This window comes from Nocardioides sp. AN3 (assembly GCF_054653495.1).
Map to the genome: position 1 here is coordinate 1 of NZ_BAAIGC010000033.1, position 55,594 is coordinate 55,594.

Consider the following 55,594-nt stretch of genomic DNA (forward strand, 5'->3'; position numbering starts at 1 on the left):
CGAGGGCCGCTTAGTCCCTCATCCGGCTGTTCCGCCTACGCCATACGACGTAGGCTTCCACTGCTGCTGCACTGGCACTCACAAGCGCTGCGAGAGCCGTGATCAGTGCGGTAGTGGTGGACACCGGGCATCACCCCCTTCCCTTACTCGAGGGGAGTAAGGCGGCCTCCGATCGCCAGAATCGGGGCCGCCGCCCGGCCCACCGGGTTGAACCGGTGGGCAGACAGCGCGCTCCGCGACTGGGTTTCATCGACCGCTGTCACCAGGGGATGACGCGTACCCATCCTAGAAGTCGGTGCCGACAGATCTCTGCGGCCGCGCCGACACCGGGGATGCGCCGCACAGTTCTGTGGGCCCATCCAAGAGTGGCTACCCGACGGCCCGCCGCGCCGTGTCGTTGAAGAGCTGGCCCTGGCGTTCGAGGAACGCCGCGTCGCGGGTCGCCGGTCCATCGGGGAGCAGTGCTGCCTGCTCGAGGTCGGGACTCTGTGGACGCTCGTCGACGTCGGGGGTGGAGAGGGTCTGGGTGAGGCCGTAGCGGAGCCGGTGGCGGTTCCACGCGGCGACGGAGGCGTCTCGTTCGGCGGGGGAGAGGGCGTGGAAGCGTTGCTTGCGTTCCAGGCTGCGCGCGACGTACTCGTCGGCCGCGATGCTGTGAAGCCACGTCTGGTGGTGGTCGAGCTCGTCGATCCCTGCGCGGGTGCGCCGCTCTGCCAGCTCGGCTTTGCGTTCGGCCTGCTGGGTGATGGACATCTGGTCGAACTCGAGCCGCTTCACCGCGGCACGTTCGGCACGGGCGGCGGGGGAGAGGTTGTCCCACCAGGCCTTCTGGTGCGCGATCTGTGCCTTGATCGCGCGTGCCCGGCCGGCGGTCCAGTTCGACGTGATCCCGGCCCGGTAGGTGGCTCGCTCGGCTTCGATGGTGTCTAGTTGTCGGGCGTACGCCGTCGCTGCGTCCTGCTCGACCTGGAGCGACCGGGGGCGAGTGGCGGCTTCCCACCTGCCCTGCTCGTCGACCCGAACCATTCCGGCCTTGCTGAGCGCGACCAGGGCTGCCTTGGCGGTAGCGCGCTGGGACTTGGACGGCACGTCACTGACGGTTTCCACCAGCCCTGCCCTGACTGCCAGTTCACTCAGGTCCGTGGGCCCGTCGGTGGTCAGGAGGGTGCGCCACAGGTTGTGGCTGGCCCGGGGGAGGGTCAGCCAGAGGCCGCGGGCTGGCGGGGGTGGGTCAAGAACAGGTGGGGGGATTTGCCGTCCCCCTCCGGTCTGGGCGTGGTTGATTTCGAACTCGTACGACGTCGAATCGCGTTCGACTAGTGACAGGCAGTCGGTGTGCAGCGTCCCGATCCGGCCGTTGAGCCTCGCTAGTGCGGCACGGACGGTCTTGCGGTCGCCGAGGCCACAGTCGAGCTGGAGATCACGCTCAGGGCACGGCACACGCAGTTCACGCTTGCGCAGCACCCGATCCAGCAGGTGGTGCCCGACCTGGAGCAGGCTCGCCCGCTGCCGGGCCGGCACCGTCCACATCAACCGGGTCAACTCGTCACGGGCCGCAGCGACCGCGTCGAGGACCTCGGCCGGCGGAGCCTCCACAGAACGTGGCGCCGTGCTGCTGTTGGTGGTGTGGGTCGCCCGGAACTCGTCGGCCGAGCGGACGAGCTCGTTCCACACATACGTGATCCACCACGAGTAGCCCTGGTGCTTGGCCTTCGTCATCACCCGCGGGTGCGACTCGCGGATCAGCCGCCACGCCATCTCCGGATCGCCGATCGCCCACACCAGTTCGCGTGTGCAGGCGGCCTCCACCAGAGAACGGTCGACCTCGACCGCATCCCTGGACTTCGTCGACCCGGCCGCCCACGAGCCCGCGGGGATCACTGCGTCGACCAGGTAGCGCCGCCACTCCGGTCGCAGTTGGCGTTTCCACCGCTGCAGCGCCAGCGGCACTACCAGCCCCGACCCAGCCGCGGCTGAGGCGGCGGTCGGGTGGATGCCCTCGGCCGGCTTCACCTTCACCCGGGGCCGCAACCGTGACGGGACCGGAGCCTGGGGGAGTGTCCGCTTCAAGGCGCGCAGCGCCTGGCGCAGATCGCCCCTGGGTTTGGTGACCACACCGGTCTTGTGGGGCGAGGAGAGGGGCCGGATCGCGTCGCGCAGATCGAGCTCGCCCCGGGGGACCTTCACGTCCACGGCCAGACCGGCCAAGAAGGTGCCGACCTCGGCACAGAACCCGGTTCTCGTCGCGGCGGGCGCGTAGCGGTAGTCAGCGCGCGCGAAGTAGATGTGGGTGCGGCCCGTCGCGCCACCAGAAGGGCGCTCCAGCACCCAGCAGTCACGCCGGGCCAGCCAGTCGACGATCTCAGCCGTAAGGAAGGTGCCGAACTCGGCGGGTACGTCGACGTCGACCACACCGACGCCATCACGCAGATGGCCCACCAGTGCGGCGATACGGCCGCGGCCGAGCAGCTCGAGCCCATCAGCCAGCGTGGTGACCGTCGTGTTCTTCACCGGGTTGTTGCCAGAGTCGATGAAGAACCACTGGGTCGAGTGCGGGTTGAACATCCACTCGTCCAGCGCCAGAAGGACGGGAGAGACACGCCGACCCGCGTCAGGGTGTGCGGCATCGCCATGCGACGCCGGTACAGTTACCGGCAACAAACCGAATACCTCCCTTCTTCAGAGGCATTGCCCGGGAGCTCCCCAGTTGGCGCTGGGTCCCGGTGACGAAGACTTCAGGTCCTGTTGGCGCAGGGCCTTTCGTCATTTCTAGGGCGCTCCACGCCCCCGACGGCTACCGCCGGCGGCACTCACCTCCCTCCGCGTACGACGGGACAGGGAGTTCGTGGGCCGGGTCTCGGCAGACAGCTCGACGACCAGGTCAGCATCGGGCCGCGATTCGATCACAAGCGCAGGGGAGGGCACGGTGCGTGCGCGGCGGGCGTCGACACGCCCGCGCGAGAATGACTCGCCTACCGTGTCGCTCTGCTCTACAGTGGGCAGCACAAAGCCTCCTCTGGTGGTTCTCATAACTTTCGCGATTCCGGGTTGCCGCCCGGTGGAGCATTCGACTTGGTCCCGTTGGCGCGGGGCCGTCGTCGTTTTCAGGGCACTGCCCTGACCCGGTCATCCAGTCATCGACAACTGCTCTCTGGCCTCCGCGGCCTTCGCCCAGGCCTTCAAAGCCTTCTTCTTCACCCGAGGTTCGAACGGGACCTCGAGCCGGTCACAGAGGATCTTGCCGACGAAGTCGTTCAAGAAGATGCCGCGGCGTTCCGCCTCGGCGATCACCAGGTCGGCGGCGGGGCGGGGGACCATGCCGCGGTACTTCACGCGGCCACCAGGTGCTGGTAGCGGGTCAGGGTGATCGGTGACCTCGCCGAGCGGCACGACACAAGCGAGGTTGAAGTGGTCCGTGACCGCCCACCCGATGTAGTCGCCGATGTAGCACCCCAGCCTGGCCGCCTCAGACCGCACCAACTCCGCGGCTTCGGACGGCATGCTGGCGATGATCGTGTGCCGATCGCCCTTCGCCTTTCGTCCCATGCGGGATATCCAACCGTGTTCAGGGCCGCGCGCCCCGCAACCGCCTGACACCGGCGTGTCACAAAATTCGCGAAATTTCCGAAACTGTCTGGCCGAGGTCGCTCCGCGCCTGGGAAAGCGATGGTTGTACCTCATGCCAACTACAGCAACATCAGTCACACCGGATCGGACACCGGAGCCGAGATTCCGTCCCATCCGCGCAGCCTTCTACCGTTCCCCGGGCGTTGGGCCCTGGCCGGTGGCATAGGCCCTCCAGGCGTTGGCGACCTCGTCGACGCGGGCCTGATTGGTCTCCCACATCACCACGCGCCCGATACCTCTGCGGGCTCCGCGAGGGTGGTCCGCTGCCACGAGCTCGAGGTTCTCAAGTACGGCGAGGTGTCGAAGCACCCTGCTGTGGTCGATGCCGATCGCCTCGGCCAGCTCCGTCGCGTTCATCGGCCGCGCAGAGAGGTGCCGCAGGATCTCGGTGCGCGCACTGTTGCCAATCGCGTCGATGATCGCCAGCACCCCCTCGGGCATGTTGGGCGGCTTCGACAGACGTGGCACGGGCTGCATTGTGCCGGACTGAGGAACTCGCCGGATTCTCCTAAGAACTGCCATTAGCGCCGTTCTTGTGTCATGCTCAGGGTAATGCACGACAGGGCCCGATGGTGGGAACCAACGGGCCGGGCTTGACGATTCGACGCACAATGGACGTCCCCGGTTCGGGCTGGGGAAGGAAGGACGCGGTCGTGGGGCAGCGCCAGTTCACGTCACCGGGGAGCAAGACACCCCCGGCGCGACCGGACGTGCATGGCTCCAAGACGCCGAGCTGGCGCGCCGCCGCGACCAGGTCCAGCGGCCTGCCGCCAGCGCGTCCTTCGGCGATGCGCCGGCCCTTTCGTCTGACGCGCCGTAGTGCGCGTCTCGAGGATTCTTCGTCGAAGGTGTCCGATCTGCTGCGTTGCCGGTTGCCTTCACGAGGTAGAGAGCCCCATCAGAGGGAAGGACACACCGTGATCAGTACGCCGCGGTCGGCAACCTGTCGGCCTTGTCGTCAAGACTGGTGCCCCAGGCCCGTGCATCGGGCGACTCGGGCTCAGGAAGGACCCTCATGATGAAGCGCACGCTCATCGCCGCAACCGTGCTCACCCTCGCCGGAACGCTAGTCGGCTGTGGAGGTGACGACGGGTCAAAGGCAGACCCCTCGCCCACCAAGTCCGAATCGCCGTCTGCCACCGCCACGACGCCTGAGCCGACGTGGGACGACAAGTTCAGCCCCACCCAGATGGAGAACTACCGCGCAGCGCGCGACCGCTGGCTTGAGTACTGGGAGGCGTACACCGATGCCGCGCGTACTGGCGCTGACACGCCCGGCCTGTTGCGGATGTTCGAGAAGTACTCGGTGGTCCCGCTGAGCGAACGGTCGCGGTTCCTCGACACCTATACCCGCGGCGGCAACCGGATGGAAGTAGCGCCAGAAGTGCTGTGGACGAGCGCGACCAAGATCACGGCCAAGTTGGTGATCTTCAACTACTGCCTCGATTACACCGACGCTCGGATCACCAACAACGGGCAAGTGAACAAGATCGACAACCCCAGCCGCCGACTGATCGAGGTTCAGATGCAGAAGACGTCCGAAGGATGGAAGAAGTCGGGATACACGAACAGTGGGGTGAAGGCATGCTCAGCCACAGCCCCCTGACGCGGGCCGTGTCCGCGCTCTTCGCCTGCCTTGCCCTGCTCGCCAGCGTGGCCGGTGGCGCCCTCCTGCTCACAACAGTCTCCACTGGGCCCGCGTGGGCAGACCATGAGCCGTCGCACTGCCCTCCCGGCACGGGATGGGACGAGGAACTCGGCGCCTGCGTGGTTATCACGATCCCTGGCGACGAGACGCCGGGACCGGGCGAGGACCCAGATCCCGGCGGCGGAGTGACGGAGTGCCACGACGAGGACGGCACCGTGGTGCCCTGCACCAAGGACGGCATGACCTGGTGGGGTGACCCGCACTACTGCTATGCCGAGCCTCAGGATCCTCAGGGTGACCCGCCGCGGGGCCATGAGAACGAGGAAGGAATGTGGTGGAGCTGCGAGCCCGACTGCGCCGGCTCCAGCTGCACGGGCGAGGTCTGGTGGGTTGTGGGCGGCGCAGCTTCGGTTGACGGGGCTGCGGTCGCTCGTCAGATGGTGGTGACGATCCCGTTCGAGTTGGCTGACGCGAAGATCGCGCCGCCCCCGACCTATCACACGTACATCTCGTACGAGAACTGGTTGTGGATCGAATCGGCTCAGTGGCGGACGGTCTCGCAGACCAAGTCTCTGCAGGGAGCGACGGTGACGCTGACGGCGACTCCGTCTTACGTCGAGTGGGACATGGGCAACGGTGACACGAAGTCGTGTGTGGGCCCGGGGCGTGCGTGGGTGAAGGGCATGTCGGAGAACGCTCCGACGAACTGCTCCTACGCCTACGACTCGATGGAAGACCCCGAGGGCGACACATGGACTGTGTCCGCTCAGATCAGCTACACGCTGGCGTGGACGTGCTCGGGCAACTGCGGCGGCGCGACCGGCGGCGACCTTGGCTCGCAGCTCGCAGCGGCGGGTGACTCAACCACGATCACGGTGCTCCAGCGCCAAACGGTCAACAAGAACGGTGGATGACAAGTGACCTCTCTTGACTCTCGGACCGCGCGCCGCGCCGCCGGCCAGCGGACATCGCTGCCCAGCGGCCTGCCCGGTGCCGCTTCACTGTCGAAGGCGGTGTCGAAGACGCCGCGGAAGTACGGGCAGATGCTGATCGCATTCGTGGTCGTGCTCGCGGCAGTGATCGCGGGCGGCTGGCTGTACATGAACAAGGGTGGCGTGGAGGAGGTGCTGGTCGTCGACCAGCCGATCCCGGCCGGGCATCCGATCACCGAGGACGACGTCCGCACCTCGAGCGACCCGCTTCTGGTCGCGCGGAGTGTGTCGGGCATCGAGGGGGCGATCCTGGTCTCCGACGTCGATGAGGTGTACGGCAAGCGCACGACCGTCGCGTTGCTGCCGGGCCAGGTGCTGACCGAGGACTCCCTGACGGACGACTTGCTGCCACAGGAGGGTAAGCGGCTGATCGCGGTCAACCTTCCTTCCGGCCGGGTTCCTGACACGCTGGCGCCAGGTTCGGTGGTCGACGCGATCGCCGTGCCGCAGGAGGGCCAGTCGGGTGACCCGAAGGCGCTCGACGAGCCGCCGATCATCTCCGCGGGCGCAACGGTGTACTCGACGAACGAGTCGCAGGACGGCACCGTGGTGGTGACGCTCCTGATCTCCGAAACGGATGCGAGGACGGTCGCAGCGTACGGAGCCGTGGGTCAGCTGACGCTGCTCCAGGCCCCGATCACCGCCGGCGACCCCGAGGACTCCGCGCCGCAGGACGACACGGCCACCGGGGGTCAGGACTGATGTTGATCGCTGTGTGCTGCGACCGGGGCGCTCCGGGGTCGACGACGACGTCGTTGGCGCTGGGTGTCTCGACCCCGGAGCCGACGATCGTGGTCGAGCCCGACCCTTACGGCGGTGACCTCGCGCTTCGGTGTGCCGCACCGGGTGGTCATGGCGAGGCGTTCCCGCCGACGCCGACGGTGCTGACCTTGGCGACCGAGGCGCGCACGGCGATGAGTCCGGGCCTGGTGGCCAGCAAGGCGCATGACTTCACCGGGTCGACTCGGATCGTGCCTGGCCACTTCTCGGCCGAGCAGGCCGCGGGGGTGAAGAACTGGACGCCGCTGGCGGAGGCGCTGCGAATGTCGGCGTCGCGCGTGGTCGCGGACCTTGGCCGGATCCATTCGAGTTCGCCGACGATCCCGATTGCCGCGGCCGCGGATGTACTCGTGGTGGTGACCCGCCCGGAGTACGGCGCGGTGTTGCATCTCAAAGACAGGCTGGAGCGCCTGGCGCCGGTGCTGGCAGGCATCCGCAACGCGCCGCCGATCATCGTGCCGGTGGTCGTCACCGCCAAGCGGCAGGCGAACGCCGTCGTCGCAGAGGTGGGACGGATGATCGAGCCGAGCACCATCGCCCGCGCGGTCGCTGGGATCGGGTGGATCGCGCTGGACCCGGCTGGGGTCGAGGTGATGTACGCCGGTCAGGTGTCGGGCAAGAACGCACGTACACCGCTGATGAAGTCCGCCGGCGTACTCAACGACCAGATCAACCAGGCTGCTGGTGTCGGCCCGTACGCGCCGCCGGCGGCCGGCCCGGTCGACACGTACGCCGTCCAGATGGGGGAGGCATGATGGAGACCAACGGCACTAACGGGAACGGCACGCATCCGAACGGGTTGCACCTGAGGCGGTTCTCGCCGGTCGACCAGGTGCTGGTCAAGCGCCTCCAGGCGCGTGTGGGCGCGCGCCGGTCAAAGGCGTTGGAGGAGTTCCGCCGCAACGGACAGACACCTCCGAAGGGCGAGGACGCCCGGCAGCACACCGAGTCGCTGCTGGCCACGGTGCTCACCCAGTACGAGTCCGAGCTCGTCGAGGACGGCGGCACGCCGCTGGAGGATGAGGCCCGGAACCGACTGGAGGCCGCGCTCAAGTCGCAGCTGTTCGGCGCAGGGAGCCTTGACCAGCTGCTCGAGGACCCTGAGGTCGAGGACATCACGATCAACGGTTACGAGAACGTACTCGTGACCTACGCCAACGGCACCAAGGCGCAGTTGCCGCCGATCGCCAACTCCGACAAGGAGTTGGAGGAGATCGTGAAGACCATCTCCGCCTACGACGGCCTCAACACGCGCGCGTTCGATATCTTGAACTACTCGGTGACGCTCCGGCTGCCCGACGGGTCGCGGCTGCATGCTGTGCAAGGCGTCACGGACACCGGGCTGTCGATCTCGATCCGCAAGCACCGGTTCACCAAGGTGACCCTCCTGCCGGAGCCGGGCCGGGCTGAGAGGGAGGCGCATCTGCCCGAGCGGGAGAAGACGCGGGATCTGCTGAGCCAAGGCACTGTGGATCGCGAACTTGCGGCGTTCCTGTCGGCGTTGGTGCGTGCGCGCAAGAACATCATGATCGCGGGCGCGGTAAGCGCAGGTAAGACGACGCTGCTGCGGGCGCTGGCCTCGGAGATCGACCCGATGGAGCGACTGATCACAGTCGAACGGTCAATCGAACTGGGACTGCACAAGGACCGAGAGCGTCATCCGGATGTGGTGGCGATGGAAGAGCGGCTGGCGAACGTTGACGGCGCCGGCGCGGTCAGCCTCGCGGACCTGGTCCGCGACTCGACGCGCATGAAGCCGGACCGGGTGATCGTCGGAGAGGTCTTGGGCGATGAGGTCATCACCATGCTCAACGCCATGATGCAAGGCAATGACGGCAGCCTGAGCACGATCCACGCCAACTCCTCGCGCGACGTCATCTCCAAGATCCAGACCTACGCCTTGCAGGCACAAGAGCGGCTACCGTTCGACGCCACCAATGGCCTGATCCACGGTGCCCTGGACTTCATCGTGTTCATGCGCCGCATCCGCACCGCCGACGGCGGGCAGCGGCGCATCATCGAGTCCATCCGTGAGGTCGTCGAACGCGACGACGCGGGTGTGAAGACGACCGAGCTGTGGGTGTTCAACAAGGCGACCGGACGCACAGAGTTCACCAGGAAGGCGATCGCCCGCGAGGCCGACCTCGTCGATGTCGGCTGGGACCCGAACGGCCCGGCTGATCTGGACCGCTTCACCGAGCCGACACGCAGCGACGGCGATGAGGGGTGGCAGATCTGATGACCCTCTTCGTTGCGTGCGTGCTTGCGGCCTGCCTGGGCGTCGTGGGGATCATCCGCACAGCCCAAGGCAAGGGTCTGCTCCCCGCCCGGGTGGCAGAGACTCGCCGCAAGGTCGCCGATCACGAAGGAATGGCCAGACAGGTCACGATTGCGTTGATCGTCGGTGCCGCGGTCTGGGCTTTGACGCGCTGGCCTGTCGCGGGCGGCCTAGCGGTTGCGGTGGTCCTGCTGTGGCCGAAGCTGGCTCGCTCGGGTGCGATCGAAAAGCGCAGCGTGGCAAGGATCGAGGCGCTTGCTAACTGGACCGAGTCGCTGCGTGATGCGGCCGCCTCCGAGTCCGGGTTGGCGCAAGCCCTGCCCGCCACGTTGGACGGAGCGCCTGCGCTGCTGCGCCGCCCTTTGACCAACATGGTCGATGCCATCGCCCTGCGGACGCCGCTGCCGATCGCTCTGGCCGACTTCGCCGACGAGGTCGACGACCGCGGGGCGGACAAGGTGGTGATCGCTCTGTCGCTGACCGCGCAACAGCAGACAGGGGACCTCAAGCGCGTCCTGACCACGCTGGCGTTGAACACCCGCGCCGAGCTGGAGATGCGGCGCAAGGTGCTGACCGAACGCAACGGCGTACGGCGACAGGCCAACCAGGTTGCCATCGGACTGCTCGCCTTGGCCGGTCTGCAGGCCGTCTTCCTGCGCGGCTGGGTAGAGCCATACAGCTCCTGGTACGGCCAGATCGTGCTCGCTGTCCTGGCTGTCGTCTACGTGGCACTACTTGTCCGGCTCCAGCGCCTGGCCGCACCGGAACCGCACCCAAGGTTCCTGTCAGGGGCACAAGCGCTCACAGAGGCAGCGAATCGGGAGGTGGCCCAATGATCCCGATGCTGATCGCCTCCGCAGTCGCCGGCCTGGGACTAGTCCGGCTGCACCGTTTGGCGTTCCCCGCGGCGCCGCCTCTGGTCGACCAGGCCGCACGGTGGGAACGGGCACGCGCCCGGGCCGGGCGCCGCGCGCTGCTGGATGTGGCACCGGAGGACCAGACCTGGTCGAAGCGGGCCGCGGAATGGTTCGCCGAGAATCTGCGAACCCGTCGGCCCGACGACATGCGGACCTATGAGCGCGACCTGGCGATCACCGGCCAGCCGATGGAGGAGTGGCTCTCCAGGCTGCTGGTCTGGTTCCTCGTGGGCCTGCTCGGCCCGATCGCCCTGATCCTGGTCGCCAACGCGATCGGTCTGGGGATCCCGATGCTGGTCGCTCCGCCGTTGGGGATTCTGGGCGCCGTCATCGCGTTGATCGGAGAGGTCAAGGAGTTGCGAGAGAAGGCCGCTCAGCGCCGCGAAGAGCTGTGCGATGCACTCTCGGACTTCCTCGACCTTGTCGTGATGGCCATGGAAGGCGGCCGGAGCCACGCCGACGCACTCCCTGACATCGCCGAGATCGGCGGCGGGTGGGCCTTCCACACCTTCTACGACGCCATCGACAACGCCCGTCCTAACGGCATGACGCCATGGCAGGCACTCGGGGACGTCGGGGACCGGTACGGCGTGGTCGAGCTGCTCGACCTGCGGGCCGCGCTCAACCTGGCTCAGGACCAGGGCACCAGCATCCGCAACACCCTGATCGAACGCGCCAAGTCGATGCGCGATGCGCGGCTCAACGAAGCCCAGGAGCGCGCCAACAAGTCCACCGACGCGATGCGCAACAACCTGATGGTCATGGCGCTCGTCGCGGCCGCGTACGTGATCCTCGCCCGCGTCCTGTTCCTGTTCACCGCCTAACCCGATGCACGAACCAGAAGCCTTGAAGAGAGGAACCCATCCGATGAACGAGTTCAACCACCTGAAGATGACGATCGACTACTGGCGTGCCCGGTGGGAGGTCGCCCACCGTGACGAGCGCGGATCGGCACCGGAGTACCTGGTGCTGCTCCTCGGCATCCTGGCGATCGCCGCACTCGCGATCGTCGCCGTGCGCACCTTCGTCACCAACAAGGGCAACGAGCTCAACGGCCAGTAGAGCCCGCACCCGCGCTTCGCACGCGACCAAATCGAGAAGGACAGCCCAGTAGTGATGCTTTCGGACCGCCTCCAGGCTCTACGACGTCGGCTACGCCGGCGCCGTGACGAGCGCGGCATGGGCGCGCCCGAGTTCGTCATCGTCATGCCGGTCGTGATGCTGATCTTCTTGATCCTGGTGCAGTGGTCGGTCCAGCTGTACAACGACCGCATCGTGCACGCCGCCGCACGAGAAGCCGCCGTCGACGCAGCCGCGTGGGACGGCACCGAGACCGCTGGACAGCAGACCGCCGAGGAGTACCTCGCCGACTCCGGCAGCGACCTGTCCAACACCAGCGTCCGGATCAACATGGGTGCAACAGAGGTCACCGTCACCGTTTCCGGGGACGTCATGACCCTCGTGCCTGGCATGACCAAACGGGTGTCTGCCACAGCCACCGTGCCGCGCGAGCGGTTCGCCGAATAGAACGGAACACGCGATGGAAATCTATCTTCACCGCCCCGACGACACCCCGATGCCGGTACTGGAGATCGCCCGACCCGCCTACGATCACCGGATCACCGGGGAGAGCGGCAAGTGGGTGACCTGGGCCGGATCGGTACCCCGGGAGATCTGGACTGTCGATGAGATGCATGTCGATATCGCGGATCTGCTTGGGCTCGCCAAACTCCATCAGGACACGGTGGTGGTCGAGGGGCACGGACGATTCTCGAGCTTCGTCTTCCCCGCCGGGGATGTCTCGCTCATCCTCGAGGTCCGCAGCGACCCGGCCGCCACGAGTGCCGAGCGTGACCGCAGCCGGTGCCGGTCGATGGATGAGCGCGAGCGTGCATCGCGGAACCTGGTCTGATGCTGACGCACGGTCAGCGGGTAGGTCGTACGCGGGTATGCCTGTGGACGCGGCTGCATGCTGCCCGTGGTGAGCGTGGATACACCTCGGTTGAACTGCTGGCGATGACGACTGTTCTGGTCGGCATGATCACGGTAGTGGTGGGTGGCGGCAGAATCGTGGACTCCAACAGCCAAGTCGACGACGCGGCGTACGCGGCCGCGCGAGCAGCTTCCCTCGAGACGAACTTCGACGCCGCCCAGGTCGCCGGCCGTGAGGCCGCGGAGGACTCGCTCGCGGACCGGGGCAAGGCTTGCACCCAACTCGACGTGTCGTTCGCCGGCACCGACTTTCGCGCCTCTGGCCAGGTCACGGTCCGAGTGACCTGCCACGCGAACCTAAGCGATGTCGTCGGGTTCGGCCTACCTGGCGCCAAGAACTTCAGCGCCACGGCAGTGGTGCCCATCGAGCAATACCGGAGACTGCCTTGATCGCCCGGCTGATCCGGCGACTGCGCTCCCGCCGCGACGAGCGCGGCGTGATCTCAACCTGGACGATCCTCACCGCATCCGGCGTGTTCCTGGTGCTGCTCGGCCTGGTCTATGACGGCGGCAACGCGATGAATGAGCGGATCGAGGCGCACCGGGCCGCCGAGCAGGCCGCACGCGCAGCAGCCGACGAGATGCGCGGTATCCGTGATGGGACCGAGGGGATCAACGAGGCAACGGCCACGGCACGGGCCAACGAGATTCTCCAACAGGCAGGGTGGAGCGGGACGGTGCGAATCGAGGGACTCGACGTCACCGTGAGAGTCACAGGGAGGTCCGACAACGCGTTCCTGAGTGCCATCGGCTTCCCCAGCTTTCCGATCGACGAGACCGGCACAGCGACCTCGATCACGGGTCCGAACTAGGACTGGCTCGATGGAAAGCGGGAACCCACTGTCCGATTCGCGGCCTGGGCGGTTGCCTTTCTTGAACATGAAGCCCCTGCTGCCGCGAAACGCCCCGACGACGAGCTGCGGATGCAGCCGATACGACAAGATCAATAGCGTCCTGCCGGACCGCAACTAGGTCCCCTCCGGGAGAAGAAGGAAGCACCATGCTCGGATTTTTCAAGTGGCTCGGAGCGCTCGCGCTGCTGCTGGTCCTCCTCGTCGGGTTCCCTGCCCTGCTGATCACGGCGGTGGGCAACCCGTGGCCCGACGGTGGGGCGAGCGAGTTGGCGCTGATGAGCAACTCCGCCCTGATGGGGATCTTGGCGTCCGTGGGCTGGTTCGTGTGGGCACAGTTGCTGCTGTGCACGCTGTGGGAGATCCCGCCCGCGTTGCGCCGCGAGACCGACGGGGCCTCCCGGATGCCGATCGCGTTCGGTGGCCAGCAGCGGTTCATGCGGATGCTGGTGCACACCGTGCTCGCGATCGGCGTCACGTCGACGACACTCCTCGGTTCGCATGCCGCCAACGCCCAGGCCGCTGCGGCTCCGCCGCTGCAGCCGGTGACACACGTGGCCGATCAGCCCGCCCCCGGTGCCGAAGCGCCGGCGGTGGAGGCGCCGGTCAAGGCGAACCCGAACACCGACCGGGCCAAGGCCGAGCTCCCGCGGATCGTGACCGACAAGGGCGACACCATGTGGGGCCTGGCTGAGACGCATCTGGGCGATGGGTTCCGCTGGCAGGAGATCGCGAGCTTGAACAAGGGCCGGGTGATGGCTGATGGGCGTGTCTTCAACAACCCGCGCAACATCGAGGTGGGCTGGGAGCTCCTGCTGCCCGCCGATGCGACCAACCTGCCCGGGAAGTCCCCGGAGACCGAACACACCGTCGCGCCCACCGAAACGCTGAGCTGGATCGCGCTCAAGACCACCGGGGACGCTGACAACTGGCCCGCGTTGTACGAGGCCAACAAGGACGTAATCGGCAGCGACCCGAACCTGATCCTCCCCGGCACGCCGCTCGTGCTGCCTCGTGCTGGCGGCGCAGCCGACGGGGCCACTGAGGATGCTCCGCGGGAGCGTCCGGCGCAGCGTGATGACGCAGCCGAGGCACCCGACGGGGGAGAGCAGCCGACCGTGCCCGGCGCCACGGACAGTCCAGCCGATGAGGAGTCGGGCGGCAGCCGGGACGATTCCGCGGAGCCCGAGGCGCCCGCCACCCCGGTCGATCCTGAGCAGGAGGCGGGCGTAGAGGAACCGCCTGCGACGTCGACGCAGGAGCCCACCCAGACTGTGGCCGCGGACGCCGCGGAGGCGGACGAGGACGACGGGATCAGTGCCCTGGATGCGCTGCTGGCCAGCGCGGTGTGCCTGTCGGCGGGCGCGCTCGGGCTGCTGCTGCACAACCGGCGCCGCCAGTGGCGGTGGCGTAAGACCGGTCGGATGATCGCCTCCACTCCCGACGAGCTCGTCGAGGTGGAGGCCTCGATCATCGAGTACGGCACCGAGGCTCAGAAGGACGCGGAGTTCCTGGACCGTGCGCTGCGGTACGTCTCGGCTTCATGCAAGGTGGCCGGCGCCCCGCTGCCTGTGCTGGAGGGGGCGGTCCTGGGCGATGAGGACCTGACCCTGCTGTTCGCCCAGCCTGCTGAGGCCGAGGTGCCGGAAGGCTGGACTGCGACCGATAACGCCCTCGCATGGATGTTGCCGCGCTGGACGATCCTCGAGGAAGAGCTGGAGAACCAGCCGCCCCCGTACCCGGCCTTGGTCAGCGTCGGCCTCGATGAAGGTGGCCACACCTGGTACCTCGACCTGGAGACCGTGGGCATGTGCGGGATCGGCGGTGAGCCGCAGCAGGTGGCCGACCTTGCCCGGTTCATGGTCGCCGAACTCGCGGTCAACGAGTGGGCCGAGGGATGCGAGGTGCTCCTGGCCGACGACTTCGCCGCCGAGACGGTCCGTCTTAACCCGGCCCGACTCCGCCAGGTGCCCCGTGACGACGCTCTCGCGCGGGCTGCGGCGTTGACCGGTGAAATGGGTGAGGTCGAGCAGAACCTGGATGCAGACGTGTTGACCCGCCGCCGCGACGGACTGCTCCTGGACACCGCCAGCCCGGTCGTGGTTGTGGTGTCCTCCCGCCCCACCGACGAGTTCGTCTCCGACATCGAGGCTCGAGACCGGTCCAGGGTCGTGGTGCTGCACGGCGACGAGGAGTCCCCGTCGGTCGAGTTGTCCGGTGACGGGATGGCGTACCTGCCGAAGTGGAGGATCAGCGTCAAGGCCTTCACGCTGCAGGCCGAGGACGCGGCGCCGATGGCCGACCTGATCAAGTCTTCGCGCAACCTGAACGACGAACCGATCCCGGACATGGCGAGCGATGATGGGCCGTTGGGCAAGTACGCCCGTGCGGACGGATCGCTGAGGGACGAGTACACGGCACCGCGCCGCACCGATGGCAACGATCCTTCCTCACAGCTGCCGGAGGCCGACGCGGTCTACCTGGCTACTGCGGCCACGACAGTCGAGGACCTTGCGGCGATCGCCCCGAGCATCCCTGAGGAGGTTCGCAAGGAGATCGCCGACCTCGACCCGACCCTCGACCAGGACCTCGCGGACTGGTACGACGAGACCTCTCCCCGGCCGAAGGTTCACCTGCTGGGTGCGGTCGAGGTGACCACGCTGGCCGGTGGCGACCGGGCGGCGATTCACACTCTGGCCGGAACCGTCTCCTTCATCGCCTACCTCGCCTGGCTGGACAAGGGTGTCACCGGTGAGCGGGCCGCCTCCGATTGTGGTTGGGCAACGGTCAAGACGGTCCAGAACCGGGCCAAGGACGCTCGCTTCCTCCTGGGCAAGCGGCCCGACGGTACGAACTGGCTGCCCGACGCCGGGCTGAGCGCGGGTGCGGTTCGGGGCACCACCCCGACCTACGAGCTGGTGAAGGGACTCGGCGGCGTGCTCACCAGCGCCGACCTGTTCATCCGGCTCAGGAACCGGGCGGTACGCCGCGGCGATGCCGGCGGCTTCGAGGAGGACCTGGTGAAGGCGCTCGCGCTGGTCACCGGGGCGCCGTTCGAGGGTGCCACCGAGCGGTTGTTCAAGTGGCTTCTGAAGACCGGCCGTCCCGACGACATCCTGGCCGGAGCGATCCACGACGCTGCCCACACCTTGGCGACGCGCGCCGTCACCGACGGCCGCACCGACCTGGTGCGACTGGCGTGCGAGGCGGCCCGACGGGCCAACCCCAACGCTGACATTTCGTGGCTGGACCAGGCGGCCGCGACCGAGGCCGAGTCGGGGCGGGCCGCGGCTGGCGAGCTTGTTCGTGAGCAGGTCCTCGACCGGTTCGACGAGGACCTGCCGGACCGCTCGGAGAGCATCGTCGAACAGCGCGAGTGGGGTGCCGCCGGGTAGCCCAAGGCACGCACTGGGCAGCAGTTCGGCCCCGTCTCACCGGAAGGTGAGGCGGGGCCGAACCCCGTTTTTCGGGGTGCCCACAACCCGGTGGACGAACTTTTCTCAGACTTTTTTCGCGAACCAGTGGTGAGGGTCAAAACCCTGTCTGACCTGCGGGTTTGCGCTGGGGTGAGCGGCTGGGGTGAGCGCTGCCGACGACCACGGGGACGTCGGGGAGCGGCGGGGTGAGCGGCGGGGTGAGGGGTCGGATCTGCAGTAGGCGCGTCCTGATCGCCTCAACCCAAAGGACCCGCCAATGTCTCGGACTCCGAAGCCTGTCGAGAAGTACCGGCCTTTCAACAACCCCGTCGCCCCTATCCCGGCCGTCACTGCGACACAGTGGGAGGGGAGGCGGAACAAGGCGCAGACCGCCTTGTCCACCTCGGTCATCGCCGGTCTGGAGCGGTCCGGGAAGTGGGCGAAGTGGCAGGCGGCCGACGTGCGGCTGGCGCCCTTCGACAGTCTCGATGCGGTCCGCGCAGCGTGGCGGCGCCGTGACGAGCGCTGCTACGGGGTCGTGGCCGGACTGACCGCTCTCGGGTCGCGACGCGGCGGCGATGACGACGACGCAGCCCTCGCGGTGGTCGTGCTGCTCGCCGAAGGGGTGAGCCGGCTGGCGTACCGCGACTTGATGTTCGTGTGCGAGCTCGAGGACGTGAACGCGACCGTGTGGGAGGAGGTCAAGGGAGCGGAGCCCCAGTTGGGCAGCCACGCGGCCCGCTACCTGCTGCAGCGGGCCCGGCAGCGGCTGACGCGGCCGGCGGGCGGCATGGTCTCCAGGATCGACACAACCTCGTTGGAGGCCTGGACGGCCGTGACCACCGACGGCCTCTTCGTCGGGGCCTACAGCGATGGCGCCGGTCGAGCAGACTACGACCGGGATCTGATCATGGCGGTGCCTGAGGTCGAGGACCCGGTCGAGGACTTGGCCGACCTTCTCACCTGGGCCACCGGCACGGGCGTGATCAGCGCGGATGACGTTGCGCTGCTCGTCGAGCTGCTGGCCGCGGAGAACGACGGTCTGGGCCGCGAGGAGGCTCAACGTGTCGTCGGTGAGCGGCACGGCGTGACCATGCGGACGGTCCGTCGTCGCACGACCCAGGCCACCGAGCGCCTGAACCAGGCCGCCCCGGAGTACCTGGCCGCAATCGCCTGAGAAGGCTCCACGGAAACTTTCTTGCCGCTCCCTGTCCGATCTGGGCAGGGAGCGGTTGCTGTTCTTCAACATGAGCCGGAAATCGCAGACCAACGTCCCCACCGCCGAGCCGACCCCTGAGGTCGTCGCGCAGCTGTTGGACGTGGTGGCCGACCACAGCGTCGAGGTCGCACTGTCCGACATCGAGCAGATGGTTGCGCGACTGCGAGCCGGAGCGGAGGAAGCCGCGGAGGCCCGCAAGGTGCTCAGCAACACTCCCGCCACGGTTCTGCGCGAGGCGCTGCGGCTGCGGGCCGCCCGGGTCGAGGCGGTCTGATGAGCACCCGCACCACGGCCCGGTACTCCATCCGCGAACTCCAGGCCGCTGCCCAGGCGCTCGCCGCCGGACAGTTCGCCACGAGCGCCGCGGCCACCTCAGGCACCACGCACACGATGGTTCTCGACGAGACCCCTGACCCGGCAACCGAGCCCATCGTGACGCTGCGGGGCAACGCAACGACCACGCCTGGACTGGCTCCGCTGGTGCGAGTCCGTGCCGGTCACGCTGGCGCCGGCGCCTCGACGGTCGCGCTCGCACTCGCCGACGTCGCCGACGTCGCGGGCGTCCGGACCCGGGTGCTCGACGCGGCCGCGCCTGCCTGGTCAGGTCTGCTGGGCGCCACGGTCACCGAGTTGGGTGCCGCCGAGGGCTGGCGCCGCGGCCGCCGCGGCGACGGCGTGCTGATCGACCGAGTCGAGGACTCCGTTCGAGTTCCTGCCGAGGTGCCGGCGCCGCGCGCCACCGAGGGCGTGGACCTCACGGTGCTCGACGCCGGATGGTCCATGCGGGAACTCACCGCGACCACGGGATGGGTCGCTGCCACGGCTGCGCACGCCGAGGTCCTGGTGACCCGTCCGAACGCGCTGGCGTTGAGCCAGACCGAATCGGCCCTGACCCACCTCGAGGACCAGGTGGTGGCCGACCAGGTCGTGGTCGTCGTCGTGGGTGCGAGCCGCTGGAGCGACCGCGAGTTCGCGACCGCCGGCCGCCTGCTGCGCCGGGCCCACGAGCAGGAGGCCGTGCTGTTCGCGCCGCTCCTTCCCGCCAAGACCCTGCCGGGTCTTGGTCCCGACCCGCTGCCCAAGCAGCTCACGAACCCCTCCCAGCGCCTGCTGGAGCGGATCACCACCATCACCGGACCGCTGACGGCGAACCGGACCTAACAGGAAGCAAGGAGATTCAAATGTTCATCGAAACCATCTCCGAGGTCGCCACCCAGATGACGGCGCTCGTGAGTCACACCAACATCCAGGCGGCCCCCGACGTATGCGCCACGGCACCCAGCGCGGAAGCCGAGGGGTTCGCCAAGGACGTTGTCGGCTGGGTGAAGTGGGGCGTGATCTGGCTGATCATCGGTGCCGGGTTCGCCTCGGCCGGCCTGATGGTCGGCGGCAAGATCTCCCAGTCGGGTCGTGCCGCCCAGATCGGCTCGAGTGGGATGTTCTGGACGGTGATCGGAGCGATTGCGTTCGCGGTCATCTACGGGATCCTCAACGGCATCGTCGGGTCCGGCTGCTGACATGTTCACCCGATCCAGGCGCCTGGCCCACTTCTTCTCCCCGAAACAGCTGGCGGACCCTGACACTGAGTGGAGTCGACTGCGGCTGCAGATCCTGTTGGGGGTCGCGGTTGTCGTCGCCCTCGCCTTGGTGGTGGGCGGCGCCTGGTCGGTGGTCAACATGCTGACCGGCTCCACTGCGTCTGCTGGGTCCGGGTCCGAAGCCGGGCAGTCTGCCCAAGACGAGCTCGCTGAAAAGGAACTGCCGGAGGCTCCGGTCGAGGCCGCCCAGCCGGGCAGCCTGTCCTCTGGCGAGACCGGCACGATCGAGATCCCGCCGCCGACCGAGGTGGGGGAGGTCGGGGTCGCAACCGGATACCCGCAAACCCCGGAAGGTGCGCTGGCGCAGTTGGCCGCGATCGACACGACCGCACTGACCTCGGCCTCGGTCCGAGTGGCCCAGGACGTCATCAAGGAGTGGGCCGCGCCCGGTGGCCCGACCTCGGAGACCTGGTCCGGCGTACAGGCCGTGGCCGCGTTCTTGGAGTCCGCGGGGATGCCGGCGGAGGCGAGCAGTTCGATCACGATCGCGGTCGAACCGAAGATGGGGTTCATCAAGGGCACGGTCGGTGACGACTTCGTCGTCCCGTGCATCGACTTCATCATTACCGCCACGACCACGACGGGGCAGCCGCAGCAGGTCGCCGCCGCCGACTGTCAGCGCATGGTGTGGCAGGACGGCCGGTGGGTGATCGGCGAGGGCGATGAACCGGCCCAGGCGCCGTCGCTGTGGCCCGGCTCCCAGGCGTCCTTCGACGCCGGATACCAGTGGCTGGAGGTGTCCCAATCATGAGTGCTCAGCTCGTGCCCATGATCGACCTCAACCCGCTGCACTGGCTGGGCAACCAGGCCAAGGAGACGCTGGCCGACGGGTTCACCGCGATGATGATGTCGATCTGGTCGGGCGCCATGTGGTTGCTCAAGGCCGCCTTCGACCTCATCGACAACTTCACCCCGAACATCGCCGACCCGGACCTGAACAAGCTGTACGGGGTCACGCTGTGGATCGCGGGCGCGATCGCGCTGGTGATGGCTTTCAGCCAGATCGGGCTCGCCGTCCTCCGCCAGGACGGCCGCGGGTTCGGCACCCTGGTCGCCGGGCTTGTGCAGTACGGCGCCGTCCTCGCGTGCTGGATCACTGTGTGCGCGGGGCTCATCAGCGGCGCATCGGGGCTGACCAAGGGAATCTTGGACGCCCTGCTCGGGGTCGACAGCTTCTCCGGCTACGCGGCCGGCGACGGGTTCGTCGACCAGGTATCGGGGACGACACAGGCAGCCGTGCTGGGCATCTGTGGGCTGTTCGTCGTGATCCCTGCCGCGTTCGGACACATGGTCATCATGATGGTCCGCTCGGCCGCGCTGCTGATCCTGGTCGCCACCATGCCCATCGCGGCCGCGGGCGCGTTGTCAGAAGGCACCAAGTCGTGGATGTGGAAGTCGATCCGATGGTTCCTGGCATGCGTGCTGATGGAGCCCCTCCTGGCACTCGTGGTCGGCATGGGCACCCAGTTCGCGTGGGCCGGCATGCCCGACAACGAGGTGGAGACCGGACCCGCGGCCATCTTCAGGTCGACGTCGGAGAACATCGGCATGTCCGTGGTGGGGTCGATCATCATGCTGGTCGCCTGCTTCATGCCGATGGTGCTGTTCCGGCTTCTCGCGTTCGTCGACCCGGGCACCGCCTCTGGTGCCTCGTTCCGGTCCACGATGGACGCCAACGGTGGCGTGTCGGGCTTGTTGCGCGGCAAGCGCGCCGGCGGGGGAGAGGCAGCCGGTTCCGGTGCCGCGGCCTCGGCAGCTCCGGACGGCCGCAGCTCGTCAGAGAGTGGCGCTGAGGCCGAGCACGCCCACCGCTGGAGTCCCGCGGCGCTCGCGAAGAGCGCCGGGCACGGCCTCGGCTATGCGGCCAAGCACCCCGTCAAGGCGGCCGGGAAGACCTATGGCACCGGCATGCATGCTGCCGGGAAGGTCGCCCAGACGGGTGCCTCGATGAGCGTCGACGTCCTCGGACAGGGCGGGATCGGCAACCAGGGCTACTTCCCGACCGACCACGACCCGAAGAAGAACAAGAAGGCCCACCAGCGGCACCCGATGGATACCAACCACGACGGTGTCGCCAACGACGTCCCCCAGCAGGCCGTTGACGTGGTCGAGGAGGACCCCGAGATCTTGCTCGCCTAGCCCGCTGGATCACCTATCGCCACCGACGACCAGTGGCACCTCACCTTGGAACACAGAGCGGAGAGTTGGACATGAGTGTTTACGGAGCATCAGCGACAAGAGACCGTCAGGCGTGGCTGTTCGGTCTCACCGGGCCCCAGTTCTTCCTGGTGCTGGCCGCCGGGTTCCCGACCTGGATGGCGATCGCGGGGCAGCAATGGCTGGCACTGCCGATCGTGCTGCCGGTGTGGCTCGTCGTTGGTCTGCTGGTCTGCATTCCGATCCGCGGCCACTCCGCAATCCAGTGGATCGGCGTCCTGTTCCGGCACGTAGCCGGGCTCGCGTTCGGCTGGTCACGCTGGCAGTCCAAGGCCGCCGCCGGTGACCTGGACTTGGGCAACGGAGACGACAACGAGGACAACGGGGCGGCCGGGGAGGCGGACCTGCCGGGCATCTTGGCGGGCATCCAGATCCACGACGGCCCACCGATGAGCGGGCAGACCGCGCGGCCAGCGATCATCCAGAACCACACGACCCGCACCTGGGCGGCCACCGCACGCATCATCCATCCCGGGATCGGGATGAGCGATGAGGCGGATCGGTTCCGCATGGGTTCCGGGCTGACCGAGATGATGGAGGCTGCGACCGCAGGTAGCCAGATCGACCTGGTCGTGGTCCAGGTCCGCACCATCCCCGACGACGGCACCGAACGCGCAGAGTGGGTGCGCCACAACGCCCGCCCTGACGAGCCCACCGTGTCGGCCCAGGTGAACGCCCAACTCGAGGCCATGACCGCCGGAGCGGCCGTACGTCACGAAGCGTTCGTCACGGTGGTGGTGCGCGAGGACGTGATCAGCAAGGACGCCAAGCGCGCCGGTCGCGGTGTGATCGGCCGAGCCCGGATCCTGTACTCGGTGCTCGCCGAGACAGAAGCCCGGCTGACCGGCTCGATCGGCTGCACCCGGGTCAACTGGCTCGACACCGCCGAACTCGCGGTCGCGATCCGTACCGGATTCGAGCCGGGCGACCTGCCCGCGCTCGCCGACGCCGACATTCACCACCGCGAAGACCCCTCGATCGCAGCGGGAGTCCCGGTCGCCGCCGCCGGCCCGACCAACGCCTCGACCGCGATGCGGTCCTACCGCCATGGCGAGTGGGAGTCGGTGTCCTCGACGATCCTGCTGCCACGCAAGGGCGCCCGGATGGGTGCGCTGGCCCGGGTCCTGGTGCCCTCCCAGCCCGGTGAGCGTCGTGCGCTCACCGTCTTCTACCGGCCGGTGTCCCAGCAAGCCGCAGAGCGGTCCACCGGCCGCGCGCAGATGTCGGCGATGATGGCCGGGACGCTTCGGGAGAAGGCGGGCAAGGTCGAGCGGGCCAAGGACCGCCAGTCGGTCGGCAATCTGGCAGAGCGCGACGAGAAGCTCGAGCGGGGCCGGTCGCTGGTCAAGGTGGCCTCCGCAGTCTCGATCACGGTCCCGGCCGGGTGGAACATCCAGGACTTCGGACGACGACTCGACGCCTCGATCCGCATCAGCGGCTTCACGCCGCTGCCGCTCGACGGGGCACACGACGCGGCCTTCGCCGTGTCCACGATCCCCTTGGGGGCAGGCCTGCCGAAGAAGCGACGCTAACCCCGAGTACGCGTCGCAACCGGCACTGCCTGAACAGCCCGGTCCCCAGATGTCCGATCTGAGGACCGGGCTGTTGCTTCTCCTAGGCATGACGGAGACCTGTCGGCAGCGCCAGCGCCGCACCCAACAGGCAACCCGTCGCCCGTCCTGAACAAGTGCGATCGCCAACCCAACCGGGGCGGCGACGAAGGAAAGCGACAAGCACGATGAACAAGAACCCTGCGAAGTACCGCCGTCCCCACCAGGCGTCGCGCCTCATCACTGTCGCGCTCCTGTGCGCGTCGGTAGTCATGGTGGGCAACCCGTCGCCCGCCGCCGCGGCCGTCCCCGTCGAGGAGATGGGATGCCGGATGGTCGTGTTCGACAACCTGTGGGAGCACCCCTACAGCCGCGACGGGATGGTCAGCAAGTACCGCGGCTGCAAGGTCCAGAAGGGCTGGTCGAAGAAGACCTACCGCGCAATGAAGGACCGCCAGAGGCGGCTCAACAAGCGACTCGAGGCCTCCGAGTGCACCGTCGGCGACCACCACCTGTCCGGTGTCGCCCGGACGCACTACAAGGGCATCCGAGTCGTCGTCTTCAAGTACCGCTTCGACTACCTGGCGCCCTGCTGACGAACGGAGGACGTGATGAGCACCAACAGCCCCGCCGCGGCCCCCGAATCGCACAGCCCGTCCCCCTCGAAGATCGACCGCTGGATGCCTCCCGGAGTAGGCGCGGCCATGTTGGCCAGCGGGTACGTCGTTGCCTGGAGGTTCTTCCCGAAGGGCGCCCAAGGAGCCGCCATGCCTGTCAACATCATCGCTGTATCGATGGTGTACGTCGGGCTGCTCGTCATGGCCATGATGGGTCCGGTCGCCGCGGTGGCCATCGTGAAGAGACTCCCCGTCCGCTCGTGGAGTGCCGGTCCCAAGGCGCTGACCGTCATCATGGCCATCGGTGTCGCGGTGGCGAGCGTGGCCGCGGTCCTGCACGTGTCGGGTCAGCTGCTCGAGGCGCTCTGGAGCCGCTGGCCCCAGTGAGAGAGCGAGGTTCAAGAGCCCGGCCGCCAGATGTCCGATCTGGCGGCCGGGCTGTTGCTTCTCTCCAACATGAAGACACTCGCGACGCGTTCGGACCCGTGCAACCCATCGACCTGTGCGAAGCCGCCGTTGGTGGGCCGACTGCACGAGATGGCGGTCACCCGTCCCTCACCGCCGCCGGACAGGCTGGGTCTGCGGCCGCAGTGGGTGATCTTCGGTCGCCCCGGTCGTGGGAAGGGTGCCCTGGTCAAGCGGCACGTCATGGCCGAGGCGATTCGCAGTTGGCCCACGGTCGCGGTCGACCCGTCGAGGGAATGCGTGGTGTTCGACGAGCTCGCCGGCTGCGAGCCCCTCCGCTTGTCCGGGTCCGTGCGGGCGCTTGACCCGTTCACGATCACAGCCGGATCTGGCGCTGTGTGGTCACCGCCAACTGACGGCACCGCGGGGGAGTGGTGAGCGTGGTGTCGACGAAGACGCGGTCACGTGGCGGTGCGAAGAAATCACGGCCGGCCTCGCGCACGATCGATGACCTGCTGGCCGACTTCGGGACCACGATGCCGCGCAAGGCGGCACCGGCGCCGGCGCCTCCTGCCGAGAAGCTGTTCCCTCACACGTTCAAGAGCAGCGGCGTACGACGGATGGGGCACGGGTGGTCGCCCACCCTGCCCCCGCTGGCGGGCTATCAGATGACCTCGGAGGAGACCCCGGTCCTGTGGCCGTTGATCTCCGGGGACGGGCTGCCGCCGTGGGGAGCGGAGATGGGCTACGACGTCCTGTCCGGTGGCAAGTTCTATTGCGACCCGATGGGGTGGGTGCTCGACGACTCGATCCCGGTCACCAACCCCAACATCTTCATCTTCGGCAAACCCGGCCGCGGCAAGTCGGCCACGGTCAAGGCGTTCATGATCCGGATGATCAAGTTCGGCTACCGCTCGCTGGTACTGGGGGATGTCAAGGACGAGTACGAGGACCTGGCCAGGTTCCTCGGCGTGACGCCGTTCCGCATCGGCCCCGGTCTGCCGGGGCGGATCAACCCACTCGACCTCGGCCCGCTCGGCCTGGACTGGGACAAACAGAGCGCTGAGGAGCAGGAGAAGCGCGCCACGGTGATCTTCAACCGCTGGCTGATGCTGATCCGCGGCCTCGTCGCCTCCCAGGGGGTGGTGTTCAGCCCGACCGAGGAACGGGTCATCAACAAGGTGCTGCGGCATCTGACCGGCTGGTCGGCCGGAGCGTCCCGTCTCAAGCCGATCACCATCCCGCACGTGTGGGCGGCGCTCGATTCGCCCACCAAGGACCTCGTGGCCGACTGCCGGTACGAGAGCGAGCAGGCGTTCTACGACGGCACCCGCCCGCTGCGCGACGCCCTAGGCGCCCTGTGCGAGGGCTCCTTGCAGGGCATGTTCGACACCGAGTCGACCTTCGAGCCGGACTGGCGCAAGCCGATCCAGACCCTGTCGCTGCGCTCGCTGCACGAGACCGGCAACAAGGTCGCCGTCGGCATCGCGCTGATGTGCCTCAACTCCTGGGGGCAGGGCATGCGGGAAGCCGCCGCGGCCGGGGACCGGCGCATCGTCTTGCGTGACGAGGCGTGGTTGCAGACCCGCCTGTCCCTCGAGGCGGTCGAAGCGCTGGACGCCAACCTGCGGCTGTCCCGCACCGAAGGCGACATCCAGCTGGTGACCTATCACAAGCCGTCCGACCCGCTCTCGGCCGGCGACCAGGGCAGCCAGGCCGCCCAGATCGCCAAAGACCTGCTCAACCTCTCCGACGTCCGCATCCTCATGGGTCAAGACGAGTCAGTCGCCGACGAGCTCGGCCGCCTCATGGGGCTGTCCGAGATGCAGCAGGGCGTGATCACCAACTGGGCAATGCAGGAGAAGGGCCGCGCCCTGTGGATGGTCGGCGACCAGCGATACAAAATCCAAACTTTGCTGACCCCTCTCGAAAGGCGACTCACCTACACCAACGAAGCGATCGCGACAGCCCAGTGACTGTTCGCTCGATTCCTGAACGTCTCGCCCCGAACCGCCACCTGCCCGCCGGCCAGCGGGGGAGGCCGCAGTCATGAAGAAGGGTGTCCTGCTCGGCCTGCCGCTGGTCATGATCGCACCACTGATGCTGCTCATTCTGGGCATGGGGAGCGCGAACATCGAGGCCGTCCAAGCCGCGTGCAGCACCGCAGTGAACTCGACCACGGGCGGTTCGGTGGGGATCGGAACCCTCAACTGGCGCGGCGCCTCGCACTACAACACCAACCCGCACCCCGGCGAACGGCCGTACGACGAGCGGGTGCCGAACATGGTCGCCAAGATCAATAGCTCAGGCGCATCGATCATCGGATTCCAAGAGTTCGAGCCGCAACAGGCACAGGCCTTCCTCAACGCCACCAACGGCGCCTGGTCGATCGTGAAGGGCAAGAACGGCCGCGGGAACGCGTCGACGGCAAACGCGATCGCCTACCAGCCCTCCGCGTGGAAACTCGACGAGACCCGTTACGTCGACATCAAGTACGGCGGCCCGATGATCCAGGTGCCGCTAGCGAGGTTCACCTCCATGACCGGCCTCGGGTCGATCTGGGTGCTCAACACCCACAACCCGGCGGGCGCGGTCGGCGGTACGGACGCGATGCGCGATGCCGGAGTTCGCGCTGAAGCAACAGCACTGACAAACCTGCAGGCGGCCGAGCCGAACACACCGCTGTTCCTGACCGGCGACATGAACGACAAGGCCCGGTTCAAGCGGCTGTTCCTCTCGCTGGCCGCCGGGTGGTCCAGCGCCAACCCCACCGACAAGCAGATCGACTGGATCATGGGCAGCCCCACGGTCACCTTCTCCGAGACCGTGGTCGACCAGAGCACCAACGACGGTGCGCACGCCTACACCGACCACCCGTTCGTCCACACCACCGCGACCCTCGGCGCAGGTGCCGCCGGCACCGAAGGCCCCACCGGCAGCGCTGGTGCGGGGCGGTCGGGCAGCGGAGCTGTGCTCGGGCAGATGCCCACCGGCATCCGAGCCACCCCCGGCACCGGGGTCAACGGGAACATCACGATCGCCAACGCGAACTTCAAGTGGGCAGCCGAGCAGGGCCTGCACGCGATCAACAACGCCGCGTCGCCGGACTTCATCACCCTCAACGAGATCTGGAAGTACCCGGCTCGCCGGCTCGCGAACATCCTCCCCGGCTACGGCGCCTACAAGGACCCGCAGCAGGTCGGCAGCGGCAACACCGGCCAGTCCATCAACAACGCCATCATGTGGCGCACCGACACGTGGACGATGCTCGACGGCGGCCGCGTGAAGATCGTCGAGAAGGACCAAGTGGTCTTCAAGGGCAAGAACGTGCTGTGGGACCGCTACGCCACCTGGGGTGTGTTCCAGCGCAACACCGACGGCGCCGTGGTCTCGGTGATCGCCACCCACCACATGACCAACGTCTACAAGCAGCGCAGGCAGTGGGGGAACCCGCCGATGACCCGAGCCGAGCAGTACGGCCTCGGCATGGACTACCTGATCGAACTGACCAACGTGCTGGCCCCGTACGGCCCGGTCCTGCTCGGCGGCGACATGAACTCCCACCCAGGCGACGGCCCCCAGGCCGCGGCACCCCGGATGGAGGCCGCCGGGTTCAAGTACACCAAGGACAGCGGCGTGATCTACCAGTTCTACAAGGCGCCCGCCACGGTGGGCCGCACCTGGGAGATCGGTGCCGCCGCGGCGGGCACGGACCATCCGGTCCTGCTCACCCGCCTGGCGATGAATGGCGCCGGGCCGGGATCGACCTCACCGAACGGCACCCCGCCGGGAACCACTACGCCGGCGGGCTGCCCGCCGTGCCCATCCAACGTGTTCAGCGCGACGTTCCAGAACGTGGCCGCAGCGGCCAGCGGCCTCGAGGCAGCCAAGGTCGCCTCCGCGGCCGCCTACCAGGCCGGCTTCCGTGGCGAGGACCTGGTCACCGCGGTGGCGATCGCACGGGTGGAGTCGAGCTGGAACCCGAGGGCCATCAACGGCACCCACTACGGGCTGTGGCAGATCTCCAGCCAGCACAAGGGCAAGGTGCCCGGCTGGAACCAGACTGCCGACATCTACGACCCGCTCCTCAACGCCCAATACGCCTTCTACCTCTACTCCGCCAGGCCCGGGACCGGGGAGGCCAAGTTCGCTGACTGGATCCCGTTCGAGACGACCGACTACCACCAGTACCTCGAGACCGCCCGCCAAGCGGTCGCAGCGACCGGCGGCGGCACCTCGAACGTCGGCAACACCGGCTGCAGCACCGTCGAGACCGGGGGCGTGAGCGGTGACCGCTTGAACCGGCTGCGCCAGCGGGCCGAGATGGTCATCAGCCTCGCCCAGCAGTACTCCTCACCCTGTTCGGTACCCAGTTTCGACTGCCAAGGCGTTGGTTTCAGTGGCTGGTCGGATGCGTGCACCGCTATCTCGATGATGATCTACGGAAACGCCTACGTCGGTCCCGGTGATGGAGGCGAGCGGGCCTACGGCTCTGTCGTCCAAGGCCAGCAGGGGAGCAGCTGGCCGCCGCCGCCCGGAGCGATCGTGTCCTGGGCGTACGCCGGCAGCGGCCACGTCGCGATCTACCTCGGTGACGGGGACTGGGTGGACAACTGGGGACCTGTCGGGCACAACTCCCACGACCAGGTCGAGAAGGGCGCCACCGCGCACTGGCTACTGCCGCCACCGGACTTCGAGGGCACGTTCCTCAACAACGGAATCGGCACTTCGGCGGCCTGACGTGTCCGATCTGAACGGTTCCCGGTTGCTTCTCTCCAACATGGACGTACGCATCGGCACCACACTGGATGGCCAGGCCGCCGGGTTCGACACCCACAGGTCGCGGCCGCTGCTGCTTGTCGGCGACGTCGGGCGCGGCAAGACCACCACCGCCCGCTACCTCGTTCGCTGGTGGTTGGCCAGCACGCGGCGTCACGTCCACGTGTACGCCGAAACGCCCAGCGAATGGGCCGACCTCCGCTGCGAGGCTCAGCGCCCTGACCAGCTGGTCGACCCGGTGGCCAGTGACTGTCGTCCGGGCACGTGCCTGGTCGTGGTCGACGACATGGACCTGGTCGATGACGACCGCCTCGGCCTACTGCCGTGGGGGAGGTGTCGGCTGATCCTGACCTCGCACGGCGGAAACAGTCTCACCGGTCGCCCGGTGCTCGATGACGACATCGACTGCATAGGTCTGGTGCGGCCCGACCCGACGAACCCGGCCGAGGTCGCGGTGTTGGACGGTCAGGGGCGACTGGACTGGCCCATCGACACGGTCGCGGTCATCCCTGATCCACGGGGGCCGATCGACTTCCCCTGCCACCGGTGGCAAGCCCCGGCGTCCGCATGGACGGCGGCCGCTCGATGACCACCGCCACGGCAACGGCACGCCGGCAGGGCACCCGAACGATCCGAGAGGAATGCGCATGAGCATGGAACGGTCCCGGCGCGCCCGGTTCAACAACGTCGCCCCGACCGCGGGCGAGTTCAAGATGGCGGCCGTTCTGGCCGGCGTCTTCTTCTTCCTCATCACACCACTGGTAGTCCAGGCGCTCGTCGGCTGGGCCGCCACCAGGGTGTTCGCGCTGCCGAACGGGCACCTGCTCGAGGCGTACGGCGGGCTGCTGCGCAGCGACTTCGGGGTCGGCTTGCCCGCCCGGGTCGATGCTGCCCTGCCCTCGGATGCGGTGATGTGGGTGCTCACGCTGGTCGGTGAAGTCCTGGTCCTCGGTGCCGCCGTCGTGGTGGGCATGTGGATGCGTGACGCCACCGGCGCGAGTTCCCGCCACGGACTGGCCACGCCTACGCAGGCCGCTGAAGCGCTCGGGTTGCCGCGGCTGCGCAAGAGCGCCGCAGTGATCCGTCCAGACCTCTACGCCCGTTCCGGGCGACGAACCCACTGACAAGTAGAAGGTGACTCCTCGACCATGACTCCAGCTCTCAAGCACGTGAAGCCACACGACGTCGGGTGGCGCCTTGGGCAGTGCGGCCGCAGTGGACCCGAACTGTGGGTGCCGTTCGACCGGACAACGTGCGTGATCGGTCCGCAGGGGTCGGGCAAGACGCTCGACCTGCTGGTGCCCGCGCTGCTCGATGCGCCCGGTGCCGCGCTGGTGACGCTGACCAAGCCCGAGGACCTGTTCCTCACCTTGGAGGCCCGGCAGAAGCGCGGCCCAGTGGCGGTGCTGGACCCGTTCAACGCTGCACCCGGGACCCCGGAGCTGGTGTGGGACTGCATCGCGGGTTGTGAGGACGCGATGCTCGCCGAGCGGCGGGCGAAGGCATTCGCCAACGGGACCATCAAGGGCGCGACGTCCCAGTCCTCCGATCAGGCGGCCCGGTTCTACGCGGGGGAGTGCGCGAAAGTCTTGCAGGCCTACTTCCACGCCGCGGCGATCGCCGGCATCGGGCTCGACGAGGTGCTGATGTGGGTCTCCAGCCCGCGTGAGTATCCGCAGGCCGAGGAGATCCTGCGCACCCACCCGGCCGCGGAGCCGCTGTGGGACGGTCTGCTGCGTGGTGCCCTGTACGGCGACGAGCGGACCGCCGGCAACACGATCACGACCGTCCAGCAGGCGATGGCGCTGTTCTTCCAGCGCTCGATCCGGGAACGCTGCGTGCCCTCTGCGTCACGTCCGGCCACCGACCTCGAGGCGCTGATCCGCGACGGCGGCACGATCTACCTCCTGGGGCGCGACGACCCCTACGCCAGTGCTTCACCGCTGATGACGGCGGTCACCGAGCAGATCCTCGACACCGCCAAGCGGCTGGGGGAGACCTCCCCGCACGGGCGGCTCTGCCCGCCGTTCCTCGCCTGTCTCGACGAGCTCCCCTCGACCGCGCCGATCCCGACGCTCTCGACCCGCATGGCCAACGAGCGGGCGCTCGGACTGTCCTTCATCCTCGCCGCCCAGACCTGGCGTCAGTTCGTGGTCTGTTACGGCGAGGACGAGGCGCGCACCATCTACGGGCTGTCGAACAACCTGGTGGTGTTCGGTGGCGGCAAGGACATCCGCTTCTATCAGGAGCTCTCAGACCTGCTGGGTTCGACGAACCACACCGAGACCCGGTACTCCTCGCGCGGGCACGAACTGTTCGGCGTGATGGACCGGTCCTTCGACCAGCGGCGGGTGCCGATCTTGGAGCCGGCCGAACTGCGCCGCATCGAGCAGCGCAAGGCCCTGGTCCTGGCCGAGATGTACGACCCGATCATCGCGAACCTGCACCGCTGCATCGACGGCAAGCGCGGCAAGGAACTCCTGGCCGCCCAGAAGCGTGCCCGGCTCTCTGCCCGTGGTCACGACAGCGACGGCGGCGAGAGGGAGCCCACCCAGCCGACGCCCCTCGAACCCACCCCGCCGACCGAGCCGGTCGCACGGACCCGGCAGCGGCTCGGGATGCCGAAGTAGAGACAAGGAACCACGAGATGACGACCCAACAGAACCGGCACCCCTCCGAGTTCGCCTCCCGAGCCACGTCAGGGGGCGCGGGACCGACCGGCAACGGAATGATGCCGCTGGTCGGGCTGATGGTGCGCCCGTTCCCCGAGCCCGGACCGTCGATCCGTACAGCGATGGAGCAACTGCAGCAAGCCACCATCGAACCCCCTGCCGATGAGGAAGAGCTGCGCGAGCTCGCCCAGATGCCGCGACCGTGGGACCCCGCCACGTGCACCGGGCTGATGCGCACCGAACTGTGGGCGTGGCTGGACCTGGTCGCGATGTGGGTCAACGAGCAGCACCTGTGGAACGTGACCCGGCCCGGCATCCCCGAATGCTGGCCCGCGCACCCGCACCTGGTGCACGACCTCGCGGTGCTCGCCTGTAGCCGCTACTACACCAGCTTCGCCGTCACCCCGGCCGCCCTGGAGGACTGGCACCGCTATGGGCTACCGGGGTTCCTCGAGCGGCTGCGCGACCGTCTCGGCGACGCCTGCCAGCCGGGCAAACACCAGCCCCGTCCCCGCCGCGAGCGCGACGAGAGCCACGCCTCGACACCGGTCCGCATGGGCCGCAAGCAGCGCTACCGAGACGACGTCGACCGGGCAGGGGAGCTGGCGGCCGTCACGACGGCCGCCACCAGTGCGCCGCCCGCCGACGCCAACCCCGAACCCGACGACCTTCACGGCAGGTGGTGACCCGCGATGACCACGACCGACAACAGCAGCCGACGGCTGCGGCTCGTCGACGAACAGCAGCAGGACGACGTCGCCGTTCCCGAGCAGGACGACGAGGGTGTTTCAGAGCAGCAGGCGGCCGCGTTCGCGGCGATGGTCGCCAACGCCAACCAGTCCGACCTCGAGCGCACGCTCAACCAGATGAACGCCGAGCAGCTGCGTTCGCTCGCGCTTGCGCTGGCCACCCAGATCAATGCCTCTGAGGGCGCATCCGGTGAAGTGGCCGACGTCGGGCCCGACGGGATCTGTGCGATCGCGATCGCCACCGCCGCCCAGTCCTTCGGCACGACCCGTGATGCGGTCCTCAGTGCCGACCGTCACCGGGCGGTGACCGACGCCCGTGCCGTGGCCATGACCGCGGCACGACGCGGAGGGCTGACCCTCCCCGCGATCGCGAGCTACTTCGGCAAGGACCACACCAGCGTCATGTACGCCCAGAACAAGGTCGCCAACAACCCTCGTCTCAACGCGGTCTGCTCCCGCATCGTCGACCAACTCGACGAGCACTACGCGGACCCGACCAGCGTCCCCACCGAAAACCCCGCCGACGTCCCGGAGAACACGCGCAGCACGGCGCTCCAGCTTGCCGCACTCGACCAGAGTCGCACCGACAGCGCGCGTCGGCACCACGACGAAGACCGCCAGCGCATCTCGGTCTCCGCCAGCCCGGGCCGCTAGCCGGCAGCCATCACTGGGCGGCCGGCCTGTACTGGACCCCGCACGTCGGTGGTTCTCGGTACGGTCGTTGTCAAAGTCCTGATCAAGTGCAAACCGAGAGGTCACAATGAGCCTGGCGGAGACCCTTGCGGGCGGCGCTCTCCTGGCCGTCGGCGTGATCGGCGCGATCGCCGCCGCGCGAGACCGAGGTGACGACGCTGGCGCAGCCGGGCGATGTCACTGGGCTGGCTGTCACGCACCGGCACGTCAGAGGTATTGCCAGCAGCACACCGCAATGATCCACGACATCAACCGTCGGTCCGGCAACTGAGCATCCGGCCGGCCGTGGGTCGCCTCGTAGCCAATCCTCCCGATTGGTCGCGTGGGGACGTGGCCCCGTGTGCAGTCACAACCGGGCGCGCTATTGAAGTCGCGGCCGCACCGGGTCCATTGACGGTGAGGCAGTCCGTCTCGCGCTCTCGGCCCCACCCAGAGGCTAAATGTCGGTGGCCCGCCCTACGGTGTGGTCATGTACCTGACCGCGGCTGAGATCGACCGGTTCTGGTCGCGCGTGGTCAAAGGCCCGCGTGAGACAGATTGCTGGTTGTGGGGTCGCGACGGCGCCGCAATCGGTGACGATGGGTACGGTCGCTTCTGGATTTCCCGGGACGGTCGGCAGCGCGTCCTTCGCCCGCACAGGATCGCCTGGGCGCTGGCCGAGGGCGTGTCGATCGACCTGCACCCGGTCGTTGAGCACGTGGTGTGCGACAACCCGATCTGTGTCCGCGCTGACGGCACCTTGCTTGATCATCTCGAGGGCTCCACCCAGGCAGCGAACCTGGCCCGGATTGCGCAGCATGGCCGCCGTGACTCGCGCGGCTACCGGAGTCGGATGCTCGGCCGGGAGGCGATGTACCGACGCTCGCTCGCGCTGCGGGCCGCGGTGACGGACGGCTGGGATGACGAGCGGATCGCCCGAGCCCTTGCGTCGATCGACGAATCCCAGATGGCCCTCTTCTAGAAATTCTCCGTCAGTCCGGTCGGCACACACATTCTCGGCCGCGACTGCGGCATCGCCGTGGCCGGTGCACCCTGAATCTGGGCTCGTAGAGCGCTCAGATCGCTTCCTGAGCAGCTTCCGGGTCCGATTTTCGGTCCGTCCACGGCGCTGGGCGGGCGAATGTTGTGTCAGCGCGATTCTGAGCGGCCCGCTGGTCAGCGGGATGGGCCCGTGTGGTCGTGACCTGACGGCGGCAGATCGGGTCCGCCGCGGCGGGGCGTGGTGGTGGTGGCCGCGAGCCGCTTCGCGGCTGCGCGCCGGCGGGACTGCGGGTCTGTCTTGGCGGACTTCCTGCGCTCTTCGGCGTTGATCTCGTCTATGCGGGCTTGGGCGTAGGCCGGCCGGTTGCGGTCGCGGTCGATGCTTTCGGTGACGGTCTGGTGCTCGAGGATGCCGGGGGCGAAGTGCAGCTTGTTTCGCAGACGCTCGAATCCGTCGAGCCACCGTTCGGAGCCTCGGGAGCCGAGGATGCGTGCGGCCTGGTGGATGACCTTCTGTCGTACGTCGGTCTCGCTCCAGTGGCCGGCGGTTCGCAGGAGGTGGTCGATCATGGCGTCGCCGAGCGGTGAGGCGTTCTCGATGGCGGCGGCGATCGCGGCGGCGCCCTCGGTCTCGAACAGCTTCGCCGGGTCGAGGCCGTCGGGCAGTTCGAGTTGAGTGGGGTCGAGGTCGGCGGCGGTGAGGTGCCAGAAGGCCTTCTGCGCCGACTTCCACCCGGCCGGGTCGGAGTCGGTGGCCACGGCGATGCGATCGCGGCCGTTGACCATGTCGATGTTGGCGCGCAGGAGTCTGATCTGGTTGATGGTGAGGGCGGTGCCCATCGGGGCGATGCCGACGGCGGCGCCGTTGCTGCCCAGGGTGATGGCCAGGGCGTCCATGGGTCCTTCGACGATGACCGGGAGCGCGCCGCCGGCGAGGAGGTCGCGGGCTTCGGCGTATCCGAACAGGGCCTCGCCCTTGGTGAAGACCGTGGTGGTGCGGGTGTTGAGGTACTTGGGTCCGGCGAAGTCGTCGTCGGTCTTGGTGGGGTTGCGCCGACCGACGAACCCGAGGATCGCCTGCCCGGTGGGGTCGTGGGGGTCACGGATGGGCGTGACCAGTCGGTCGCGGAAGAAGTCGCGGTAATAGGTCGTGCCGTCGTCGCGTTCGCGCTGGGAGACGAGGCCGGCCTGCGCGAGCTCGTCGAGGGTGGCGCCGTGGTCGGTGAGGTGACGCATCAGGCCACGGCTTGGTGCGTACCCGATGGCGTAGTTGTTCGGGTGGTCGGCGAGGTCTGTGCCCATGCGGTCGCGCATGTAGGCCGGTGCCCACGAGCGGGGGTAGCAGGACTCGAAGTAGGCCATGGCCTGCTGGTTGAGTTCGTGGATGCGTTCGGCCGGGAGCTGGTCGGGGTCGGGGAAGGCGTTCTCTGCGGTGACCTCGTCGTCCTGTTCCCACGGCAGGGGAGTCGCGTAGGGATCCGGAACGTACGGGAGGACGTCGTCGTACGGCGTCGCGTCGTACTCGTCCGGGGGCGGCTCCCGGTCGACCAGGTCGGCGGCTGGGTCGTGGTGTTCGCCAGCGGCAGGGGCGTGGAAGGGTGCCGCGTCGTCGTCGGTCTGGTCGCGGTAGAACGCGGCCATGAACTCGTCGGCGTCCTCGGGCGGCAACATGTCGACGTCGACGGGGATGTCGGCGTCGGGGTAGGGCGCTTCGTCGTGTGGCCGTGGCGTATCGGTGGGCTGGTCGGTGAGCATGGCGATGCGCAGCACAAGCGCGTCGGCAATCTCGACGCCGGTGAGTGACCCGTCCTGCGGTACGCCGCCGAGTGCGGTGGAGAGGATCTCGGTCGGGCTCCAGCCGTGGTGCTGGCATGCCTCGTCGACTGCGGCGACGAGCGCGGGCCACGCGGGTGCCTTCTGCAGATAGGCGGCCTTGGTTGTGCCGACGAGGTCGGCCAGGGCGGGCCGCCAGTCGGGCTGGAGCAGGTCTGCGGAGTGCTCGTCGGCGGTGAGTGCCGCCGGCCCCAGGTGGGGCATGAGTCGCCACCACAGGGCTGCGGCGTGCTGCTCATCAGGGAGGGGGCGGGCAGGAGGCTGCTGGGGCCACAGGGTGGGGTCGGATGCGAGTGCTTCCTTGATGTAGTCGGTCACGGGTAGGCCCGCGCGTTCGAGGCGAGCGAGGCGCTGGCACAGGGGAGTGATCCACGGGTCGGCTCGGACGACCTCGGGCAGCGCCTGGTACCAGCTGCGCTGGGAGAAGGGGTAACTCGGTCGCGCAGTGCGAACCGCCCGGTTGAGTCTGGCCTGGTGAGCGCCCGGTGCGCCGATCCTGCGGTCTCCGGTGGGTCGCAGGTCGTTCTCGTCGGTGCGAGCCACGGCCCGCCAAACGGCGAGGTCGGCCCGCAGGTCGGCGTCCTCTTCCTCGAGGAAGGGCTGCGCCCACGCGGGCGCGGTGGCTCCGGTCCAACCGCGTGCCTGCTCGCGGACGGCGTCGATCTGTTCGCGCACGAGCTGGTGGTAGACGCTCGCGAACGGACCCCAGTCGTGGGCGCCGGCCAGCCGGGAGGGAATGGCAGGCAGCCACGGGAGCGGCCCGGAAGCGGGCGGGGGAGTGTTGGGATCGTGGGAACGGGCGGGGGTGAGGTCGGCCACGAGGTCGTCGATCCGGGCGTCCAACACGGCGGCGGGGTCGCGGGCGTCGGCCAGCGACCCTGCGCCGACCGCGGCGGTCAGCAGCTTGAGCGGGCTGTGCTCGTCGAGCGCGATGAGCGCGAGGTGGGAACGCAGAGTGGGCCACGCGGGTGCCTCGGTGAGCCCGGTGAGGAGTGCTTCGGCATGCTTGTCGATCTTGTCCATGCCGACTGGACCGATCAGATGTTCGGCGCCGGCGGTGACCGCGTCGTGGTAGCGGGCAGCCAGGTCGCCGAGCAGCTGGTGCGGGCTGGTCTGCTCGCGCAGTGCGGTGGTCGCCGAGACGGGCGACCCGTCACGGCGAAGCATGTCGGCGATCCGGTCGAGAGCGGTGGGCGGGATGAGCGCGTCGGGCCGGATCAAGTTGTGGGGGTCGCCGTCGCTGGCGACGTTGAGGTACAGGTGGTTGGCGAACTTGCCGCGGGAGAGCGCGACATAGAGCAGGTTGCGGTCCTCATCGCCGGTGAGAACCACGTGGCAGGTGCCGGTGGTGATGCCCTGGGCGCCGTGCACGGTGGTGGCGTAGCCGAGTTGGACGGTCTGGGCGACGTAGTCGGCGGGCAAGGTGACGGTCTTCCCGATGCTGTCGTGCTTGACCTTCAGGGAGCCGTCGCTGTTGACCTCGACGACGGTCCACCGGTCACCGTTCTTCACCCAGTCGGTGCGGCTGATACGTAGGCGACGGTCGTTCTCGCGGGTGATGATTCGGTCGCCTTCGGAGACCTTGGTGCCGTCGGCCAGCGTCAGGACGCGACCAATCTCGCTCTCATCGAGTCCGGCGAGGCGGTCGTTGCGGGCACGTGTGTTGAGTTCGGCAACGAGATCGCGGGTGGGTGCGATGAGGACGGAGTCGGTGCCGGCGGTGCGGTCGGCGGCCCAGGCGGCGTAGGCCTGGTCGGCGCAGGAGCCGAGGTCGCCGACGTGGATGCGGCCGCGGTCGGCGTAGAACGCGATGGCCGAGGGGTCTCCTTCGCGCAGGGCGAGGGTGGCGGCCGCTTCGGCGTGGTTGAGGCTGCCGTCGGGGTTGCGGAAGCGATGTACTTCGCTGAGGGTGACGGCGCCGATCTGGTGGGCGATGTCGCGCAGCACGCCACCGGCGGCGACCGAGGCTAGTTGACGGTCGTCCCCGACGAGTCGGACCTGGCCGCCGCGGGAGGTGATGTAGTCGATGGCGGCCGCCAGGTCGGTGGTGGCGGCCATGCCTGCCTCGTCGACCAGGACGAGGGTCTTGGAGTTGATGCGTTCCATCCACGCGGGCGCGCCGCCGTTGTTGGCGTGCCACACGAGCTTGGCCAGGGTGTCGGAGCGGACCTTCTTTCGACCCGGGCGCCACGGCCCGTTGAGTCGTCCCTTGCCGTCTGCTGGGGCGTTGTCTGCGGTGTCGGGGTTGATGGAGGCGCCGAGTTCTTGGGCTGCGACCGCGGAGGGGGCGAGGCCGATGACGGTTCCGCCGGAGTCCTGCCAGGCGCTGGTGAGGACCTGCATGGCGGTGGTCTTCCCGGTGCCGGCGGGTGCGAGGGCGAGTTGAACCTGTCGGCCGCTGGTGGCCATTTCGCGGACCAGTGACTGCTGGGCGGCGTTGAGTTGGAGGTTGTTGGCGGCGGCTTCGGCGATCGCGATGCCGACGCGGACCTCGCTGATGGTGCGCCCGCCCGTGCGCTTGGCAGCTTCAACGATCCGCTGCTCGGCCGCCACTACGGCCTGGGAGGTGTACGCGCGGGCGCCTGCGAGGCTGTAGACGCTCACAATCTCCTCGCCGTCCGCGCCGCGCTCGGTGCGCTGCAACGGCTCCGGAATGGTCACCCCCTTCTCGGCTGCCGTGGTGGCGTGAGTGAGCGGATCGGGGTCGTCGCGGGCAATCGAGTGGACGCCGATCGCGGCAGCGACGACGCGGTCGACGGCGGTGTCGAGGTCGGGCAGGGGTACGCCGTGGGAGCGGGCGTGGCGCTGTGCCTCGGCACGCAGGTGCCAGACCTGCCAGGTGGCTCGGTCCTCGGAGACACGTTCGACGACTGCTCGGGCGGTCTCGTCAACCCACGTGTCGGTGACGTCTTGGGCGTCGGTGCGGTGGCCGAGGCAGTCGTCGACCATGTCGTGGACGGCCTGTTCGCTGCCGAGGATGTCGATGGCCTCGCTGCGCCAGGCGGTCCGCTGGTCGGCCTCCGCGCGGGGCGCGTGCTTGGCCTGGCGGGTCTGTTCCCACGCCTGCTTCTTGAGTGTGACTGCTTCGCCTTCGGTGGGCGGGCGGCCGTGTTCGGCTTGGAAGGCTGCCGCGAGCTCGCGGCGGCGGGCCTCGATCAGGGTGTCGCGTTTGGACCAGGTCTTGGCCAGCCTGTCGTCGACCCCGACGACTTCGCGCACCGGACGCTTGTCGACGCCCTTCACTCCGTTGCTGCGGTTCTCGAACCTCACGCCGAGGCGTGCGATCAGTTCGGACTCCAGGAGCGTGTTGTACATCTCCGAGAGCGTGACGTTGGCCTTGAACAGCACCCGTCCGTCGACCGCGAGCCACTTGCCGTCCTCGTCCTGAACCTTGTTGCTGACCGCGACGTGTGTGTGCAGGTGAGGGTCGGACGAGCGTGCGTCGCGGTGGGTGAACATGCCCGCGATCAGTCCCTTGGCCTTGACCTGCTGGACCCCGTCGCGGCCGCGGCGCGTGAACAGCACCTCCTTCTCAAGCCACGTCAAGGTGGCCTCAACGGCGGCGTGGTGGGCGGTCTCGATCTCCTTGGCGACGTCCCGGTCAGCCAGGGCCCACAGTGTCGAGACGGACTTCACGGGTGTGAAGGTGAGGTCGTAGCCGGCCACGGCGGTCGTCTGCTGCCGGGTGGCCTTGGCCATGAACGAGGCGCGCTCGCGGTCGTCGATCGGCTCCCGATCGTGCTCGCGAACGAAGTACTCGTTGCCCAACTCGGTGCGGATCCGGGCACGGTCCTCGGCCGGGACCGGGGTCTTCCAGTGCTCCCCGTGGGCCAGGTTGTAGGCGATGTAGCGTCGCGCGGTCTCCTGGATGAACTCGGGCTGGTTGCCCAGGTAGCGGGCGAATACGCGCCCGAGCTGTGAGGCCTTCTTGGCCTCGACGAGGCTCTTCCCGGCGGCTTCGGCGGCTTCTTCGAGTCGTTCGGCGTCCGGGTGGCGGCCCTCGCCGAACAGGTTCTGCATGTGCTTCTCGGTGACTTGCGAGCCGACTTCGAGGTCCAGTGCGGACAGCCCGGCGCCGAACCACCGGCCCGGGGACTCGCCCTTCTCGGCGTAGTAGTCGGCCAGTCCGGCGTGCCCACGGTCGGTCGCGTCGTGCGCGGCGACCTGACGGGTCAGGTACGTGTACCCGTCGCCCGCGGTCAGCTTGTGCACACCCATCACATTGCTGAGAAGCAACCACGGCGACCCGAAATCGGACACCGGCCGGGCACCCAATCCGGGAATGCATGAGGTCCGAGGGTGGTGAGGGGTTGGAAAGTCGTGTGAGTTGGGCGGATTTCGGCGGCTGGAAATTCGGTGGGTGTGAGGTGTCCGATCCGAATCGGTCGAGGTTGCTTCTTGCTTGTGAAGGGTCGCGGTGGGTTGCCGTGACGTTCCGGAGCAAGGAAGAGGTGATCCCCGGTGGGGAAGGCGGCACAGGCACAGGCGGGTCGAGATCGAGCGCGCGATGCTCGGCTGAAGGCGGCACGGGAGCGCCGGCTGAAGCTGGACCCGGACCAGTTGGCCCGGGAGCGGCGCATCGACGAGGCGTCGGTTGACGTCGAGGTCACCTGGGAGGAGCGGGCTCAGGCCGAGCAGGCGGTCGTGGATGCCGAAGTGGCGGCCGCGGCCGCCATCGAGCGGCTCCTCGCGGAGCGGCTCGCGGTCAAGGACGTCGTGCAGCTGACCGGGCTGGACCAGGCGACGATCCGTCGGCTGCGACAGCTCGACACCGACGACGGTGAGGGTGACGGCGGTGTCGGGGACGAGGGCGGCACGGTCAGCCGTGGCACCGCTGCTGAGGGTGCCGCGGCCGAGGTGGCGTGATGCCAGCTCCGCCGATGGTCGTGCCGGGTCGTCGGCGCCAACTCGAACTCCTGAGGTCGTGGTCGGGCTGGGCTCTCACCTCGATCCTCCTCGAGCCCGCCGAGGTGGCCCATGTCCGTGACGGTGGCTGGGCTTGCAGTCACCACCGCGACCAGGACACGGGGGAGCGGATTGTCGGGACACACGGCGGGCTGGGGTTCGGCGTCGACGAGTCTTGGCGCAACCCACGCGAGGTGATCCCCTGGTCGCAGATCGAGGAGATTGCCCGGGAGGTGCCCGCCGACGTCCGCGATGAGCTGATCGAGTTCCGGGCGAGGTGGCGAGCCCACCAGTCGGCCTACCCGCGGTTCACGGCCAGTGCGGCCGCGGTCGGATGCGGTCCGATCATCCCCGGCGAGCCGCTTACGCCTCGCCAGCAGGCGTACGTGCGCGAGCACGAAGAGTTCGAGGCCAGTGGCGTGCTGCCAGCGTGGGAGCAGCAGAAGACGGCGCTCGAGTCCGAGCGCCTCGGGCTGCACGACCAGGCCCTCCGCGCCAAATCGGTCGAGGAGGCCGGCGACCTCCTCGAGCTCCTCGACGATCAGCAGCTCGGCCAGCCCCTCGCGGCGGCTCCGGCCGGCGAGCTCTTGAGACAGACGGCGGGTCGCGCCACGGCGCTAGGAGACCCGGACGAGAGCTGCGGCGCGGCCGCACCCCGTCCAGGCCTGTTCCCGCCCAACCCGCAGCCGCAGAGTCGAGACGAGCTGAGTCCGGGGACCCGGATTGCTTCTCCGCGATCGGGAGTGAGCCGATGATCGCGAGCAAGCCCGTCCGGCTGCTGTCCCTGGCGATCGTCGCCCTGGTCGTCGTCACCGGTGTCCGGGCGGTCGTCGGCGGCTTCGCCTTCGGCGGCGAGCTGCTCGACGCCACCCCGGGCCGCTCGGACGGCCCCGGGCAGCGCACCGCCGGTGTGGTGGCGTACGTCCTCGACGGCGACACCGTCCAGGTGACCACGGAGGACGGTCGTAACGTCCGAGTGCGGTTCCTCGGGATCAGCGCTCCCGAGATCCCGCATCCCGGCAAGCCTGGGGAGTGCTACGGGTTCGCGGCCACCCGGCACCTCAAGAAGCTGGTGCCGGCTGGCACTCGGGTGACGCTCGTGAGCGATCCCACGCAGGACGACGTCGACGCCTACGGCCGATGGCTTCGGTACGTGCAGGCCTTCGGTCGTGACGTCGGAGCCGCTCAGATCCGCGCCGGCGCGGCCACCGCGCGCGACAGCTCTGCGCCGGTCAGTCGCCACGCCGCCTACGTCGAGCTCGAGGAGGCGGCGCGCGGCCGCGGTGCCGGGATGTGGGCGTCGTGTCGCTGATTGCAGGCGGTGCGGGGTGCAGGGTTTACACGGGGTATACCCGGGGTATACGGTAGACCCGGGGTATACCCCCCATGAGAGCCGCATCCGTTAGGTGTTGGAGGTCGCCAGATGAGCAGCTGCGAGGCGTGTGCAGAACCTGGGCATGGTCCCGGGGACTGTGCGAACCGAGTCCTGCCGATGTGTGCGCAGCGCTGCACGTGTCGGCACGGAGCACCTGAACCCGACTCCGCGCCGTACTGGACGGCGATGAACCGGGCCGCGAGCGCGACCGGGGGTGCGGCATGACGTCGATGGCTACGGCGCAGTGGCGGCCGGCGCTGCAGCAGCGGCGGTTCAGGCACGACACCCTCGTCGCCGTCGACCTGTTCTCCGGCTTCGGCGGCCTCACCCAGGGCATCGCCCACGCAGGCTTCGACGTGATCACCGCGGCGAACCACAACGAGTACAAGGTCAAGGTCCACGAGGCCAATCACCCCACGACCGAGCACTGGATCGCTGACCTCGTCGACACCGACTCGCCCGCCTATCACTCCGTGCGGGAGCTACCCGCTGGGGATCTCCTCGCCGCTGGCGTCAGCTGCGTCAACCACTCGCCCGCGAACACGAAGAGGGCTTACGAGCAGGGGCTGTCGCTGTTCGACCTCGAGGACCCGGACTATGAAGCACGGGTCACCCGCTCCGAGCGCGACCGAGCCACCGCTAACTGCGTCCTGCACTACGCCGCCATGCACCATCCGCGGCTGATCCTCGTGGAGTGCACCACCGAGCTTGCCTCGTGGGGTCAGCTCGTCCCAGGGAAGCGGAAGATTGGCGACGGGTCGACCTACCGCTGGTGGCTCAAGCAGTTCGATCTGCTCGGCTACAACCACAAGGTCCTCTACCTGAACTCGATGTTCTTCGGGGTCGGCCAGTCCAGGGATCGCGGCTACTGGGTGTTCTGGGACAAGAAGTTGCCCACCCCAGATCTTGAGCACCGTCCGGAGTCCTGGTGCGACCACTGCCAGAACGTCGTCGAAGCCGTGTGGTCGTGGAAGACCGGCGTCCCGCCCACCGGCTCGGTCCGGTACGGCAAGCAGTACAACTACCGGTGCCCCTCGTGCTATCGCGAGGTCATCCCGCCGTTCACACCCTCGCTCGACGCGCTCGACCTGTCGAACCTGGGTACTCGGATCGGCGATCGGGACAAGCCGCTCGCGGCCGCGACGATGGCGAGGGCCGAGCGTTGCCGCCAGCGGTTCGCCGAGTTCCCCGCGGTCTTGATGCCCGCGAAGTCGCAGCGGGGTTCCGAGCGGCAGCCCTGGCAGCCGATGGCCACCCAGACCAGCCAGCAGGAGACCGCGGTCCTCTCGACCGGAGCGCTGATGGCCGCCGCCGGCAACACCTTTGAGTGGCCCGGTTCGCAGTGCCGCAGCCGCGACTTCTCCCAGCGTCTGCCGTCGCAGACCTCGACGAACGGCACCGGCCTGATCACGCCGCCAGTCGCGATGGCGATCGACAACTACCAAGGGGTACCGCGCGGCGTGGACGAGCCCCTGCCCACCCAGGGCGGGTCCGAGACGATGGGCTTGCTCTCGGCCGGGGTGATGCCATACCGCCGGCACACCACACCCACCTCGCACAGCGAGGCCATGCCGACGGTCACGGCTGACCAGATCCCCGGCCTGCTCACCGCGGCGGGCACGATCAAGAACAACGGGTCGATCCTCGAGGCGAAGTACCGGGCACACCCGGTCTCTGACCCGCTGGGTGCGCTCACCGCCGAGCCGACTCAGGCTCTGCTGTTCTCCGGCTGGTACAAGCAGAACGGGTCGACCGGCACCGAGACCGCGCCGCACCCGGTCACCGATCCATTCGGGACGCTCACCTCACGCGACACCACCGCGATCCTGACCGCTGAGTGGCGCGACGCGCTGGCCGACCTCGCGCTCGAGGACTGCTACTTCCGAATGATGTACGACCACGAGATCGGCCGCGGCTGTGGCTTCGACGTGGACTTCGCCGGCTACGAGGGCACGTTCCAGGTATGGGGGTCGGCCCGCGACAGGGTCGACGGCTACGGCAACGCCGTCTCACCTCCGGTCGGCTGGTGGATCAGCAATCGGCTCCGTGCAGTCCTGCACAACGAGGAGGTGGCAGCGTGATGAGTGTCCAGAAGCTCTCCAGCAGCACAACGCCGGCGCACCAGGTCAACACCGCCGAGGCCCGTGCCACGTGGAGGCGGGAGCAGAAGCACCTCGGCGCTGCCTGTGACTTCCCCGGGTGCGATCGCCACGCCGAGCACGGCGTACGCATGTGCGAGTACCACGCGATGGTCCGACTGGCCTCGAACGGCTCCTGGGTCAACGACACGCACGCCGATGGGGGGCACGGCTGATGTGCTACCGAGAGACCGCGCACTACGTCGTCCTGTGCGACCGCTGTGGCCTGGGAGCACCGGAGGGAACGGGCTGGTGGACGCCGACGCACGCCGACCGGGCCGCCCTCGAGGCCGGATGGGAGATGACCGCGACCGAGCACCTGTGCCCGACGTGTGCCATCGCGGATGTGACCGAGGACGACGCCGGAGCCGTTACTCAGGAGCGGCCGGCGTTGCCGCCGGCCACTGACACCTCGACGCGAGCGGATTTCTGCCGGCCGGCGTCCTCGACCGGCGCCGTCCGGTCGTGGGCGCAGACGCGATGACCAACTCAGACCGGAGTCGGAGTACCGCATCGAGTGCTCGACCAGCGACGGGAGGACGGCGATCCCCACTTCACCGAGATCGGCTTCGGCTCCTCGAGCAGCCGGCCGGCCATCAAGCAAGGGATCGAGCCATGGATGACCGAGCCGTGCGGTGAGTCCTGAGATCGTTACAGTCGGCGGCATGCAGCCTGCCGATGTGACCGCCGCGTCAGCCGAGGTGGTGACGGAGGTGCTTGGCGACCCCGCCGGGTTCCTCACGGCCGCTGCGGAGGCCGCGCCCGGCTGGTCGGCGCGGTACGGAGGCCCGGAGGGCGTCGCGCAGCTGACGAGCGTCCTTCACGATCACCTGGCGCAACTCACTCAGACCAATGCGGCACTGCGGACCGCGACCGTGGTCTACCTGCGAACCCACCCGCAGATGTCACTGTTGACGATCGCGCGGCTGCTTGGTGTCACCAAGGGCGTCATCCAGAAGGTCATGCGCCGGGCTGAGGAGGATGCAGCCGATGGACAGCGACCGTTCGCGCATCTGGAGTCGCCTAGCGGCTGGGAAACCTGACACGAGCCGTGGCCAGACGATGACCGCCTGGAGCGTTGCCGGCGAAGTGTTCATGTGGCTCGTTTGAGCGGCGCGGATCATCGGACGGTGAGGAGTTGGGCCCAGTTGGTGGTGCCGGCGGGGGAGAGCCGCTCGCGGCGCATGTCCCATCGCTGGCGGTCCCGTAGCCCGCTGGGACCCCAGCCGAGGGCACTGCGGCCGTATCGGGCGGCGAGCTCGTCGACGGCGGCTGCGAGCCGGAGCCGAGACGGCGTTTCGCCGGGCCATAGCTGTGGGGCGGCGCCGGCAGGGGAGAGGCCGGTGAGCAAGATCCCGGCGCGGTTGTAGGGCCAGTTCTCCCGCATCTTTGGCAGCACCGCGCGGGCGCTCGTGATGAGCCTGAGCGGGTCGCTGGTCGGAGGGTCGAAGGCGACCGCGGCGGTGTGGTGGGCGACGTCGTCGCGGAATCGGCTGCTGCTGATCCAGACCTGCATGAGGGCGGTGTCGAGGCCGTGGGCGCGTAGGCGTCGGGCGGCCGCGGCTGCGTACTGCGCCAGCACGCTCCGCATCTCAGCCGAGGTGCTCACCGTGGCGCCGAGCATGCGGGAGTACATCAGCTGCTGGCGGTTCTTAGGGGTGAACCCGACGGGCATGCATGGCACGCCGGCGAGTTCGCGCGCGGTGCGCTCGAGGACGACCGACCAGCGGCGTCGTAGGACGCCGGCGTCAGCGGTGGCGAGGTCGGCCGCGGTGTGGATGCCGAGACCGGCGAGGCCGGCGGTGAGGCGCGACCCAATGCCCCACACCTCCGAGACGGGGGTGTTGGCGAGGAGATCTCCAACGTCGCAGGGCGGCCAGGCGGTGAGGTCGACGAGCGGCCGCCCGATGGCCTTGGCGTGCCGCTGGGCAACCTTGGCGAGGGTCTTGGTCGGCCCGATGCCGGCTGCGGTGGGTAGGCCGGTCCATTGGCGTATTCGGGCCTGGAGCGTCTCGGCGGCCACGGCCGGGTCGGTACGGGGGAGGCCGACGAAAGCTTCGTCGACAGAGTAGGTCTCGGTCGTGGCCGAGATGGTGGCGACGGTCTCGTGGAACCTGCTGGAGAACGCGCCGTACTCTTCGTAGTTGCTCGACTTGGCGACCAGGGCGGCCAGATGGGGCTTGTCGCGGAGCTGGAACCACGGGTCGCCCATCTGCACTCCTAGGGCCTTGGCCTCGTCGGACCTGGCCACTGCGCAGCCGTCGTTGTTGGACAGCACGATGACGGCGCGCTCGCGCAGTGACGGGTCGAGGACGCGCTCGACGGAGACGAACATCGAGCGGACGTCGACCAGTGCGAGTGGTGGGGAGGCGTTGGCAGTGCCCCAGGTGCAGCGAGTCATCGGCTACCTCGCGGCGGTGCGGCGCTCGCGTTCCCCGGCGGGGCCGAGTGGGAGGTGATGCAGCAGCACGGTGGCGACCCCCCAGGGTTCGACGTCGGCAGTGAGCGGGACCTGCTCGAGGTCGGTGACCAGGACGGCGATTCCGTCGATGACGTCGAAGCGGCCGAGACGGCGCTCGTGGTCGAGGAGGACCACAAGAACGCGTCCGGGCGCGGGGGAGAGGGCACGGTCGACCAGGAGCTCGTCGCCGGCCCGGATGCCCATGCTGGCCAGCGCGTCCGAGCTGACTCGCAGCACAAAGGTCGAGGCCGGCCGGCGCACCAGGTGACGGTCCAGAGAGATCTGGCCCTCGAAGTAGTCCTGGGCAGGGTTGGGGAACGAGGCGGTCGTCTCGACCGCCATTCCCCGCGCGGTCGAACGTATGTTCGACATATCCGCAGAGTAGTCGCCCTCGTCGAGTCGGGACGAGTCCACCGCAGCAGCGGGCGTAGCGCGTGGCGCAGAGCACGCGCTTCCCACGGCGGGTGTGGAGGCGTCGCCCACGCAAGGTGGGGGATGAGTGCGCTCAGTTCGTACGCTGAATGAATGGCGACCCGCTGGGAGCCGATGCTCGCCAAGCCCGCAGCCAAGCTGCCGGCGGGGGCGAGCATGCCCGGCGGTACGAGGTGGGAGCCGAAATGGGACGGATACCGGGCTGTCCTCGAGCGCACCAGCGCCGGGTGCCAGGTCTGGTCACGGAACGGAGCAGCCCTGACAGCAGGGTTTCCCGAGATCGTCCAGGCGGCCCACGAGCAACTGGAGCCGGGCACGGTGATTGACGTCGAACTCGTCGTGTGGCGGGATGGGCGGCTCGACTTCGGCGCCCTGGCCCCACGGCTGGCCTACCGCGGCCACCGGCGGCCGCCGGCGAACCTGCCGCCATCCTCGCTTCTGGCCTTCGACCTGCTGGTCGCAGACGGCGTCGACATGCGGGCCAGACCGTTGCGCGAGCGCCGGGCGGCGCTTGAGCAGTTGGCGGTCTCGTGGCGGCCGCCACTGCAGCTCACGCCGCAGACCGCGGACCCCGCCGAGGCACAGCGCTGGCTCGAGGAGTACGCCGCCGCCGACGTGGGCGTGGAGGGTCTGATCGCCAAGGGAGCGAACCAGCGCTACCAGCCTGGGCAGCGGGGATGGGTGAAGTTCCGCATCCGCAACACCCGGGAGGCCACGGTCGGGGCGGTGATCGGCCACGTCGACCAACCGATTCGGCTGATCCTCGGCCTCCGTGACGACACCGGCACGTTGCGCGTGGCCGGCGCCACCCATCCGCTCAGCTCCGGAGAGTCGGCCGAGCTCGCCGCGGTCCTCGTCAGCACCGATGACCACCCATGGCCGGCCGAGCTCAGCACCCGTCAACTGGGCCGGTTCAGCCGCGAGCCGGTCGCGATCACTCGTGTGGTCCCCACGGTGATCGTCGAGGTCGAGGCGGACACGGCGTTCGAGTACGGCCGCTGGCGCCACCTGACGCGCTACCGCCGGCTGCGCCTGGACGTCTCCAGTTGAGGATCGACGCTCAGCGGTCGACTCGGAGCCACAAGATGCGCCAACCCGGCTGCAGTCGCTCGCGAATCTGCCCGAGGGCATCGTCGTAGGTCTCTGCAGTTGCCGAAAGATAGTCGGTGTCCAGCTCGTAGCCGCCGCGGTGGTCAGGAGGGACTTCCTGGACGGCGGCCGTCATCGTGAGCACGGCCGAGAGCGTAGAGCCGTGGGCCGACACCCGACCCGCCGCCGGCGGAGGAGCGCGAGACGGCAACGTGTGTCGGCCGGGTGCCGTACCTTCTCGCCATGGAAAGTCAGGGCCGCGAGTCGATCCGGTTCACGCTCAACGGCCAACGCTATGAGCTGTCCCGTGAGGACGTCGGGGCACGGCTTGCCGACGTGGCGCCTGATGCGATCCGAAAGCACGCCGTGCGGGTCAACGGCGCCTGGTTCCCGGTCATCCAGGCGTTCGAGGTGGCCACTGGCATCCCACGTTCGGAGTTCATGTCCAACACAGCCCGCCGCCACCTCGCAGCGCTCGGCTACGAGATCTCCGGTCAGGTCGAACGGCGGAACCCGATCCCGACACCTCCGCCGCCGACGGCTGCGCAGGTCGCTCGACCACGTCCGCAGGACCTGGTGGAGGCAGAAGCATCGACGGGCGAGTGGCACACCGAGGCCAACGTTCAGGCCGCGCTGGTGACCGCGCTGGCTGGGGACGGGTGGCGCATCCTGTCGGTGGCCAACACCGCCACGAAGGAGCACGGCATCGACGTGATCGCGTCCCGCGACGGCAGGACGGTCGGCGTCGAGGTCAAGGGGTTCCCCAGCCGCAACTATGCCGACCCCGCGCGCGCAGGAGAGGCCAAGCGGACGAGCCCGAGCACCCAGGCGGGCCACTGGTACTCCCAGGCTGTGCTGGCCGCGATGCGACTCCGTGGCAAGGAGCCGGGCTGGGGCAGCGTCATCGCTCTGCCGGACTTCCCGCGTTACCGCGACCTGCATGCCGAGACGGCCGGATCGCTCGCCGCGGCGCAGATCGAGGTCTGGTGGGTGGACGAGACGGGCGCGGTGCAGCGACCGTGATCGAACCGCGGTGGTACCGCCGGCCCCAGGGAGAGGGCGTAGTGCTCCGGAAGGCGCCGCTGCTGGCCAGCTGGAACAAGTCGACCGACCCCGACCAGGTGCGGCTCCGCGAGTACCTCGAGGACACTGCACAGCTGGTGACGCCCCACCGGACGCCCGACGGCCCGTGGGCGCTGCTGCTTGAGGTCGGCCTGCCGACAGGGCGCGACTTGGTCGACATGGCTGACCTGGACAACTACGCCTTCCCGCTGGCCACCCGGCTACGGGACGAGGACCTGGTGACGGTGTGGTGCACCAAGCGGCACGCCGACACCTCGCGCGTCCTCGTCGCACCGGCACATGAGACCACCGGACCCAGCACCTACACGGTCCGCACCACCGCCTCGGCCACCACGACGGCCTACAAGGAGCAGGTCCGCTCCGCGGTTGTCGACGCAGCGGCGATCCCTGACGGCCCCGTGCAATTGCAGCTGGCGTTCGTCGTCGGTCCAAAGCGCAACTGGCTGACTCTCTGGAAGCCCACGATCGACGCCCTCGACCCGCTGCTGGGCCGCACCCGAGAAGACCGCGACTGGCACCCGCGGGACGGCAGGATCACCGACCTCGGTCTTCATGTCGCCGTCGACCCCCTGCTAGGTCACGACATCGTGGTCGGCATCGCCGCGGCACCGGCCACGGCTCCCTCGTGCCCTTGACGGCGCAGCACGCCGGGCGGGCTGTGATCTACAGCAGAGCGGGCCGGGTGCGGTAGACCTGGACCTGGTCGCGCAGCTCACAGCTGGCGATCGCCAGACCGGCGTACGCCGCGGCCGCGGCCGCGAGGTTGAATGACGACGATGGTGCGCACACAACGTCGGAGGCGCTCAAAGTGCCTTCCTCCATGCGGTCGGCAAAGGTGTCGGCCGCGGCGGCCGCGTCCGCTGCGTGCTGAGTGATCCCCGCTGGCACGGGCTTACCGGCCCCGGACACGAACGCCTCCCACACGAAAAGCTCTGCGTCGCCGGCCAGCCACGGCTCCGGCCGGGTCGTGCATCGTAGTGTCGGCTGCGCCGAGGCGACCCGTTCAAGCACCCACGCCATCTGCACCAGTCCGGTGGCCAGTGCGCCGCTGCCCGCGCCGGCGGACCACGGTCTGGAGCGACCCTCGACGGTCTCACCCTGGCGGGCCTGTCCCAGCGTCCTCCAGCCGTCGACGGATCCGACCGGGCTGACCGGGACCATCAGCGGAGCCTCGAATCCGAGAGCGACCGGCGCTCCCGCGTTGATCGCCTCGAGAACCGCGAGGGCCGCGCCCTCGGGGTGGGTGCCGCCCTCGCCGACCGGGCGTCGGCCGGGTAGATCGAGGGCTGCCCAGGCGAAGTTGCTCCGTACGGACCCGACGTCGACGGCGACGACTCGCGGTGCCATCAGCGCATCATCTTCTTCGCGGCTGAGGTAGTCGGCGCCAGCGAGCCGTCGTCGAGCAGGACGAACGCGGCTATCCCCGCCGTCTCTGCCCAGGCCCTGGCATCGGCGGTGTAGCCGGACCGGGAGAAGAACGCTCCCTTCTTGCGTGCGTGGGCCGCCGCGCCGTGGAGCTGCTGCAGTTTGGGCCGCCCGACCGGCGTGGCCTCCCATTTGACCTGGGCGAGGACCTTGCGGGCGATGACGTCGACGCCGGCGTCCTTGCCGGTGGGGGTCACCTGGGCGTCGTTGAAGCCCATATGCCGCAGCCACGCGCAGGCTGCGGCCTCGGCCTGTTGCCAGCTGCCGATCGGCGCGGCCCGCTTGCGCCCCAGGAACCCGGTTCGTCGAACCACCGGGACGGCGGGGGATCCGTCGGCGGCGGTGACGCGGCGCGCCCGCTGTTGGCTGGCTCGTTGGCCTTCGACGACGGCATCGAGCTCTGCCCACCGGTGGACGAGGTCGACGACGGCCTGGAGGGCGCGAGGTTCGCCGCGGAGCCGGGCGACAGTGGAGCGGGCTGGCTGGTCGTGGAACAAGGTGAGCTCGGTGCCGCGCAGGTCCCAGCCCAGCGACCCCCGACCGACGGCCATGGTCGGTCGGGACTTCGCATCGGCCCCGACTGCGATGAAAGTGATCTTCGTTCCGGTGCCGACGACGACGACCTCGCCGCCGGGCAGCGATGGATGAAGGCTGAGCTGAGTGGCTTGGACCAGGCACTGCGCTTTGGCGGACCCGAGTGAGCCGAGGACGGCGTCTGCGACTGGTCCCGTCGCTGGTGGCGGCAGGGGACTGGCTTCGTACGCGGCCTTGGTCTTGGGTGAGGTGCTCAGGTCGAGGACGACGGCGCGGACCGGTCGGGCGTCTGCGGGCAGCCGCAGTGCTTTGAGCAGGGCCGTGCGTTGCTCGGGCCGGCCGACCAGGCGCAGAGGCGTTGAGGAGCTGCCGTCGGACAGACGTAGTACGCCTTTCACTGTCCGGGTGTGCTCGGTGACCTGGACGCTGTGGCGGACCATCCTGCGAAACCGATCGCTCAGCACGGTCCACGACAGCAGGCGTCCGGAGGTGACGGCGACGAACACGTCCCGGGAGCCGTCGGTAAAGACGTCGAGGTAGAGCACGAGCTCGTTCGCGTCGAGCTCGGCCAGCAGGCGGCGCCACACCCGCGAGGTAGGCAGTGCGAGAGACGCAGCCCGCGTGGCGGAGTCCCACGCTTCACGGGTGCGTGGATCGGTGCTGACGTCCATCGCTGCGGTCACGAACCGCTGGGGTAGTCGACGCCGAAGTGGTCGGCGATCACCTCGGTCGTCTCGCATCCCCAGTTCCGACGGTACGTCACCGGGTCGTGGTCGTCGGCGCCGACGTCACACACTCCGGAGCCGGACCCGCAGTCGCGGTGCAGGGCGATGAGCTTGCGGGCCAGAGGGTCGTTGATCGCGTTGAGGCGCCGCATGGCATCGACCCACCTCGACACGGGCACGGGACCGTCGTCCGACACTTCGTGCACGACGTCCGTGTGCCACGCCTCGCTGGCCTCCTCGTCGTACTCGTGGCGGCTCATCAGCGCATCCCGAAGAAGGACGTGATCCGGTCGATCTGCTTCTGGTCCAGCAGCGATGGCCGGCATGCGCCGTAGGCATTGGTCAGATCGATGACGAGTTGCCGGGTCTGGTCGAGGCTGAGATCGACGGTGGTGGCCTCGCCGTCGGTGCTGGTGATCTTGAGGTCGACCCGTTGGACGTCCTCGTCGACGTACCGGGCGTGAGCACCGATCTTCTTGGCCCGTACGGTCTCGCTGCGCTTGAACAAACCCACGGGTGCATCGTGGCACGCAGCGGGCCTCACTAAGCGGGGAACAGCGTCACGAGAAGAACGTCGGCATCGCTCGGTCGATCTTCTCAGTCAGGTCGTCGTGCACCGATCGTGGCCAGCCGAAGTAGGAGGTCACGTAGGACAGAGCGTTGTAGAACGCCATCACTGCCGCTGAGGCTTGGCGTTCCAGGAAGTCGAGGTCGAGTTTCAGGTAGGCGACAGGATGTCCGGCGGCGGGGTCGTCGGTCCATGCGCGCAGCTGCCGGGCGGGGTAGAGGGTCGGATGCGTCATGTTCGACAGGAATCCGTAGATCCCAAGCGCAGCGCGGTCGCCGACGCTCGATCCTCCCGCCTTCTGTGCGAGTGCGTACATCCAGGCGACGGTGGCCTCTGGCCCGAGCAGAGTCTGGTCCTGCAGCGTCCACTTTCCGAGCGTTGCCGTGTCGGCGCTGGGGAAGCGGGCGAGGATCTGGCGCTTCAGGGTCTTGTAGTCGTCGTTGGCCTGCATGTGGATGGGACCGCTCTTCGCGCCCAGCCGGCCAGCGTTCATCTTGGCCTGCTCGGCGCTGAGGAGCTCCTCGAGGTAGGCGCGGGCGAGCCGGTTCTCGGACGGCTCCGTGGGGTCGTCGCCGAGCACCCACATCGCGTGGGCGCAGTTCTCGATCGTCGCCCGGATGAGTGCTGCCGGCGGGAAGAAGACCTCGCCGCTCGCGTAGAGGCTCGCGAGGCCGCCGAGGTGGCCGCTCGCGGTCAGTAGGTAGGTCTGGGCGACTTCGGCGATCAGCCGGTGACCGGTCTCGCCGCGCGGATCGGCGATCGCTGGGTCGGGGGAGGGGAGTTCGGCGGCTGCGCGCGCAGCGACGGAGCCGAGCTCGGGGCTCCAGTGAAAGCGGTCGGCTGTTTCGAAGAACGCTGCCCGGCAGTCAACGAACAGGTGCGCGAGCTCGACCAGACGGTCGTCAACGTCGGCGGGGCTGTGCTGCCAGAAGGCCACGCGGGCAGGGTACGTGAGGCCGACTCCGCAGGCCCACGGGATTGTTGGGGCCGTCCGGAGACGGGCCGGACCCGCTTCAGACTCGTGGAGTCTGCGAGCCGGAGCGCGTCACCAGAGCCGAGGTTAGTGTGGGTCGCCGGACGATCGGGAGGTGCACGTGACGAGTCGGGCGGCTGTCGAGGAGGCACTGCGGAGCGCGGCGAGTGGGGCGCACGTCGACCGCGATGCGCCGGCGGGTGAGCAGGTGAGCTTCGAGCGGGGTGCTCTGGATCGGGTGGTCAGGCTCTTCCGGGAGACCGGCGGCGAGGATCGGGTGATCAGCGCGTGGAACCAGGTGCTGCGTGAGTTCATCACCGCGGGCGCCGAGGCGGGCAAGGGCAGCCCTGCTGCTGCCCGTCACCTCGACGCAGCGCTGGCGCTGTTCGCGCTGAAGGATCGACTGCGAGGTGGCGGACCCAGGCAGTACCGGATGGGACCCGGCGGAGAGCTTGAGATGGTGGGCCAGGAGGACGTCGACCCGCTCGACGACCCGTGGCTCGCCGAGCGCAACGCCTAGCGACGCGCCGTGTCGATCACCGCCAGCGCCGAGGCGCCGGCGTTATCCGGACACCTCCGCAGGGCTGTGAATAGCATCTGTCGGGGGGGTAAGCCCATCCTTCGCGAGGCTCGGGGCGTTCCGTGCCCCAGGGTCAGGAGGCGATGGTGAACAACGAGATCGAGTTGATCAGTGACGGTGATGGTCTCGCCGTCATCGGGGACCCGGTAGCGGTCGAGCGGTTCCTCGTGTCTGAGGGGCTGGCCTCGAAGGATCTCGAGTTGCCCCGCCTCCGCTCCGTGCTCGGAACCGGTGCCGCGGCTGCACAGGCGGGGTCAGAGATCGCCGCCAACTCGGGTCGCTGGGTGAAGCTGACTGAGAAGTCCGCGCAGGCGATGAAGAAGTACCGGCTGATGAAGGGGTCGAGCCCCGGTGTGAGCCGTGCCGTCTTGACCCAGAACGGCAGGAGCAAGGGATTCCTGGAGGTGGTGAAGACGCCGGGATCGCTGCTCACCAACCCGTCGGTGCTGGCCGGCACCGCGGGCATCATGGCGCAGCTTGCGATGCAGCAGACCATGGAGGAGATCACCGACTACCTCGCGACGATCGACGCCAAGCTCGATGACGTGCTCCGCGCTCAGGAGGACGCCGTGTGGGCGGACATGATCGGCGTGGGCTTCGATATCGACGAGGCGATGACCCTTCGCGAGCACGGAGGCCGGGTCAACGAGGTCACCTGGTCGAAGGTTCAAGACTCGTCGGCCACGATCGGGCGTACCCAGGCGTACGCCCTGCGCCAGCTAGACGCGTTGGCCGAGAAGTTGGAGCGCACGACGAAGATCAGCGACCTCGCGAAGGAAGCCAAGCAGGCTGAGTCCAAGGCACAGGGTTGGTTGGCGGTGCTGGCCAGATGCTTCCAGCTACAGGACGCGATTGCCGTGCTCGAACTCGATCGGGTGCTAGACGTAGCACCGGATGATCTGGACGGACATCGCCTGGGCTTGAAGGCTGCACGGCAGAAGCGGTTGGACACGATCTCTCGCTGCACGGAGCGGTTGATGGCGCGGCTAGATGCCGCTGCAGGGGCCGCCAACACCAAGGTGCTGCTGCATCCGACCAAGTCGCCAGCGGTCGTCGCGTCGACCGAGAAGGTCGCGAGCGCCGTCGCCGGCTTGCATGCGCCGCTCGGGATTGAGTCGGGGCGCGAAGCGGTTTCGGCGAGGAGATGGGGCGGCGCAGCCGCGGAGGTCAGAGATCGTGCGCTGGAGACCGGCGCCGCGGGAGTGCATGCCGCGAGGCGCCGCGGAGAACAGACTCTCGACCGGGCACGGCTGGCGAAGGACAAGGCCTCCAGCAGGCTCGAGGACCGTACGTTCCGTCGACGGGGCGCCGACGACGAACACGACTAGTCCCTGAGCCGGGCTCGCTGCAGCAGCCTCGCCCTTGCAATGGCTGGCCTCTACAGCGACGAGCAGCGTGTCGCGTCCATTCGCCGATGACTGCGCCCGCGCTAGGGCTCGGCTCCGAACTCAGTTGCGATGATTGCCAGTGAGTCGAAGCGGCGCCGGCGGGC

At 68.6% G+C, this 55,594-nt stretch carries 55 protein-coding genes; 43 read left to right on the forward strand and 12 right to left on the reverse strand.

All coding sequences use genetic code 11. From position 1 onward, the window contains the following. Nucleotides 1–369: 369 nt before the first annotated feature. From ACYQ1K_RS23705 to ACYQ1K_RS23715, 3 genes are all read right to left on the reverse strand, one after another. Nucleotides 370–2,565 carry a hypothetical protein gene (locus ACYQ1K_RS23705; protein ID WP_459985848.1) on the reverse strand — a complete coding sequence of 732 codons (2,196 nt, stop codon included), beginning with the start codon at nucleotides 2,563–2,565 and terminating at the stop codon, nucleotides 370–372. Between the two features lie 561 nt (nucleotides 2,566–3,126). Next, on the reverse strand, nucleotides 3,127–3,546 hold the full coding sequence (locus ACYQ1K_RS23710) for a hypothetical protein (protein ID WP_459985850.1): 420 nt from the start codon (nucleotides 3,544–3,546) through the stop codon (nucleotides 3,127–3,129). A 207-nt stretch (nucleotides 3,547–3,753) separates the two neighbouring features. Continuing rightward, nucleotides 3,754–4,104 carry an ArsR/SmtB family transcription factor gene (locus ACYQ1K_RS23715; RefSeq protein ID WP_459985852.1) on the reverse strand — a complete coding sequence of 117 codons (351 nt, stop codon included), beginning with the start codon at nucleotides 4,102–4,104 and terminating at the stop codon, nucleotides 3,754–3,756. 541 nt (nucleotides 4,105–4,645) lie between these two features. On the opposite strand from ACYQ1K_RS23715, the gene ACYQ1K_RS23720 reads away from it, so the two are divergent. The 31 genes from ACYQ1K_RS23720 (at nucleotide 4,646) to ACYQ1K_RS23870 (ending at nucleotide 33,961) form a co-directional block, all read left to right on the forward strand. Further along, a complete protein-coding gene (locus ACYQ1K_RS23720) occupies nucleotides 4,646–5,233 on the forward strand; it encodes a hypothetical protein (RefSeq protein ID WP_459985855.1) in 588 nt (195 codons plus the stop codon). Then, a complete protein-coding gene (locus ACYQ1K_RS23725) occupies nucleotides 5,212–6,189 on the forward strand; it encodes a hypothetical protein (RefSeq protein ID WP_459985857.1) in 978 nt (325 codons plus the stop codon). Before ACYQ1K_RS23720 ends, ACYQ1K_RS23725 begins: the two co-directional genes overlap by 22 nt. Before the next feature lie 3 nt (nucleotides 6,190–6,192). Beyond that, complete coding sequence (locus tag ACYQ1K_RS23730; RefSeq protein WP_459985858.1) at nucleotides 6,193–6,969, forward strand: SAF domain-containing protein; 777 nt, start codon at nucleotides 6,193–6,195, stop codon at nucleotides 6,967–6,969. Continuing rightward, a complete protein-coding gene (locus ACYQ1K_RS23735; RefSeq protein WP_459985860.1) occupies nucleotides 6,969–7,802 on the forward strand; it encodes a hypothetical protein in 834 nt (277 codons plus the stop codon). Before ACYQ1K_RS23730 ends, ACYQ1K_RS23735 begins: the two co-directional genes overlap by 1 nt. A gap of 389 nt (nucleotides 7,803–8,191) precedes the next feature. Next, on the forward strand, nucleotides 8,192–9,286 hold the full coding sequence (locus ACYQ1K_RS23740; RefSeq protein WP_459985861.1) for a TadA family conjugal transfer-associated ATPase: 1,095 nt from the start codon (nucleotides 8,192–8,194) through the stop codon (nucleotides 9,284–9,286). Continuing rightward, nucleotides 9,286–10,161: a type II secretion system F family protein gene (locus ACYQ1K_RS23745; RefSeq protein WP_459985862.1), complete on the forward strand. Its 876-nt coding sequence runs from the start codon at nucleotides 9,286–9,288 to the stop codon at nucleotides 10,159–10,161. Before ACYQ1K_RS23740 ends, ACYQ1K_RS23745 begins: the two co-directional genes overlap by 1 nt. After that, on the forward strand, nucleotides 10,158–11,066 hold the full coding sequence (locus ACYQ1K_RS23750) for a hypothetical protein (RefSeq protein ID WP_459985864.1): 909 nt from the start codon (nucleotides 10,158–10,160) through the stop codon (nucleotides 11,064–11,066). Before ACYQ1K_RS23745 ends, ACYQ1K_RS23750 begins: the two co-directional genes overlap by 4 nt. Nucleotides 11,067–11,109: 43 nt before the next feature. Continuing rightward, nucleotides 11,110–11,304 (forward strand): hypothetical protein, encoded by a 195-nt coding sequence (locus ACYQ1K_RS23755; protein WP_459985866.1) that lies wholly within the window; start codon nucleotides 11,110–11,112, stop codon nucleotides 11,302–11,304. 117 nt (nucleotides 11,305–11,421) lie between these two features. Continuing rightward, nucleotides 11,422–11,769 carry a TadE/TadG family type IV pilus assembly protein gene (locus tag ACYQ1K_RS23760; RefSeq protein WP_459985868.1) on the forward strand — a complete coding sequence of 116 codons (348 nt, stop codon included), beginning with the start codon at nucleotides 11,422–11,424 and terminating at the stop codon, nucleotides 11,767–11,769. Nucleotides 11,770–11,782: 13 nt separating this feature from the next. Further along, nucleotides 11,783–12,154: a hypothetical protein gene (locus ACYQ1K_RS23765; protein WP_459985870.1), complete on the forward strand. Its 372-nt coding sequence runs from the start codon at nucleotides 11,783–11,785 to the stop codon at nucleotides 12,152–12,154. Continuing rightward, entirely contained in the window at nucleotides 12,154–12,624 is a 471-nt protein-coding gene (locus tag ACYQ1K_RS23770) for a TadE/TadG family type IV pilus assembly protein (protein WP_459985871.1), read from the forward strand. The genes ACYQ1K_RS23765 and ACYQ1K_RS23770 overlap by 1 nt, the downstream gene beginning before the upstream one ends. A 47-nt stretch (nucleotides 12,625–12,671) precedes the next feature. Next, nucleotides 12,672–13,046, forward strand: a complete 375-nt coding sequence (locus ACYQ1K_RS23775) for a pilus assembly protein TadG-related protein (RefSeq protein ID WP_459985873.1) — start codon at nucleotides 12,672–12,674, stop codon at nucleotides 13,044–13,046. A 188-nt stretch (nucleotides 13,047–13,234) separates the two neighbouring features. Then, nucleotides 13,235–16,480 carry a LysM peptidoglycan-binding domain-containing protein gene (locus ACYQ1K_RS23780; RefSeq protein ID WP_459985874.1) on the forward strand — a complete coding sequence of 1,082 codons (3,246 nt, stop codon included), beginning with the start codon at nucleotides 13,235–13,237 and terminating at the stop codon, nucleotides 16,478–16,480. 298 nt (nucleotides 16,481–16,778) lie between these two features. After that, complete coding sequence (locus tag ACYQ1K_RS23785) at nucleotides 16,779–17,678, forward strand: hypothetical protein (protein ID WP_459985875.1); 900 nt, start codon at nucleotides 16,779–16,781, stop codon at nucleotides 17,676–17,678. Nucleotides 17,679–17,748: 70 nt separating this feature from the next. Beyond that, nucleotides 17,749–17,994: a hypothetical protein gene (locus ACYQ1K_RS23790; protein WP_459985876.1), complete on the forward strand. Its 246-nt coding sequence runs from the start codon at nucleotides 17,749–17,751 to the stop codon at nucleotides 17,992–17,994. Next, a complete protein-coding gene (locus tag ACYQ1K_RS23795; RefSeq protein ID WP_459985877.1) occupies nucleotides 17,994–18,881 on the forward strand; it encodes a hypothetical protein in 888 nt (295 codons plus the stop codon). The genes ACYQ1K_RS23790 and ACYQ1K_RS23795 overlap by 1 nt, the downstream gene beginning before the upstream one ends. A gap of 20 nt (nucleotides 18,882–18,901) precedes the next feature. Next, nucleotides 18,902–19,237 (forward strand): hypothetical protein, encoded by a 336-nt coding sequence (locus ACYQ1K_RS23800; RefSeq protein ID WP_459985878.1) that lies wholly within the window; start codon nucleotides 18,902–18,904, stop codon nucleotides 19,235–19,237. A 1-nt stretch (nucleotide 19,238) separates the two neighbouring features. Continuing rightward, entirely contained in the window at nucleotides 19,239–20,069 is an 831-nt protein-coding gene (locus ACYQ1K_RS23805) for a hypothetical protein (protein WP_459985879.1), read from the forward strand. Continuing rightward, the gene (locus ACYQ1K_RS23810) at nucleotides 20,066–21,457 is read left to right on the forward strand and encodes a TrbL/VirB6 family protein (protein ID WP_459985880.1); all 1,392 of its coding nucleotides are present in this window, start codon (nucleotides 20,066–20,068) and stop codon (nucleotides 21,455–21,457) included. Before ACYQ1K_RS23805 ends, ACYQ1K_RS23810 begins: the two co-directional genes overlap by 4 nt. A 71-nt stretch (nucleotides 21,458–21,528) precedes the next feature. Beyond that, entirely contained in the window at nucleotides 21,529–23,067 is a 1,539-nt protein-coding gene (locus ACYQ1K_RS23815) for an SCO6880 family protein (RefSeq protein ID WP_459985882.1), read from the forward strand. Nucleotides 23,068–23,273: 206 nt separating this feature from the next. Further along, entirely contained in the window at nucleotides 23,274–23,681 is a 408-nt protein-coding gene (locus ACYQ1K_RS23820) for a hypothetical protein (RefSeq protein WP_459985883.1), read from the forward strand. A 15-nt stretch (nucleotides 23,682–23,696) separates the two neighbouring features. Continuing rightward, on the forward strand, nucleotides 23,697–24,089 hold the full coding sequence (locus ACYQ1K_RS23825) for a hypothetical protein (RefSeq protein ID WP_459985884.1): 393 nt from the start codon (nucleotides 23,697–23,699) through the stop codon (nucleotides 24,087–24,089). Nucleotides 24,090–24,119: 30 nt separating this feature from the next. Next, nucleotides 24,120–24,545 carry a hypothetical protein gene (locus ACYQ1K_RS23830; protein WP_459985885.1) on the forward strand — a complete coding sequence of 142 codons (426 nt, stop codon included), beginning with the start codon at nucleotides 24,120–24,122 and terminating at the stop codon, nucleotides 24,543–24,545. Between the two features lie 5 nt (nucleotides 24,546–24,550). Then, nucleotides 24,551–26,083 (forward strand): ATP-binding protein, encoded by a 1,533-nt coding sequence (locus ACYQ1K_RS23835; RefSeq protein WP_459985886.1) that lies wholly within the window; start codon nucleotides 24,551–24,553, stop codon nucleotides 26,081–26,083. 73 nt (nucleotides 26,084–26,156) lie between these two features. Then, a complete protein-coding gene (locus ACYQ1K_RS23840) occupies nucleotides 26,157–28,847 on the forward strand; it encodes an endonuclease/exonuclease/phosphatase family protein (RefSeq protein WP_459985887.1) in 2,691 nt (896 codons plus the stop codon). A gap of 1 nt (nucleotide 28,848) precedes the next feature. Beyond that, on the forward strand, nucleotides 28,849–29,475 hold the full coding sequence (locus tag ACYQ1K_RS23845) for a P-loop NTPase family protein (protein WP_459985889.1): 627 nt from the start codon (nucleotides 28,849–28,851) through the stop codon (nucleotides 29,473–29,475). Nucleotides 29,476–29,533: 58 nt separating this feature from the next. Beyond that, nucleotides 29,534–30,010: a hypothetical protein gene (locus tag ACYQ1K_RS23850; RefSeq protein ID WP_459985890.1), complete on the forward strand. Its 477-nt coding sequence runs from the start codon at nucleotides 29,534–29,536 to the stop codon at nucleotides 30,008–30,010. A gap of 24 nt (nucleotides 30,011–30,034) precedes the next feature. After that, nucleotides 30,035–31,516, forward strand: a complete 1,482-nt coding sequence (locus tag ACYQ1K_RS23855) for a type IV secretory system conjugative DNA transfer family protein (RefSeq protein ID WP_459985892.1) — start codon at nucleotides 30,035–30,037, stop codon at nucleotides 31,514–31,516. A gap of 17 nt (nucleotides 31,517–31,533) precedes the next feature. After that, on the forward strand, nucleotides 31,534–32,244 hold the full coding sequence (locus tag ACYQ1K_RS23860; protein WP_459985893.1) for a hypothetical protein: 711 nt from the start codon (nucleotides 31,534–31,536) through the stop codon (nucleotides 32,242–32,244). A 6-nt stretch (nucleotides 32,245–32,250) separates the two neighbouring features. Further along, the gene (locus ACYQ1K_RS23865; protein ID WP_459985895.1) at nucleotides 32,251–32,961 is read left to right on the forward strand and encodes a helix-turn-helix domain-containing protein; all 711 of its coding nucleotides are present in this window, start codon (nucleotides 32,251–32,253) and stop codon (nucleotides 32,959–32,961) included. A 508-nt stretch (nucleotides 32,962–33,469) separates the two neighbouring features. Then, nucleotides 33,470–33,961, forward strand: coding sequence for a hypothetical protein (locus ACYQ1K_RS23870; protein WP_459985896.1), 492 nt, complete (start codon nucleotides 33,470–33,472; stop codon nucleotides 33,959–33,961). Nucleotides 33,962–34,155: 194 nt separating this feature from the next. Here the strand turns inward: ACYQ1K_RS23870 and mobF are convergent, their stop codons facing one another. Next, on the reverse strand, nucleotides 34,156–40,032 hold the full coding sequence (gene mobF, locus ACYQ1K_RS23875) for a MobF family relaxase (protein ID WP_459985918.1): 5,877 nt from the start codon (nucleotides 40,030–40,032) through the stop codon (nucleotides 34,156–34,158). Nucleotides 40,033–40,275: 243 nt separating this feature from the next. Here mobF and ACYQ1K_RS23880 point away from each other — a divergent pair, with 243 nt between their 5' ends. From ACYQ1K_RS23880 to ACYQ1K_RS23910, 7 genes are all read left to right on the forward strand, one after another. Further along, the gene (locus tag ACYQ1K_RS23880) at nucleotides 40,276–40,680 is read left to right on the forward strand and encodes a hypothetical protein (RefSeq protein ID WP_043806911.1); all 405 of its coding nucleotides are present in this window, start codon (nucleotides 40,276–40,278) and stop codon (nucleotides 40,678–40,680) included. Beyond that, the gene (locus tag ACYQ1K_RS23885) at nucleotides 40,680–41,474 is read left to right on the forward strand and encodes a hypothetical protein (RefSeq protein ID WP_011776882.1); all 795 of its coding nucleotides are present in this window, start codon (nucleotides 40,680–40,682) and stop codon (nucleotides 41,472–41,474) included. Before ACYQ1K_RS23880 ends, ACYQ1K_RS23885 begins: the two co-directional genes overlap by 1 nt. Then, a complete protein-coding gene (locus ACYQ1K_RS23890; protein WP_011776883.1) occupies nucleotides 41,471–42,031 on the forward strand; it encodes a thermonuclease family protein in 561 nt (186 codons plus the stop codon). The genes ACYQ1K_RS23885 and ACYQ1K_RS23890 overlap by 4 nt, the downstream gene beginning before the upstream one ends. 284 nt (nucleotides 42,032–42,315) lie before the next feature. Then, entirely contained in the window at nucleotides 42,316–44,175 is a 1,860-nt protein-coding gene (locus ACYQ1K_RS23895; protein WP_459985898.1) for a DNA cytosine methyltransferase, read from the forward strand. Then, on the forward strand, nucleotides 44,175–44,408 hold the full coding sequence (locus ACYQ1K_RS23900) for a hypothetical protein (protein WP_459985899.1): 234 nt from the start codon (nucleotides 44,175–44,177) through the stop codon (nucleotides 44,406–44,408). The genes ACYQ1K_RS23895 and ACYQ1K_RS23900 overlap by 1 nt, the downstream gene beginning before the upstream one ends. Beyond that, on the forward strand, nucleotides 44,408–44,716 hold the full coding sequence (locus tag ACYQ1K_RS23905; RefSeq protein ID WP_459985900.1) for a hypothetical protein: 309 nt from the start codon (nucleotides 44,408–44,410) through the stop codon (nucleotides 44,714–44,716). Before ACYQ1K_RS23900 ends, ACYQ1K_RS23905 begins: the two co-directional genes overlap by 1 nt. Before the next feature lie 181 nt (nucleotides 44,717–44,897). Continuing rightward, nucleotides 44,898–45,275 carry a hypothetical protein gene (locus ACYQ1K_RS23910; protein WP_459985901.1) on the forward strand — a complete coding sequence of 126 codons (378 nt, stop codon included), beginning with the start codon at nucleotides 44,898–44,900 and terminating at the stop codon, nucleotides 45,273–45,275. A 77-nt stretch (nucleotides 45,276–45,352) separates the two neighbouring features. On the opposite strand, the gene ACYQ1K_RS23915 is transcribed toward ACYQ1K_RS23910, so the two are convergent. Together ACYQ1K_RS23915 and ACYQ1K_RS23920 are read right to left on the reverse strand one after the other, a co-directional pair. Further along, nucleotides 45,353–46,633 (reverse strand): Y-family DNA polymerase, encoded by a 1,281-nt coding sequence (locus ACYQ1K_RS23915; RefSeq protein WP_459985902.1) that lies wholly within the window; start codon nucleotides 46,631–46,633, stop codon nucleotides 45,353–45,355. A 3-nt stretch (nucleotides 46,634–46,636) separates the two neighbouring features. After that, nucleotides 46,637–47,065, reverse strand: coding sequence for a LexA family protein (locus ACYQ1K_RS23920; RefSeq protein ID WP_459985903.1), 429 nt, complete (start codon nucleotides 47,063–47,065; stop codon nucleotides 46,637–46,639). A gap of 153 nt (nucleotides 47,066–47,218) precedes the next feature. Here ACYQ1K_RS23920 and ACYQ1K_RS23925 point away from each other — a divergent pair, with 153 nt between their 5' ends. After that, nucleotides 47,219–48,175 (forward strand): ATP-dependent DNA ligase, encoded by a 957-nt coding sequence (locus tag ACYQ1K_RS23925; RefSeq protein ID WP_459985905.1) that lies wholly within the window; start codon nucleotides 47,219–47,221, stop codon nucleotides 48,173–48,175. Nucleotides 48,176–48,185: 10 nt separating this feature from the next. Here ACYQ1K_RS23925 and ACYQ1K_RS23930 read toward each other — a convergent pair whose 3' ends face one another. Further along, nucleotides 48,186–48,359, reverse strand: coding sequence for a hypothetical protein (locus ACYQ1K_RS23930; RefSeq protein ID WP_459985906.1), 174 nt, complete (start codon nucleotides 48,357–48,359; stop codon nucleotides 48,186–48,188). Nucleotides 48,360–48,457: 98 nt separating this feature from the next. On the opposite strand from ACYQ1K_RS23930, the gene ACYQ1K_RS23935 reads away from it, so the two are divergent. Both ACYQ1K_RS23935 and ACYQ1K_RS23940 read left to right on the forward strand, forming a co-directional pair. After that, nucleotides 48,458–49,237, forward strand: coding sequence for a hypothetical protein (locus tag ACYQ1K_RS23935; RefSeq protein ID WP_459985907.1), 780 nt, complete (start codon nucleotides 48,458–48,460; stop codon nucleotides 49,235–49,237). Between the two features lie 41 nt (nucleotides 49,238–49,278). Further along, nucleotides 49,279–49,932, forward strand: a complete 654-nt coding sequence (locus ACYQ1K_RS23940; protein ID WP_459985908.1) for a hypothetical protein — start codon at nucleotides 49,279–49,281, stop codon at nucleotides 49,930–49,932. 28 nt (nucleotides 49,933–49,960) lie between these two features. Here the strand turns inward: ACYQ1K_RS23940 and ACYQ1K_RS23945 are convergent, their stop codons facing one another. Genes ACYQ1K_RS23945 through ACYQ1K_RS23965 form a run of 5 tightly spaced genes read right to left on the reverse strand, consistent with a single transcriptional unit; the run spans nucleotide 49,961 to nucleotide 53,486 of the window. Further along, on the reverse strand, nucleotides 49,961–50,644 hold the full coding sequence (locus ACYQ1K_RS23945; RefSeq protein WP_459985909.1) for a hypothetical protein: 684 nt from the start codon (nucleotides 50,642–50,644) through the stop codon (nucleotides 49,961–49,963). Then, nucleotides 50,644–51,939 carry a restriction endonuclease gene (locus ACYQ1K_RS23950; RefSeq protein WP_459985910.1) on the reverse strand — a complete coding sequence of 432 codons (1,296 nt, stop codon included), beginning with the start codon at nucleotides 51,937–51,939 and terminating at the stop codon, nucleotides 50,644–50,646. Before ACYQ1K_RS23950 ends, ACYQ1K_RS23945 begins: the two co-directional genes overlap by 1 nt. After that, nucleotides 51,936–52,241, reverse strand: coding sequence for a hypothetical protein (locus tag ACYQ1K_RS23955; protein ID WP_459985912.1), 306 nt, complete (start codon nucleotides 52,239–52,241; stop codon nucleotides 51,936–51,938). Before ACYQ1K_RS23955 ends, ACYQ1K_RS23950 begins: the two co-directional genes overlap by 4 nt. Further along, nucleotides 52,241–52,495, reverse strand: coding sequence for a hypothetical protein (locus ACYQ1K_RS23960; protein ID WP_459985913.1), 255 nt, complete (start codon nucleotides 52,493–52,495; stop codon nucleotides 52,241–52,243). The genes ACYQ1K_RS23955 and ACYQ1K_RS23960 overlap by 1 nt, the downstream gene beginning before the upstream one ends. 46 nt (nucleotides 52,496–52,541) lie before the next feature. After that, nucleotides 52,542–53,486 carry a hypothetical protein gene (locus ACYQ1K_RS23965; protein WP_459985914.1) on the reverse strand — a complete coding sequence of 315 codons (945 nt, stop codon included), beginning with the start codon at nucleotides 53,484–53,486 and terminating at the stop codon, nucleotides 52,542–52,544. Between the two features lie 157 nt (nucleotides 53,487–53,643). On the opposite strand from ACYQ1K_RS23965, the gene ACYQ1K_RS23970 reads away from it, so the two are divergent. Then, nucleotides 53,644–54,042, forward strand: coding sequence for a hypothetical protein (locus ACYQ1K_RS23970; RefSeq protein ID WP_459985915.1), 399 nt, complete (start codon nucleotides 53,644–53,646; stop codon nucleotides 54,040–54,042). A gap of 146 nt (nucleotides 54,043–54,188) precedes the next feature. Then, complete coding sequence (locus ACYQ1K_RS23975; RefSeq protein WP_459985916.1) at nucleotides 54,189–55,430, forward strand: hypothetical protein; 1,242 nt, start codon at nucleotides 54,189–54,191, stop codon at nucleotides 55,428–55,430. Nucleotides 55,431–55,594: the final 164 nt, after the last annotated feature.

Coding starts and splice junctions, on each gene's coding strand:
- ACYQ1K_RS23915 (WP_459985902.1), bottom strand. CDS start 46,633: ATGACTCGCTGCACCTGGGGCACTGCCAACGCCTCCCCACCACTCGCA.
- ACYQ1K_RS23735 (WP_459985860.1), top strand. CDS start 6,969: ATGTTGATCGCTGTGTGCTGCGACCGGGGCGCTCCGGGGTCGACGACG.
- ACYQ1K_RS23745 (WP_459985862.1), top strand. CDS start 9,286: ATGACCCTCTTCGTTGCGTGCGTGCTTGCGGCCTGCCTGGGCGTCGTG.
- ACYQ1K_RS23710 (WP_459985850.1), bottom strand. CDS start 3,546: ATGGGACGAAAGGCGAAGGGCGATCGGCACACGATCATCGCCAGCATG.
- ACYQ1K_RS23910 (WP_459985901.1), top strand. CDS start 44,898: ATGCAGCCTGCCGATGTGACCGCCGCGTCAGCCGAGGTGGTGACGGAG.
- ACYQ1K_RS23890 (WP_011776883.1), top strand. CDS start 41,471: ATGATCGCGAGCAAGCCCGTCCGGCTGCTGTCCCTGGCGATCGTCGCC.
- ACYQ1K_RS23720 (WP_459985855.1), top strand. CDS start 4,646: ATGAAGCGCACGCTCATCGCCGCAACCGTGCTCACCCTCGCCGGAACG.
- ACYQ1K_RS23805 (WP_459985879.1), top strand. CDS start 19,239: ATGTTCACCCGATCCAGGCGCCTGGCCCACTTCTTCTCCCCGAAACAG.
- ACYQ1K_RS23800 (WP_459985878.1), top strand. CDS start 18,902: ATGTTCATCGAAACCATCTCCGAGGTCGCCACCCAGATGACGGCGCTC.
- ACYQ1K_RS23785 (WP_459985875.1), top strand. CDS start 16,779: ATGTCTCGGACTCCGAAGCCTGTCGAGAAGTACCGGCCTTTCAACAAC.
- ACYQ1K_RS23755 (WP_459985866.1), top strand. CDS start 11,110: ATGAACGAGTTCAACCACCTGAAGATGACGATCGACTACTGGCGTGCC.
- ACYQ1K_RS23765 (WP_459985870.1), top strand. CDS start 11,783: ATGGAAATCTATCTTCACCGCCCCGACGACACCCCGATGCCGGTACTG.
- ACYQ1K_RS23895 (WP_459985898.1), top strand. CDS start 42,316: ATGACGTCGATGGCTACGGCGCAGTGGCGGCCGGCGCTGCAGCAGCGG.
- ACYQ1K_RS23815 (WP_459985882.1), top strand. CDS start 21,529: ATGAGTGTTTACGGAGCATCAGCGACAAGAGACCGTCAGGCGTGGCTG.
- ACYQ1K_RS23870 (WP_459985896.1), top strand. CDS start 33,470: ATGTACCTGACCGCGGCTGAGATCGACCGGTTCTGGTCGCGCGTGGTC.
- ACYQ1K_RS23905 (WP_459985900.1), top strand. CDS start 44,408: ATGTGCTACCGAGAGACCGCGCACTACGTCGTCCTGTGCGACCGCTGT.
- ACYQ1K_RS23955 (WP_459985912.1), bottom strand. CDS start 52,241: ATGAGCCGCCACGAGTACGACGAGGAGGCCAGCGAGGCGTGGCACACG.
- ACYQ1K_RS23810 (WP_459985880.1), top strand. CDS start 20,066: ATGAGTGCTCAGCTCGTGCCCATGATCGACCTCAACCCGCTGCACTGG.
- ACYQ1K_RS23750 (WP_459985864.1), top strand. CDS start 10,158: ATGATCCCGATGCTGATCGCCTCCGCAGTCGCCGGCCTGGGACTAGTC.
- ACYQ1K_RS23790 (WP_459985876.1), top strand. CDS start 17,749: ATGAGCCGGAAATCGCAGACCAACGTCCCCACCGCCGAGCCGACCCCT.
- ACYQ1K_RS23795 (WP_459985877.1), top strand. CDS start 17,994: ATGAGCACCCGCACCACGGCCCGGTACTCCATCCGCGAACTCCAGGCC.
- mobF (WP_459985918.1), bottom strand. CDS start 40,032: ATGGGTGTGCACAAGCTGACCGCGGGCGACGGGTACACGTACCTGACC.
- ACYQ1K_RS23840 (WP_459985887.1), top strand. CDS start 26,157: ATGAAGAAGGGTGTCCTGCTCGGCCTGCCGCTGGTCATGATCGCACCA.
- ACYQ1K_RS23865 (WP_459985895.1), top strand. CDS start 32,251: ATGACCACGACCGACAACAGCAGCCGACGGCTGCGGCTCGTCGACGAA.
- ACYQ1K_RS23860 (WP_459985893.1), top strand. CDS start 31,534: ATGACGACCCAACAGAACCGGCACCCCTCCGAGTTCGCCTCCCGAGCC.
- ACYQ1K_RS23760 (WP_459985868.1), top strand. CDS start 11,422: ATGGGCGCGCCCGAGTTCGTCATCGTCATGCCGGTCGTGATGCTGATC.
- ACYQ1K_RS23725 (WP_459985857.1), top strand. CDS start 5,212: ATGCTCAGCCACAGCCCCCTGACGCGGGCCGTGTCCGCGCTCTTCGCC.
- ACYQ1K_RS23770 (WP_459985871.1), top strand. CDS start 12,154: ATGCTGACGCACGGTCAGCGGGTAGGTCGTACGCGGGTATGCCTGTGG.
- ACYQ1K_RS23820 (WP_459985883.1), top strand. CDS start 23,274: ATGAACAAGAACCCTGCGAAGTACCGCCGTCCCCACCAGGCGTCGCGC.
- ACYQ1K_RS23780 (WP_459985874.1), top strand. CDS start 13,235: ATGCTCGGATTTTTCAAGTGGCTCGGAGCGCTCGCGCTGCTGCTGGTC.
- ACYQ1K_RS23900 (WP_459985899.1), top strand. CDS start 44,175: ATGAGTGTCCAGAAGCTCTCCAGCAGCACAACGCCGGCGCACCAGGTC.
- ACYQ1K_RS23850 (WP_459985890.1), top strand. CDS start 29,534: ATGAGCATGGAACGGTCCCGGCGCGCCCGGTTCAACAACGTCGCCCCG.
- ACYQ1K_RS23830 (WP_459985885.1), top strand. CDS start 24,120: ATGTCCGATCTGGCGGCCGGGCTGTTGCTTCTCTCCAACATGAAGACA.
- ACYQ1K_RS23925 (WP_459985905.1), top strand. CDS start 47,219: ATGGCGACCCGCTGGGAGCCGATGCTCGCCAAGCCCGCAGCCAAGCTG.
- ACYQ1K_RS23715 (WP_459985852.1), bottom strand. CDS start 4,104: ATGCAGCCCGTGCCACGTCTGTCGAAGCCGCCCAACATGCCCGAGGGG.
- ACYQ1K_RS23825 (WP_459985884.1), top strand. CDS start 23,697: ATGAGCACCAACAGCCCCGCCGCGGCCCCCGAATCGCACAGCCCGTCC.
- ACYQ1K_RS23935 (WP_459985907.1), top strand. CDS start 48,458: ATGGAAAGTCAGGGCCGCGAGTCGATCCGGTTCACGCTCAACGGCCAA.
- ACYQ1K_RS23705 (WP_459985848.1), bottom strand. CDS start 2,565: ATGTTCAACCCGCACTCGACCCAGTGGTTCTTCATCGACTCTGGCAAC.
- ACYQ1K_RS23920 (WP_459985903.1), bottom strand. CDS start 47,065: ATGTCGAACATACGTTCGACCGCGCGGGGAATGGCGGTCGAGACGACC.
- ACYQ1K_RS23885 (WP_011776882.1), top strand. CDS start 40,680: ATGCCAGCTCCGCCGATGGTCGTGCCGGGTCGTCGGCGCCAACTCGAA.
- ACYQ1K_RS23855 (WP_459985892.1), top strand. CDS start 30,035: ATGACTCCAGCTCTCAAGCACGTGAAGCCACACGACGTCGGGTGGCGC.
- ACYQ1K_RS23945 (WP_459985909.1), bottom strand. CDS start 50,644: ATGGCACCGCGAGTCGTCGCCGTCGACGTCGGGTCCGTACGGAGCAAC.